This is a genomic window from Ensifer aridi, assembly GCF_002078505.1.
Taxonomy (GTDB): Bacteria; Pseudomonadota; Alphaproteobacteria; order Rhizobiales; family Rhizobiaceae; genus Sinorhizobium; species Sinorhizobium aridi.
In genome coordinates, this window is record NZ_LUAV01000016.1 from 240,278 (window position 1) to 290,363 (window position 50,086).

The window sequence follows — 50,086 nt, forward strand, 5'->3', positions numbered from 1 at the left end:
CGACGTCGATTATCTGGTGGCGACCGACGCGATCGGCATGGGGCTCAATCTTGATGTCGACCATGTCGCCTTTGCCCAGGACCGGAAATTCGACGGCTACCAGTATCGCAACCTCAACCCGGCGGAACTCGCCCAGATCGCGGGGCGCGCCGGCAGGCACATCCGCGACGGTACGTTCGGCGTAACGGGCCGCGTCGATCCCTTCGAGGACGAGCTCGTACACCGCATCGAATCGCATGAGTTCGATCCGGTCCGGGTGCTGCAGTGGCGTTCCAAGGCTCTCGACTACTCCTCGTTGAGGGCCTTGAAGCACAGCCTCGAGGCGGCGCCCGCGGTTTCGGGGCTCACGCGCGCGCTTCCTGCCGTCGACCAGCAGGCGCTCGAGCATCTGGCCCGCTATCCCGAAATCATCGACGTCGCCACCACGTCCGAGCGTGTCGAAAAGCTGTGGGAAGCTTGCGCGCTCCCGGATTATCGTCGCATCACGCCGGCGCAGCACGCCGACCTCATCTCGAGCATCTATGCCGATCTCGTTCGCCATGGCACGGTCAATGAGGATTTCATGGCCGAACAGGTCCGGCGTGCCGACCTCACGGATGGCGAGATTGACACACTTTCGGCGCGAATTGCGCAGATCAGGACCTGGACCTATGTGTCCAACCGGCCCGGGTGGCTTGCCGATCCGACACACTGGCAAGAAAAGACGCGGGAAATCGAAGATCGATTGTCCGACGCGTTACATGAAAGGTTGACGAAACGCTTTGTTGATCGCAGGACATCTGTGCTCATGAAGCGCCTGAGAGAGAATGCGATGCTGGAAGCAGAAATCAGTGTGAATGGTGATGTCTTCGTCGAGGGGCACCATGTGGGCCAGCTAACCGGTTTCCGGTTCACGCTAGCCGCCGGGAGCGAGGGATCGGACGCGAGGGCCGTTCAAGGTGCCGCCCAGAAGGCGCTTGCGCTGGAATTCGAGGCGCGCGCCGCCCGTCTGCATGCGGCCGGCAACAATGATCTGGCGCTGTCGTCGGATGGCCTCGTGCGCTGGCTCGGCGATCCCGTGGCGCGGCTTGCCGCAAGCGACCACGTGATGCGCCCGCGCGTTATCCTGCTTGCCGACGAGCAGCTTCAGTCCCATGCGCGCGAACATGTGCTTGCGCGGATCGAGCGCTTCGTGAACCACCACATCAGCACCGTTCTGAAGCCGCTCGACGATATTTCCCGCGCGGAGGATCTGGAGGGGCTTGCCAAGGGCCTCGCCTTCCAGCTCGTGGAGAACCTCGGCGTGCTCTTCCGCCGCGACGTCGCCGAAGAGGTGAAGTCGCTGGACCAGGAAAGCCGCGCCTCCATCCGCAAATACGGCGTCCGCTTTGGCGCCTACCATATCTTCCTGCCCGCGCTCCTGAAGCCGGCGCCGGCAGAATTGATCACGCTGCTCTGGGCGCTGAAGAACGACGGGCTCGACAAGCCCGGCTATGGCGAGCTGATCCCGATGCTCGCCGCCGGCCGCACCTCGGTCGTGACCGATCCTTCCTTCGAGCGGACCTTCTACAAGCTCGCGGGCTTCCGCTTCCTCGGCAAGCGCGCGGTGCGCATCGACATCCTCGAGCGCCTTGCGGACCTCATCCGTCCGCTGCTGCAGTGGAAGCCCGGCGCGTCGCCGCGTCCCGACGGGGCCTATGACGGCCGCCGCTTCATGGCGACAACGTCGATGCTATCGATTCTCGGCGCAACACCGGACGACATGGAAGAGATCCTGAAAGGGCTCGGCTACCGGGCCGACAGCGTGACGGCCGATGAAGCGGCGGCCTTCCTCGCCAGCCAGCAGGGCGCGCCGGCGGAGACACCCGCCGAGGCGGCGACCGAGCATGGCGAAGCGGACGAGGTCGTCGAGGCCGAATCCTCCGAAGAACCGGCCGCCGAGGCACCCGCTGCCGATGATCAGCCGGCCGAGGCGCCGGCAGAACAATCAGCTGATAATGCCGCCGCTCCGGCACAGCCGGAAGCGCCGACCGAAGCGAGACCCGTGCTTCTCTGGCGTCCTGGCACTCGCCAGGACAACCAGCGTCACGGCGGCCGCCATCAGGGCGAACAGCGTCGCGGTGGCCAGCGTCACGGCCAGGCGGATGCCAGGGAGGGTGGCCGCAGGTCCGGCGCGCCAGCCCATGGGAAGCCGCGCGAGAGCAAGCCGCAGGACGGCAAGACGCAGGAGGGCAGGTCCGGCGGTCCGCGCAAGGATCGCGGCGACCGGCACGACCGGGGCAAGCCGGCCGGCGCGAAGTTCGAGGGTCGCCCGCCGCGCAAGGAGAAGCCGATCGATCCGGATTCGCCCTTCGCCAAGCTCGCCGCTCTCAAGGAGCAGCTCAAGAAATAGGTCCGCCATGGAGAAACAGCCATCGTCCGCGCCTGCCTCGCGCCAGCGGCTCGACAAGTGGCTGTTCTTTGCCCGGTTGATCAAGTCGCGCTCGCTGGCCCAGAAGGCGATCGAGGCCGGTCACGTCGCGATCAACGGCGAGCGGGCGACGCAGTCCTCCGCTCAGGTGAAGGCGGGCGACATGCTGGAGCTGTCGCTCGAGCGGCGGGACCTCGTCGTAAGGGTGCTTTTGCCCGGATCGCGGCGCGGGCCCTACGAGGAGGCGCGTCTGCTTTACGAAGACCTGACGCCCGACACACCCGCCGTCAGGCGCACACCCTTCGAACAGGCAACGCGCGAGCGCGGTGCCGGCCGGCCGACGAAACGGGAGCGGCGCGAAACGGATCGCTTGAAGTCCGATTTCGACGAGGGAGACGACTAGCACGCCTCTCGCGGCAAGCGCAGGGCTTGGCCGAAGGCGCTCCTTCGTCCAGCCTCGGTGAGAGGCCCGGGCTGGTTTTGGGATGTTCGATCCCGGACCGTTGCAACGCTGGAAAACTCTGCCCGCTCCGTGGCAAATCGCGCATGGATTATCCTTGCAAAGGCCGCCCAAAGCCTTTACGTGACAAGCCAAGTTGAGTGGCATCCGGGTCTGCTTCGGCAGCTATGCGCGTCGGGCATTCCTAGCATGCGCGGACGGTGAAGCATCACCGTTGATTGCCGTTTGCCACCAAATGTGAGCATTGGCTGGAGTACCTCATGACGTATGTCGTGACCGACAACTGCATTCGCTGCAAGTATACGGACTGCGTGGAAGTCTGCCCGGTGGATTGCTTCTATGAGGGGGAGAACTTCCTCGTCATCCACCCGGACGAGTGCATCGATTGCGGCGTCTGCGAGCCGGAATGTCCTGCCGAGGCGATCAAGCCGGACACCGAGCCGGGCCTCGATAAGTGGTTGAAGATCAACGCGGATTTTTCCACGCAATGGCCCAATATCACGAAGAAGAAGGATCCGCTGCCGGAGGCAGAGGAGATGGACGGCATCGAAGGGAAGTACGAGAAGTATTTCTCTGACAAGCCCGGAGAGGGCGACTAGAGCCGCCGGCCGCTCGTTCGTGGCGGCTGACGCAGGACAGAAAAGGCGAGGCCGGAAATCTGGGGAAATCCCGCCGGCACCTCGCAAGCGCGAGCGTGGTGACTTGATCGTTGCCATGCAGCAAATTATTGATTTCGGCACTTTTTTGTGATAGGTTTCTGGCACTGATCCACAGAGGGTGCTTTTGCGCGCCCGAAAACCAGCACGAAAGCAAACGATTTCCACCGCGCGGCACTTTCCAGATATGCAACGTTCCGTTGCCCTGACCGCGGCATATAAGCTTGTTTGCGTTTCGTTGGACGGACCAGGATGGACCCACCCGGCGGTATCCCCGTCTATCCCGGGCCTGACCGACCCGGCCCCGGCCCGTGAAGAGGCCGGGTGCGCACTAGGGAGTGTTTGAAACGAATGACGATCCAGCAGAAAAAATCTTCAACGCGCCAAGGCTTCAAGACCGGTGAATCGATCGTTTATCCGGCTCATGGCGTTGGCCAGATTGTCGCGATTGAGGAGCAGGAAGTTGCCGGCATGAAGCTCGAGCTTTTTGTCATCGACTTCGAAAAGGACAAGATGCGCCTCAAGGTGCCGGTAGCCAAGGCTGTGAGCATCGGCATGCGCAAGCTGTCCGAAACCGATTTCGTCGACCGTGCGTTGAAGGTTGTGCAGGGCAAGGCGCGCGTAAAGCGGACCATGTGGTCGCGCCGCGCCCAGGAATACGATGCCAAGATCAACTCCGGCGATCTCATTTCCATCGCGGAAGTAGTGCGTGATCTCTATCGTGCCGAGAACCAGCCGGAACAGTCCTATTCCGAGCGCCAGCTCTACGAAGCCGCTCTTGACCGCATGGCGCGCGAAATCGCTGCCGTGAACAAGATGTCCGAAACCGAAGCCGTTCGCCTTGTCGAGGCCAATCTCAACAAGGGGCCGAAGCGCGGCAAGGCCGTCGAAGAAGAAGATGCCCAGGACGAAGCCGCTTAAGCGCCTCACCTGCAAGGCAGTCATGAAAGCCCGGCCATGCGCCGGGCTTTTTTTATGCTTGCGGCTTTGCTTGCGCTCGCCCGTGGTCGGCCCTTCCGCCGCACAACTTTGAACGGCATGCTTCAAAGACGGGGCCGCAGGCAATCTTTGCCGTGCATAAGGCCTCGCTCTGCAATTCAAAATCGTTGTTGTTCCGGGAACTTTTCGAGCCGGCGCACGTTTCTTACTCTCGGCAGGGGGGCATCCGCCTGTGCTGCCGGGCGATCTTGGCTCTGTGATCCTCACCGTTTCAGGTTCGTATTCTTCGATTTAGGGCGCTTCCTCATTTCGTCAAGCAGCGCCACGGTCCCGTTGCCGAATGCCGCACAAGGCGCTCGGCTCCTTCGAGTTCAATCGTCATGGCGCCTCGCGCCAGCTACGGAGCGATCGATGAAGACCCTCACAGCAGACAGGCGTATGATCAAGATTGCAATGGACGCACCCTATCTCGAACGGGAGGAGGAGCACGCGCTCGCGCAGGCCTGGCGGAACGAAAACGACCAGGAGGCCCGAAACAAGATAGCAATGTCGCATATGCGCCTGGTGATCGCGATGGCGGCGAAATTCCGCAGTTTCGGGCTGCCCATGGGCGATCTCGTGCAGGAGGGTCACATCGGCCTGCTCGAGGCCGCGGCCCGCTTCGAGCCAAGCCGCGACGTGCGCTTCTCGACCTACGCGACCTGGTGGATTCGCGCTTCGATGCAGGATTATGTGCTTCGCAACTGGTCGATCGTGCGCGGCGGCACAAGTTCGGCACAGAAGGCGCTGTTCTTCAATTTGCGCCGGCTGCGGGCGCGGCTCGCTCAGGGCGACCGCCAACTTACATCGCAGGCTATGCATGAGGAAATCGCCGCGGCGCTCGGCGTCAGCCTTGCCGACGTGCAGACCATGGACGCTCGCCTTTCCGGCAATGATGCGTCGCTGCAGGCGCCGGTCGGCAGCGGCGATTCGGATGGCGGCGCACGCCTGGATTTCCTGGCGAGCGACGCGCCTCTGCCCGACGAGCAGGTCAGCGATCTGATCGATGGCGAACGCGCCCGCCGGTGGCTGCACATCGCGCTCGGCGAGCTTACCGAGCGCGAGATGAAGATCATCAGCGCGCGGCGCCTGTCGGAAGACGGCGCGACGCTGGAAGAACTCGGCGTCGCCCTCGGTATTTCGAAGGAGCGCGTGCGGCAGATCGAGACACGGGCGCTCGAAAAATTACGTGCGGCGCTGACATCCAAAGCGCCGGCACTGACCGCAGCCATGCATTAAGGCGAGAAACTCCGGCCGGAAATTGCCGGCCGGACTTTCGCCTCCAGCCCTCCCCCCGTGTGGCCCCGCCTGTGGGAGGGGCATATCCGTTCTTCGTACAGGTTGGACCTGCCGGCAGGCGCGTGAGGGAACGTCGGCGGAGTTTCCGCGCATCCCATGTCCGGTTGGCATCGACCGACGGCTCGGCTACTGTCTCCGTCCGAAACACAAACGGACGGCACCCGATGCTCGATCTGACACCCTATCTGCCGCAACTTCTCGTCGCCTGGACCGCCTATATCATTGCCGTCGCATCGCCGGGGCCGGCCGTTCTGGCGATCATCGCGACCTCTATTGCCCAGGGGCGCAAGGCAGGCCTCGCGCTTGCCTTCGGTGTACTGAGCGGCAGCTATACCTGGGCTATGCTGACGGCTTCGGGGCTCTCTGCGCTCATCAGGACCTATGGCCAGGCAATCGTCTTCCTGAAGGTCGCCGGTGCCTGCTATCTCTTCTGGCTTGCCTATAATGCGCTCAAGGCGGCGATGCGGGGCGATGCTCCCAAGGCTGCCCTTGGTGTTCCGCTGCAGATGCCGCTGAAGAAACTCTATCTCAAGGGGCTCGGCATTCACCTGACCAACCCCAAGGCGATCTTCGCCTGGATCATGCTGGTCTCGCTCGGCATGCCGGATGGCGCACCGGTCGCCGTCACCGCCGCATTTATCGGCGGCTGCATGCTGATCGGCCTCGTCATCTTCTGCGGCTTCGCGATCGTCTTCTCGCTCTCGCCGGTGCACCGCGCCTATCTCAGATCGCGGCGGGTCATCGAGAGCCTGATGGCCGGCTTCTTCGCCTTTGCCGGCCTGAAACTGCTGACAACGCGGCTTTGATCATCAGGGGAAACATGCAGCAGATAATTGCCCTTGAACCGCTCGACGGGACGCCCGGACTATTCCGGCATCGGGAGCACATCCGGATGCATGAGAGGCGCATCCTTCAGCCAGATCCTTGCGCCTTCCGCGCCGATGATCGCGATCAAGTCGGTGCCGGCGGGTAAGCGGCCCCAGCTCTCTGGCTCCAGTGTTTCACCACCGATGGTCAGCCCGCCCGAGAGGACCAGGAACTCCAATCCACGTGTGTTTGCGACGCTGATTGTTTCGTCGGCCTGCCAGTCCTCGAGCCGGACTTCTTCACGGCCATCGTCGAACAGGATGGTCGCGGCGCTGGCGCCGGGACGAGGTGTTGCACGCTCGCCCTCGCCGGGCCGGCAAACGATCTGAGTCTGATCCCCATCACGGAACTGCCAGAGCCGGACGAAGATCGTGCAGCCCTCTTTCGCGGCGGGGATATGCGACGTGCCGGGCGGATTGCGGAAATAGCTGCCGGCCGGATAGTCGCCATGCTCATCCTGGAAGACGCCTTCCAATACGAGGATCTCTTCGCCGCCACTGTGCGTATGGCGCGGGAAGGCACTGCCGGGGGCATAGCGCACGATCGAGGTGGCGCGGGCAACCTCGCCGCCGACGCGGAAAAGCATGCGGCGATCCACGCCGGCGGCGGGACTTGGCACCCAGTCCAGCTTCGCGGCATGGACAATGACGGGCTTCGACAGATCGTCGTTAATGCGCATCACGCGTCTCCTTCATGGTCAGGACCATCCGAGACTTGACGTTGCCCGACTTCATCTTCTGGCATGCCTCGAATGCCTTCTCCAGCGGCATCGTCTCGATCTGCGGGCGCACACCGGTGAGGACGCTGAAGTCGAGCGCCTCTCGCTCTCGTAGAGCGTGCCGGTGATCGATCCAAGCACGCTGCGCTCGCCGACGACGAGATGGCCGGCCGATACGGGCAACGGGTCCTTGCCCGCGCCGAGCAGCACGACACGGCCGCCGGCGCAGGTCCTGCCATCAGCGACAATACCGCTTCAGCATTGCCGATGGTAGGGATGATGGCCTTTGCCCCGCTGGAAGGCGCCATGTTGCTGGCAAATGTTCTTTCCAGGCCCTCAGCCTTCGATGAAGCGGTCGCGGCGCTCTCTTAATAGAAGCGCACGCCGAGCGCTGTGCCTACAGCGACCTTGCGCGTCTGATTGGGCGCGCAGCGAGGCGAAACCGCGTGGCAATCGACGCCGAGGTTATTCGGCAGCCGCCTGGCCGTGGCCGAAGCGCTTCTCGATATAGTCGGCGACGAGAAGCTGGAATTCCTCGGCGATCTTCGGTCCGCGAAGCGTCATCGCCTTCTGGCCGTCGATGAAGACGGGAGCGGCCGGCATCTCGCCGGTGCCGGGAAGAGAAATGCCGATATCGGCATGCTTGCTTTCGCCCGGACCGTTGACGATGCAGCCCATCACGGCGACCTTCAGCGCCTCGACCCCCGGATATTTCTCGCGCCAGACCGGCATGCTTGCGCGGATATCCTCCTGGATCTTCTGGGCAAGCTCCTGAAACACGGTCGAGGTGGTGCGGCCGCAGCCGGGACAGGCGGCGACGACCGGGATGAACTGGCGGAAGCCCATGACCTGCAAAAGCTCCTGCGCCACCTGCACCTCGCGGGTCCGGTCGCCGCCGGGCTCTGGGGTGAGCGAAATGCGGATCGTGTCGCCGATGCCCTGCTGCATCAGGATGCCGAGCGAGGCGGAGGAGGCGACGATGCCCTTGGTGCCCATGCCGGCTTCGGTAAGGCCGAGATGGAGCGCATGATCGGAGCGGGCGGCGAGCATCGCGTAGACGGCGATCAGGTCCTGCACGCCGGAAACCTTCGCGGAAAGGATGATGCGGTTGCGCGGCAGGCCGAGCTCCTCGGCAAGTTCCGCCGAGAGCAGTGCCGATTGCACGATCGTCTCGCGGGTCACCTGCTGCGCCGTCAAGGGCGAGCCGTTGGCCTTGTTCTCGTCCATCAGCCGGGTCAGCAGTTCCTGGTCGAGCGAGCCCCAGTTGACGCCGATACGCACCGGCTTGTCGTAGCGCATCGCCATCTCGATGATCTCGGCGAACTGCTTGTCCTTCTTGTCCTTAAAGCCGACATTGCCCGGGTTGATGCGGTATTTCGCGAGCGCCTCGGCGCAGGCCGGATGGTCCGCCAGGAGCTTGTGGCCGATATAGTGGAAGTCGCCGACGAGCGGCACGTCCATGCCGAGGCGCAACAGCCGCTCGCGGATCTTCGGCACGGCAGCGGCGCTTTCGTCGCGGTCGACGGTGATGCGCACCAGTTCGGAGCCTGCCTTATGGAGCGCCGCCACCTGCGCGACCGTCGCGTCGATGTCGGCCGTGTCCGTATTCGTCATCGACTGGACGACGACCGGCGCACCGCCGCCAACGATCACACCGCCGACATCGACGGCGACCGAGGCGCGGCGCGGCTGTGGCTCGAAATCGAAGGCAGAAGACATGAAAGCCTCTTCTTGGGTCCCGTTGTAGCGGAGCGGAAACGGACAGAGAAACGCTCCGCGCTTTCGCCTTCTGAGGTGGAGGACGAAAGCGTGCTTGTCAACGGCAACATCACGCAGTGACGGCGAATTGATGGCGGGCGTTGTTAGTGTCCCTTGCTGTGATCCGCATGAACCGCGTGATGCGACAGCAGGAGAACGACGACGAAGAGGACGGGGATCAAGGTGAAGATGATGGCAAAGCCGCTGTGCTCCGCGATGAAGCCGATCAGCGACGGCGCGAACAGCATGCCGGAATAGCCCATGGTGGTCGCGACCGCGAGCCCGATGCCCGGCTGCAGGCCGGGCATGTTGCCGGCCGCCGAGAAGGCGATCGGCACCATGTTGGAAATGCCGATGCCGGCAATGGCAAAGCCGAGGATCGCAACGACAGCGTTCGGTGCAAGCCCGGCGAGAACCATGCCGATGAGCGCCATCACGGTGCAGATGCGCAAGGTCCGTTTCGCGCCGAGGAGATCGCGCACATGGTCGCCGGCAAAGCGCATCGCCGCCATCGTCGCCGAGAAGGCGGCGAAGCCGAAGCCGGAGAGCTCGATCGAGGCACCGAGTTCATCTTTCAAGTAGAGCGCGCCCCAGTCGAGCACGGCGCCTTCCGGCACCATCGAGAACAGCGCCATCAGACCGATGAGCCATGGCAAGGGCGTCATCGGCAGCCTGAGCTTCTCCTTTGCGGCGGCAGGATGCGGCTGATCGGCAAGGATCATCGGCCACGCAACGGCGAGGACGGCGAGGCAGAGGCCCGTCACGACCACGGCATGCGGCAGCACGCCAAAGCGCGCCATGAGGAAACCACCGATTCCGGCGCCGATCAGGCCTCCAAGGCTCCAATAGGCGTGGCAGGAGGACATGATGGCGCGCCGCATCGACTTCTCGACCTCGACGGCGTTGGCGTTCATCGCGACGTCCATGGCCCCGACGAAGCCGCCGAGCAGGAACATGCCGATCGCCGCCGTCCAGACGTTCGGTAGGAGGGTCAGCACGAGGAGCAGCGGCGAGAGGGCGATCGCCGTCATCTTGACGACCTTTTGCGAGCCGAGCCGGGCGATGAAGCCGCCGGCGATCGGCATCAGCACCAGAGAGCCGACGCCGAACACCAGGATCAAAAGACCGAGGACACTTTCGCCGATCCCGAGCTTCTCCTTGAATTCCGGAATCTTGGGCGCCCAGCTTCCGGTGACGAAGCCATTCATCAGGAACAGGAGGGACACGGCGAGCCTGTTCTTCGACATGTACGCCTGCCGAACCACGGCTTTCGGGGCGGTCTCTGTGCGCTGATCCATGGGTGAGCCCTCTGCCGGATCGTCCGGCTCAAATGGTGATTTCGATGAGATTGCCGTCGGGATCGCGGATCACGGCTTCGTAGAAGCCGTCCCCCGTCCATCTGGCTTCGGAGACAAGCAGGCCCTGCCGTTCCGCGCGCGCCGCCAGGTCGTCCACGGCCTGGGCGCTGCCGAGCGACAGCGCGACATGCGCGTAACCCGCGCGCTCGACCTCCGGCCCCTCGGGCGGCGCCAGCCACGGTCCCTCCATGACCTCGATCGAAGGTCCCGCCCCAAGCGTCAGAAAGCGTGAGCGGAAACCGGGGCGGCGACGGCTTTCATAGACGGCGCCGGCCTCGGCACCGAGGAAGCCGACCCAGAAAGCCGCTATTCGCTCGATGTCTTTCGTCCAGAGAGCGACATGCGCGATGCTCATCGGGCAGCCTCCTTGGCGAACACGATGCTGGCGCCGTGCGCCGTGAAGGCTGCGACCTGCGCTCGCGGCGCATCCGCCTCGAGAACCAGCGTCAAGCCGCTGTCGATGCCGATCACCGCATGCGGCGCCGCCGTGCCGAGCTTGTCGCTCGTGACGGCGGCAAGGACGGCGCGGCTTCTCGAAGCGATCAGGCGCTTGAATTCCGCGTCTTCGAAATGGAAGGCCGTCAGCCCCGCCTCTGCATCGACACCGCAGGTTCCAAGCACGCAAAGGTCTGGCCTGAGCAGCTCGGCGTCACGCTGCGCCCTCGCCCCGACGGCCGCGCCGACGGCCCGGTTGAGCGCGCCGCCGATGAGAATGACATCGATCTCCGGCTTCTCCATCAGGGCAGCCGCGATCAGTGGCGTGTTGGTGGCGATTGTGGCCGAAAAGTCCGGCGCTATCGCGCGGGCGATCGCCAGATTGGCCGAACCGGCGTCGAGGAAGACCGTCATGCCGGGGCGGAGAAAACGTAAGGAAGCCTGCGCCAGCGCCGCCTTCCGCTCCGGCGCAAGCGTGGCGCGCTCGTTCAAAGGGCCGGCATCGGGAGCGAGCGGCAGGGCGCCGCCATAAACGCGCTCGCAAAGCCCGGCCGCGGCCATCTCGCGCAGATCGCGACGGATCGTGTCCTCCGACACCCCGAGCTCGCGCGCGAGATCGGCGGCCAGGACCCGGCCTTCGCTCTTCAGCCGTTCCCGGATCAGACTTTTTCTTTCGCGCAGCAGCAGGTCCGTCGCCATCTCTTCAATCGTGCATAAACGTGCATGAATCGATGTAAACGTGAGTACCACCTGAGATCGCAGATTTCAATACGGCTTTTTGCAAAACCGCAACGAGAGCCGGAACATTTGGGTCGGGAGCGTTTTGGATGGTAATCGGCCGTTCGAAGAAAAATCTTCATCGAAAAGGCCCTGCAATTGGTCTTTTATATGCTCAGAAAGGCACCGCTTTGTGCGAGTCTCGCCGCAATCCGGATGACGGGCCGGAGAACAACAAAGATGGACATGAAAACAATGAAACTTCTTCCGACGCTTTTCGCTGCCGCCCTTCTGCAACTCGCCGCTTTCGTGCCGGCGCAAGCGGGATCGAACCTCGACGAGATCAAATCCGCCGGCGTGCTGAAGATCGGCACGGAGGGGACTTACGCTCCCTTCACCTATCATGATGCCAGCGGCGCTCTCGTCGGCTTCGACGTCGAGATCGGCCAGGAAGTCGCCAAGCGGCTCGGCGTCAAGGCCGAGTTCCTCGAAGGCAAGTGGGACGGTCTGATCGCCGGCCTCGACGCCAATCGCTACGACACTGTCATAAACCAGGTCGGCATCACCGAGGAACGCAAGAAGAAATACGATTTCTCGGAGCCCTACATCGCTTCGAAGGCGGTGCTGATCGTCCGTGGCGATAATGAGGAGATCAAGGACTTCGCCGACCTGAAGGGCAAGAAGGCCGCCCAATCGCTGACCAGCAACTTCGGCAAGCTCGCTCAGGCCTCGGGCGCCGAACTCGTCGGTGCCGACGGCTTCGACCAGTCGATCCAGCTCGTGCTGACCGGCCGCGCCGACGCGACGATCAACGACAGCCTCTCCTTCCTCGACTTCAAGAAGCAGAAGCCGGACGCCAACGTGAAGATCGCCGCCGAGCAGGCCGATGCCGACTATTCCGGCATCATCATCCGCAAGAACGAGCCGGAGTTGCTCGACGCCATCAACAAGGCGCTGGCCGAGATCAAGACGGACGGCACCTACGAGAAGATCTCGCAGAAATATTTCGGCGCCGACGTCTCGAAATAACGCTCGCGAAAGACCCCTCCCCAACCCTCCCCACAAGGGGAGGGCGATCAACCTGCAACGCCGCACCCACACGGGACCTCAGCTTCCGACGTAAGATCCAACCGGGAGGGTAGACGCTACAGGCACGCGACGAAAGGATGCACAGCCCATCCCTTCCCTTGTGGGAAGAGTGGCCCGAAGGCCGGGAGGGCTCCCACGGAACAGTTGCATGGGATGCGGGCTTCACACCCTTCCCCATCCTGCTCTATGAATCGCGATCCGTTCCGGCGTTCGGGACGGATCGCGTTTGAAAGGTTCTCCCTTGCCCCACTGGCTTCAATTGATGGCAGATGCGTTGCCGACCCTGCTTTGGGCGGGCCTGATCTTCACGATCCCGCTGACGCTCCTCTCCTTCATTCTCGGCTTGGCTCTCGGGCTCGTCACCGCCATTGCCCGGCTTTTCGCGCCGGCGCCGCTCGTCGCCGTGGCGCGCTTCTATGTCTGGGTGATCCGCGGCACGCCGCTGCTTGTCCAGCTCTTCGTCATCTTCTACGGACTGCCGAGCCTTGGCATATTGCTTGACGCCTTCCCCGCCGCGCTGATCGGCTTCACGCTCAACATCGGCGCCTATACATCCGAAATCATTCGCGCAACGATCTCCTCCGTCCCGCGCGGGCAGTGGGAAGCGGCCTATTCGATCGGCATGAGCTGGAGTCAGGTCATGCGCCGGACGATCCTGCCGCAGGCGACGCGGGTCGCAATCCCGCCCCTCTCGAACACTTTTATTTCGCTCGTCAAGGACACCTCTCTCGCCGCTGCGATCACCGTGCCGGAACTTTTCCAGACGGCGCAGCGCATCGTCGCGACGACCTATGAACCGCTGATCCTTTATATCGAGGCGGCGCTGATCTATCTTGCGATGAGTTCCGTACTGTCGGCCCTGCAGGTGAGGCTGGAGCAACGCTTCGCCCGCTATGGTGGCTTCCTGGAGGCGCGCGCATGATCGAGCTCTCGCACATCGTCAAGCGCTTCGGCACCAACACGGTCCTCAACGACATCAGCGTCACGCTGGCGGAAGGCACCGTGACCGCACTCGTCGGGCCTTCCGGCGGCGGCAAGAGCACGCTTCTGCGCTGTGTCAACCTCCTGGAGATCCCGACCAGCGGAACAATTCGGCTCGGCGATGAGCGGCTGGAATTCGCCGCCGGCCAAAAGGTCGGCTGGCGGGCGATCCAGAAGCTCCGCCGCCAAACAGGCATGGTGTTCCAGAATTTTCAGCTTTTCCCTCACCAGACCGCGATCGGCAACGTGATGGAAGGCCTTGTGACCGTTCTCAAATGGCCAGCCGACCGCGCCCGCGCCCGCGCGCTCGAACTACTGGAGAAGGTCGGCATGGCACACAAGGCTGACGCGTGGCCATCAACGCTTTCCGGTGGCCAGCAGCAGCGCGTGGCGATCGCCCGAGCGCTCGCTCCTTCGCCGCGCGTGCTCCTCTGCGACGAGCCGACCTCTGCGCTCGACCCGGAGCTCGCCGAGGAGGTGGTGGAGGTGCTCAGCCGTCTCGCCCGCGAAGGCACGACGATGATCATGGCGACCCACGATCTGCGTCTCGCCTCCCGCGTCGCCGACCACGTCGTCTTCCTCGACGCCGGCGTCGTCGTCGAAAGCGGCCCGCCGCGCAAGATTTTTTCTGTGCCTGAGCGTGAACGCACGAAGCGGTTCATCGCCTCGCTTAGTGCGCCGATGAGCTATGATATTTGAACAATCGGGCGAACGAACCGGGTTCGCGTGGCACCCCTCTCCACGATCATCCTCGGGTCTGACCCGGGGTCAAGCCCGAGGATGACGGCGGGGGAAGGGCTGCGGGCAAGAACGGGGGCAGGCAAAGTCGACTTCAGGCGCTCTTCCAGAGCTTAACTGCGAAAAGCATTATTGCCATTAACCAAACCAACCCGACCATGAAGGCGGCGCCGTTGGCTCCGAGACACTCGCTCTCAGCTATTTTGCAAGATTGATTGACCCCGATGTGCAAGCTGACAGCACCAGCGAGTAAACTCGAGCATGCGATCAGAACGCTGACCAGCGGTCTCACGCCGAAATTCAGGCCAATTGCCGCGGCGAACAAGACAACAAGAGGTCCAGTCAATGTGAGCAGGAGTGCCATCATCGCCTCCACTTCGCACGAGACCCGGCAAGCGCCTGTGTTCGGGAGGCCGGCCGGGACCAATCCGGCCGTTCCTATCAGGCAGGCCCCGCGGGCCCGTCACCCGCCAAACACGATCAAAAGATCCTTCGCATCGATCTGGTCGCCGGCTCTCACCAGCACCTCGGCGATCACCCCGTCCTTCTCCGCGTGCAGCGCCGTTTCCATCTTCATCGCCTCGATCGACAAGAGCACGTCGCCGGCCTTGACCGGCTGGCCGGTGACGACCGCGACGGTGGAGATGACGCCCGGCATCGGTGCGCCGAGATGTGCCGCATTGCCGGCCTCGGCCTTGCGGCGGATGGCGGTCGAAGCACCGCGGTTGCGGTCCGGGACCTTGATCGAGCGCGGCTGGCCGTTCAGTTCGAAGAACATCTTGACCATGCCCTTGTCGTCGATCTCGCCCTGTGCCTGGTTGAGGATGACCAGAGTCTTGCCCTTCTCTATTTCAGCGAAGAGCTCCTCGCCCGGCGCCATGCCGTAGAAATAGGCGGGCGTCGGCAGCACGCTGACCGGTCCGTAAGTCTCGCAAGCCACCGCATAATCGGTGAAGACCTTCGGATACATGAGGTAGGAGGCAAATTCGAAATCGTCGACCTTGCGGCTAAGCTTCTCCTCGATTGTCTTGCGCTCCTGATCGAGATCGGCATCTTCCAGAAGCGAGCCGGGACGAACGGTATAGGCCGTCTCGCCCTTCAGCGCCTTCTTCTGCAGCGCCTCCGGCCAACCGCCCGGCGGCTGGCCGAGATCGCCCTTGAGCATCGATACGACCGATTCCGGGAAAGCGATGTCCTTCGTCGGGTTCTCGACATCGGCGACCGTCAGGTCCTGTGAGACCATCATCAGCGCCATGTCGCCGACGACCTTGGACGACGGCGTCACCTTGACGATGTCGCCGAACATCCGGTTGGCATCGGCATAGGCCTGCGCCACCTCGTGCCAGCGGGTCTCGAGCCCGAGCGAACGCGCCTGTTCCTTCAGGTTGGTGAACTGGCCGCCGGGCATCTCGTGCAGATAGACTTCGGACGCCGGCCCCTTTAGGTCGCTTTCGAAGGCCGCATATTGGTGGCGCACCGCCTCCCAGTAGAAGGAAATGCGGCGGATCCATTCCGGATCGAGGCCGGGGTCACGCTCCGAGCCGCGCAAGGCCTCGACGATCGAGCCGAGGCAGGGCTGCGAGGTGTTGCCGGAAAGCGCGTCCATCGCCGCGTCGACGACATCGACACCGGATTCGACAGCGGCGAGCACCGTCGCTGCGGCAATGCCGGATGTGTCGTGCGTGTGGAAATGGATCGGCAGATCGGTCGATTCTTTGAGGGCCTTGAAGAGCACCCGTGCCGCCGCCGGCTTCAGGAGCCCTGCCATGTCCTTCACGGCGATGATATGGGCGCCGGCCTTTTCCAGCTCCGCAGCGAGCGCCGTATAGTATTTCAGGTCGTATTTCGGCCGCGCGGAGCTGAGGATATCGCCGGTGTAGCAGATCGCCGCCTCGCAGATCTTGTTCTCTTGCGCCACCGCGTCCATCGAGACGCGCATGTTCTCGACCCAGTTCAGGCAGTCGAAGACGCGGAAGACGTCGATGCCGCCCTTGGCCGCCTGGCGGACGAAGTATTTAACGACATTGTCCGGATAGTTCTTGTAGCCGACGCCGTTGGCCCCGCGGAGCAGCATCTGCAGCAACAGGTTCGGCGCGCCTTCGCGCACCATCGCCAGCCGCTCCCACGGATCCTCGGTCAGGAAGCGCATCGAGACGTCGAAGGTCGCCCCGCCCCAGCATTCGAGCGAGAAGAGGTTCGGCAGCGCCCGCGCATAGGTGCCCGCAATCCGGGCGATGTCGTAGGTGCGCATGCGGGTGGCGAGCAGCGATTGGTGGCCGTCGCGCATCGTCGTGTCGGTCAGCAGCACCTCAGGCTGCGCCTTCACCCATTCGGCGAACTTCTTCGGCCCGAGCTGATCGAGAAGCTGCTTGGTGCCGGGCTTCACCTCGCCGCCGATGAACGGCACGACAGGAGGCGCGATGTCGTCGGACGGCTTCGGCCGGCCCTTCGCCTCCGGATGGCCGTTGACGGTGACGTCAGCAAGGTAGGTCAAAAGCTTGGTGGCGCGGTCCTGGCGCTTCACCTGCTGGAAAAGCTCCGGCGTCGTGTCGATGAAGCGGGTCGTGTAGCTGTTGTCCTGGAATTTCGGGTGGCGGATGATCGCTTCGAGGAAGGTGAGGTTGGTCGCCACCCCGCGGATGCGGAATTCCCTGAGCGCCCGGATCATGCGCTGGATCGCTTCCTGCGGATTCGGCGCCCAGGCGGTGACTTTTTCCAAGAGGGGATCGTAGTAGCGGGTGATCACCGCGCCGGAATAGGCGGTGCCGCCGTCGAGCCGGATGCCGAAGCCGGTAGCGCCGCGATAGGCGGTGATGCGGCCGTAATCGGGGATGAAGTTCTGCTCCGGGTCTTCCGTCGTGATGCGGCACTGTAGCGCGTGACCGTTGAGGCGGATGTCTTCCTGGCGCGGCACTCCCGATTCCGGCGTGCCGATGGCAAAGCCGTCGAGGATGTGGATCTGCGCCTTGACGATGTCGATGCCGGTCACCTGTTCGGTCACCGTATGCTCGACCTGGATGCGCGGATTGACCTCGATGAAGTAGAACTTGCCGGTGTCGGCATCCATCAGATACTCGACGGTTCCGGCGCCGATATAGTTGGTCGCCTTGGCGATCTTCAGCGAGTAATCGGCGAGTTCCTGGCGCTGCGCATCGGTCAGATAAGGGGCCGGCGCGCGTTCGACGACCTTCTGGTTGCGCCGCTGGATCGAGCAGTCGCGCTCGAAGAGGTGGACGACATTGCCGTGGGTGTCGCCGAGGACCTGGCTTTCGACGTGGCGGGCGCGCTCGACGAGCTTTTCGAGATAGACCTCATCCTTGCCGAAAGCGGCCTTCGCCTCGCGCTTCGCCTCCGTCACTTCGCGGATCAGGTCCTTGGGGTCGCGGATCGCCCGCATGCCGCGGCCGCCGCCGCCCCAGGAAGCCTTCAGCATCACCGGATAGCCGATCTCCTCGGCGAGGCGTGCGATTTCCGCCGGATCGTCCGGCAGCGGATCGGTTGCCGGCACGACCGGCACGCCGATCGAGATCGCCAGGTTGCGGGCCGCCACCTTGTTGCCGAGCTGGCGCATCGTTTCCGGCTTCGGGCCGATGAAGGTGATGCCGTTATGAGCACAGGCCTCGGCGAATTCCGGGCTTTCCGACAGAAGACCGTAGCCCGGATGGATCGCGTCGGCGCCCGACAGCTTGGCGACGCGGATCACCTCGTCGATCGACAGATAGCTTTCGATCGGTCCGAGATCCCGGGCAAGATGCGGACCGCGCCCGACCTGGTAACTCTCGTCCGCTTTGAAGCGGTGGAGCGCCAGCTTGTCCTCCTCAGCCCATATCGCGACCGTTTTAAGCCCCAGCTCATTGGCCGCGCGGAAGACGCGGATGGCGATTTCGGAACGGTTGGCAACAAGGATCTTTGAGATGGACAAGTCGGACTCCTCAATAGACTTGAAACGCGGGAATGCTGCACCCGCGAAAAGAACTATTAGCGAGTCAAGGAATGAAGTGCAATTTCAGATGCGACACCGAACCTAACCCATTCGGTCAGGCTACTGTCCTTTAGGAAATCAGCCCCAAACGGAAGGCGATGGCGACGACATAGTGCCGGTTCTTAGCCTTCAGCTTTTCCTGGATGCCGTTCATGTACCAGTCGACCGTGTGGCTCGAAATGTCGAGCACCTTGCCGATGTCGTTCGAGGTCATGCCGTCGGCGAGATAGTTCAGCGCCTCCATCTCACGCCGCGTCATCTGCACTTCGACGCGCGAGACGAGCTCGGCCATGATCTCGGGATCGGTGAGTTCGAGCAGCTTCCAGAACAGCCGCTTGGCGATCGCATCGAAAAGGCTGAGTTCCACCGGGCTGAGATCGACCACCCGGCCGCCGACCGTCAGGTTGCCCATCAACCCGCGCCGGCCGTGCACCGGAAAGATATAGCCGTCGAACAGGCCGTGGTTGCGCGCCTCGATCATCATGCTTTCCATGCGCTTGCGGTGCGGGTCCGAACGGAAAGCGGCCAGCGTGTCGCGCCAGCGGAAGCCACGCTGGGCATGGCCGAGATAGCGGATCGTCGGATCGATGACGACGTATTTCTTGCGGATATAGATTTGCGGCCAGCCCTCCGGCCAGCGCCCGGCGAGAAGCAGACGCAGCGGGTTCTCGTGCGGTTTCGGCTGACGCACGACGCCATAGAAGTCGAAGCCGCAACGGTCGAGCAGGCGCTCGAACTCGGGCAGAATCTCCTCGCGCGTCTTCATCTCCTCGAGAAGCGCCAGAAACTGTACGAGCAACGTAATATTCATGAAACACCTTCAGATCGGAACGCGCGGCACAACGCTTCATAGCCACATGAACGCGCCGTTCAGAAGCCATTCATGTTGCAACCGCGATAATTCTTCATATCACGCCCGGTCTTGCAGGGAACCTGCAAAAACTCGGAGTCGAGACGCCAAGATAGCGAACGATGGATCATCCCGCCAACCCTCCCATGGCACCGATGATCCGGCCGCCTGACCCGTCCCGCCTCCGATTTTTTTTTCAGGAGAACGCAGAGACCGTCACACGCGGCTTTGTCGGCCCGCAGGGGTGGAAGAAATGCCATCGCTGCCGTCTGCAGAGGCGCAACGCAGCCGCATCGCGTTGTTGCGGCACCAATCCGATGCCCAGAAGGGGTGAGACAGTGTCTTTATTCCAAGTGTATGCAAGAGCGCTTCAGTATCTTGCTGTTCACAAACTCCGCGTCGGTGCGATCGTCGTCGCCAATATCGTGTTGGCCGTCATCACGATCGCCGAGCCGATTCTGTTCGGTCGCATCATCGATGCAATCTCATCACAAAAGGACGTCGCGCCGATGTTGCTCATGTGGGCGGGCTTCGGCGTCTTCAACACGGTCGCATTCGTTCTCGTCTCCCGCGAGGCCGACCGCTTGGCGCATGGCCGCCGGGCGACGCTCCTGACCGAGGCCTTCGGCCGGATCGTCTCGATGCCGCTTTCCTGGCATAGTCAGCGCGGCACGTCGAACGCGCTGCACACGCTGCTGCGTGCCTGCGAGACCCTCTTCGGCCTTTGGCTCGAATTCATGCGGCAGCACCTCGCGACCGCGGTGGCCCTCGCCCTCCTGGTGCCGACCGCCTTCGCGATGGACGTCCGCTTGTCGCTCGTGCTCGTCGTGCTTGGCGCGGCCTATGTGCTGATCAGCAAGGTCGTGATGAACCGCACGAAGGACGGCCAGGCCTCCGTCGAGAACCACTACCACACGGTCTTCTCCCACGTCTCGGACGCGATCAGCAACGTTTCCGTGGTGCACAGCTACAACCGCATCGAGGCGGAAACCCGGGAACTCAAGAAGTTCACCGAGCGGCTGCTCTCGGCGCAATTTCCGGTGCTCGACTGGTGGGCGCTGGCGAGCGCGCTCAACCGCATGGCCTCGACCATCTCGATGATGGCGATCCTCGTCATCGGCACCATCCTGGTACAGCGCGGCGAGCTCGGCGTCGGCGAGGTGATCGCATTCATCGGCTTCGCGAACCTGCTGATCGGTCGTCTCGACCAGATGAAGGCCTTCGCGACGCAGATATTCGAAGCGCGCGCCAAGCTCGAGGATTTCTACCAGCTCGAAGATTCGGTACGCGAACGCGAGGAGCCGGCGGGCGCCAAGGAACTGACCGGCGTCGTCGGCGAGGTCGAATTCCGCGACATCTCCTTCGACTTCGCCAACTCCGCTCAAGGGGTGCGCAACGTCTCCTTCAAGGCCAAGGCCGGCCAGACGGTTGCCATCGTCGGCCCGACCGGCGCCGGCAAGACGACGCTCGTCAACCTCCTGCAGCGGGTACACGAGCCGAAGCACGGCCAGATCCTGATCGACGGCGTCGACATTTCGACGATCACCCGCAAGTCGCTTCGCCGGTCGATCGCCACCGTCTTCCAGGATGCCGGCCTGATGAACCGCTCGATCGGCGACAACATCCGGCTTGGCCGCGAGGATGCCTCGCTGGAGGAGGTGATGGCGGCGGCGGAAGCCGCAGCCGCGAGCGACTTCATCGAAGACCGCCTCAACGGCTACGACACGGTTGTCGGAGAGCGCGGCAACCGGCTCTCGGGCGGCGAACGCCAGCGCGTCGCCATCGCCCGCGCCATCCTCAAGAACGCGCCGATCCTCGTCCTCGACGAGGCGACCAGCGCTCTCGATGTCGAGACCGAGGCGCGCGTCAAGGAAGCGATCGATGCGCTGCGCAAGGACCGCACGACGTTCATCATCGCCCACCGGCTTTCGACGGTGCGCGAGGCCGACCTGGTGATCTTCATGGATCACGGCCGGATCGTCGAAATGGGCGGCTTCAACGAGCTCAGCCACAGCAACGGTCGCTTCGCCGCGCTGCTCAGAGCAAGCGGGATCCTCACGGACGAGGATGTCCGCAAGAGCCACACGGCGGCTTGATATCGTCACCTCCCGCTATCGAAATGCCCCGGAACTCCGGGGCATTTTTCTTTTCACCACAACAAATTTGCATGTTGCGCGCGTGCAGCGGCCCGACGGGAAGAACGGCTGAACTTGCGAAACGTGGCGACAGCCTTCAGCGACTTTGCAATCCTAAAGGGGATAGCCATGACTGAAGTCCGATTTGAGCTTAAGGACATTCCTGACGGCGTGCGCGAACTACCTCGTGATGAGCAGGACCTCGTGCGCGACATGTTGGAGAAACAAGTTTGCTCGACGGACATGGGCGATAACCTCATGCCCGATCGCAAGCTCCTGGCGCCAAGGGCGGGAGTGCCGACTCGGCTGTTGGAAGGAGCTCTTGGGATAGAGGGAGCGCGTTTCGGCTCTTGGACTGAGAAAAGCTTTGATGCGTTTTTCGAAGAGCATCTTGCGGGCGGCTGCTATCTTTGGGTCCAACCCTACAAAAGCGGTCCGGAGCCTGTGTCGTTCGCGCCGTATAGTCGGCTGAGACGTGACTGGCTGTATGTCTATGCGACTGAAGCTGGAATGCGCCCTTGCGGCATGACGCGTAGGGACGGCCGCCTGTCATTGTTGTCGAATCTGGACTGCGATTTTACTTTTGTATTCGGTGAAACAGATCTTGTTGCGAGCTTCGATAGCGCTTTCGGTGGAAGGGAGAGGATTTGCATTGAATTTGCCGACTTCTTGAAATCCACCTCGGTTGATCTCGGGGAGGGTGACATCTACGCCTTCATGAGAACCTACCTGCCAAGAATTGGCGGATGCGATGAACGCCATTGAGGTCCATCCGACGAGTTCGACGATGATGGCAGGAGTTCCGGCAAGCTAGACGATCGGCGGTTTCAATAGCGTTGGATCTCGCGTCTATGCTGCCCTACAATCAACGCCCCGAACGATCCATCTTCTCCGCGCCCCTCGCTTGTTCGCCTCTACGCCGGCCTGAGCGGCTTCGCGACCGCCACCTCCTTCAGCCACTCTAGGTAATAGGCATAGACGAAGTGCAGCCCGATGCCACCGAGGACGAAGAGCGAGCCGATGATCGGGTTTCTGCCGGTAACGAAGAGTAGCACCTGGCCCGCCATCGCGAGGATCGTTCCGAAGATGAAGACGGCCAGCGAATGGCGGCCGATCATCACCAGCGGGTGGCTGCTTTCGAGCCTCGTCAGCCGGCTGATGACCGGAACGATGGCGAGGAGATAGGCGAGCGCCAGGACGTGCAGAAGCCGCGTCAGCGACAGGAATGTCTTATCGAAGCCTGTGAGCACCGCCGGCAGCCCGAAGGAAAGGTCGATGCTCCACCAGGAGAACAGCACCCAGAAGGCGGAAATCAGCAGATAGGCGGCGGAAAGACCGATGAGCCACGGACTTCGCGGCAGACGGCCACCCTGCCGGACATGGTTCATGCACAAAATGCCGATCACGAAAAGGAACTGCCAGGACCAGGGATTGAGGAACCAGTAGCCTTCGTCGAGGAAATTATATGGAACCAGCTTGAAGCAGCCCGCTGCGAGCCAGAGCGTTGCCGAAAGCGCGAACAGAAGGCGCGGGCTGGCTGCATTCAGCCAGAGGATTCCCGGCAGCAGGAGGAACAGCACCGCATACATCGACAGAATGTTGTTGTAGCCAAGCTGGTGACCGAGGAGCACCATGGCGACGATGCCCTGCTCCGCCTGGTCGACAATCGGGCGAATGTTGATTTCGCCGATCAGATCCTGGCGGCCGAAATAGAGAGCACCGCCGGCGAAGATCGCGAGCGTCACGACGCTGGTCATGATATGCGCGACATAGAGCGTCAGCGCCCGCCGCCATATTTTCAGCGTGAGCGCGAGACGCGCGCCGTTCACGAACTTGCCCGCATAGGCCACTCCGACCGAAAGGCCCGAGATCAATACGAAAGCCTCGGCCGAATCGGAAAAGCCGATGTTCTTGTGCGTCAGATATTCGAGATATTGGCCGGGCACATGGTTGACGAAGATGGTCAACAGGCAGAGTGCTCGGAAAACGTCAAGGCGTGTATCGCGGTACGTTGGAACCGCGTAGGCGACCTTGACCTGATCGTTGCCGGTCCCAAAAGTCTTTTGCAGCATGCGGTTGTTATCCGGGATTTGGCGCCCCGCCCCACCCCTTGTTGAAACCGGACGCGTCCGGAACTCCCGGCAGCATCGATGAAAGCGCGGTCCCTGATGGGAACACGCCGCCGCAATTGAGGGCAAAGAAGAACCGGCCTCGCACGTTCGGTACAAAGCCGGTTCCTTCCATCAAATCCGGCGGTTACAGCAAAACCCCTTCATGCGCGTTTTTTGTGACACTATTATTTATGCTGACGACCGGCTCACCACTTTTTGAATCTCGGCTGACGGAAATCCGGTGCGTCGTGCCGTTCACCCGCACCTCGGCCGAATAGCCCGCCCAATCAGCCGGCAGGACGGGCCGGATCGCCAGCCTGTCGCCCCGCTTGCGAATGCCGAGGATGCCCTCGACGCCGGCGCGATAGAGCCATCCGGCCGAGCCCGTATACCAGGTCCAGCCGCCGCGGCCGGCAAGCGCGCCTTCGCCGTAGATATCGGCGGCGACGACATAGGGCTCGACCCGGTAGTGTTCGGCATCCTCGCGGCTCAGCGCATGCGACACGGGATTGAGCATGCGGAAAGCCCGCCAGGCCTCCTCCGCCCGTCCCTGGGCGGCGAATGCCAGGACCACCCAGGTGGCCGCATGGGTATATTGGCCGCCGTTCTCGCGCACGCCCGGCGGATAGGCCTTGATATAGCCCGGGTCCTGCTTCGTCGTTTCGAGCGGCGGCGTGAACAGGCGAACGATGTGCTTCTCGGGGTCGACGAGCTCCGCCATCACCGCATCCATGGCGCGCATGGAGCGGTCCCGATCGCCTTCGCCCGACAGCGTGCTCCACGATTGGGCAATTGAATCGATGCGGCACTCGCGATTTTCCGCGGATCCGAGCGGCGTGCCGTCGTCGTAATAGGCGCGGCGGTAGTAGTCGCCGTCCCAGCCCGCCTGTTCGAGAGCGTTCTTCAGGGCCTCGACGTGCTTCTCCCAAAGCGTCACGCGTGGACCGTCCTTGCGCTCGCGCGCATAAGGCAGGAACGTGCGCAGGGCGCCGGCGAGGAACCAGCCGAGCCAGACGCTCGTGCCCTCTCCGGCTTCGCCCACCCGGTTCATGCCGTCGTTCCAGTCGCCGCCGAGGATCAACGGCAGACCGTTCGCGCCGGTGCGCTTGATTGCAAGATCGAGCGCGCGGGCGCAATGCTCGTAGACGTCGCCGGTTTCGTCCGCGATTTCCGGCTTGTAGAAGCTGTCGTGCTGGCCCTCTTCGAGAGCCGGGCCGGTGATGAAGAACACCTTCTCGTCGAGAATGTCCTTGGTACCGGTGACCGCGCAATAATGCGCGACCGCGTAAGCCAACCATACGACGTCGTCGGAAATCATCGTGCGCACGCCGGCGCCGGTCCCCGGCAGCCACCAATGCTGCACGTCGCCCTCGACGAACTGCCTTGCAGCAGCATTCAGGATCTGCGCGCGCGCCAATTCCGGCCGATGGATCAGGAACGCCAGCGTATCCTGCAACTGGTCGCGGAAACCATAGGCGCCGCTTGCCTGATAGAAGGCCGAGCGCGCCATGATGCGGCAGCCGAGCGCCTGGTAGGGAAGCCAGTGATTGACCATGTGGTTGAAGGCGCGGTCGGGGGTGTCGACCTTCACGACGCCGGTGAAGTCACCCCAGAACGCCCTCGCCGTGTCGAGCGCCGCGTCGAAGGCGCTTGCCCTTAGTTCGGCGAGGATCGCCTGCACCTGATCGGCGCTGTCGACGTCGCCGAGGAAGAAGGTGACCTGTCCCTCCGCACCCGGCTCGATGGTGAGATCGGTTGCAAGCGCCGCGCAGGGGTCCCCGTCCACTTCCGTCGACCCGGCGAGTTCGGCGCCGGCAAGCACCGCCTGCGGCGCGAGGACTCCGCCCGCCCGGCCGAGGAACTCCCTCCGGCTCGCCGTGTAACCGGCAACGCTGCCGTCGATTGCAAAGAACGCCGACCGGCCCGCATAGTCGATGCTGTACGGGTTCATGGCGACGAGCGCCTGCGACGCCTCGTCCCAGGCGCTGAGCACGAACGGGGCGGTACGGCCGCGGTTGCTGCCGAGGACCCATTCGGCGTAGCCGTAGATGCGAAGCTTGCGCGCAGCCGAACCACGGTTGCGGATCCTGAGCCGCACCAGCTTGGCCGCCAGCGCCGTGTGCACCGTATGCGCGGCTTCGATCTCCAGCTCGTCCTGCGTGCTTTGGAACAGCGAATAGCCGAGGCCGTGACGGCTCTCGAACAGCACGGACTTGCGACGCGACAGGGCTGCGTAAGGCGTCAGCACCGCGCCGCTCGCCATGTCGCGGATGAAGATCGCCTCGCCGGGGCGGTTGACGACCGCATCGTTGGTCCAGGGCGTCAACTGATAGTCGCGCGAGTTGCGGCTCCAGGAGAAGGCGGCACCTTCGGCAGAGACATGGAAGCCGAAATGCTCGTTGGAGATGACGTTGACCCAGGGATGCGGCGTGGCCTCGCCTCCGCGCAGCCGAACGACATATTCGCGGCCGTCCTCGGCAAAGCCGCCGAAGCTGTTCCAGAATTCGAGGCCGTCGCCTTCGACCTGGGCCGCCGCGCGCTCGCCGTCCTCCGCTGTGACCGGGAGCAGCATCGGCGCGCCTTCCTCCGTCTTCTCCGATGGCGTCGCATAGAGCGCCGTGGCGCGGGCGATCTGATCGGAGATCGTGCCGTTGCGCGCATGGAAGACGGCCCGCGACGCCGAGATCAGCGTCGACCAGGTTTCGGGCTCCATCAGGTCGCGGCGCACGGCGAAGATGTGCTGACGCGGGCCGTCGGATTGGCCGCGAAGCCTCAGATTCTCGCACATGGAATCGAGCGTGTGCTGCAGGTCCTGCGCATAGGAAGAGGCCCGCTCGTTGACGACCACCAAATCGGCGGTGATGCCGCGTGCCCTCAGGTATTCCTGTGCGCGGAGCGCCTCGCGGGCGATGCCGAGATCGCCGTCGTCGTTGATGCGCAGGCAGAAGATCGGGAAATCGCCCGAAATCGCCAGCGGCCACAGCGCCGATTGCGAGACAAGACCCGCCTTGACGGTCGCCGTGTCGGCGCGCAGGTGCATGTCCGGATAGACCAGGTAGCGGCCGAGCATCTGGAAGCTCGCGGCCTCCTGAGAGGTGATACCGACATGGCGCATCTGCACCTGGCTGCGGGTCCAGGCATGGATCAGCTCGTGATTGAAGGTTTCCGGATGCCGGTAGCGGTCGATCGCCCGATCGATGCCCTCGCGGTCGGGGGCTGCGATCGTCCAGAAGATGACGCTCACTTTCTTGCCCGCCGGAACCCGCACGACGCGACGGAGCGACATGATCGGGTCGAGCGTGAAGCCGTCCGTCCCGGAAAGCGTGGTGCCCGGATCGAAGGCCGCCGCCTCGCAGAGCGTGCGCCCTTGGCCGAGGAAGCGCCGGCGGTCCGTTTCCGCCTGCGTGTGGCGCTCGCTGCCGGCATTGTCGGTGACGAGATGCGCGACCTCCATGTCGGGATCGCCGGGGCTGCGCTTGTTGCGTGAAATCCGGATGACGTCGCCCTGCCGGCTGATCTCGGTGCGGACGAACATCTTCGAGAAGGCCGGGTGCGAACTGTCGGCGTCCTCGAAGGAGAGCACCGGTTCGGCATAGGAGGTCACTTCGACGAAGCGGTCCTCGGTCCCGGTATTGAGCAGGATCACACGCCGGCCTTCCGCATCGTGCTCGCTGGCGACGATGCATTCCACCTCACTCGTGAGATCGCCGACGGTCTTGACGAACTCGGCCTTGTCATCGCCGAAGCGCGTAAGGGTCTTCTCGTCCGGTGCGCGCCGCGGCTCGGCCGTGGTCGACCACCATTCCCCTGTCGTGATGTCGCGCAGGAAGATGAAGGTCCCCGTCCTGTCCTCGACGGGGTCCGCGTTCCAGCGCGTGACCGACTGGCCGTTCCAGCGGGCATAGCCTGCGCCGGTGGCCGTCAGCATGATGGAGTAGTGACCGTTGGACAAAAAGACCGTCTCGCGCTCCTGATTGAGCGGATCCTCGATGACCCGGACTTCCGGGCGCAGGAGATCGGCCTGGCCTTTGCCGAGGGACTCCGGCTCGCGCTTGGCCGCCATTACCGGAATGTCGCGCGGCGCCTTCTCCTGCAGCAGGAGCTCGGCCGCCTCGATCACCGGATCGGCGTGGAACCACTCGCGAAGCTGTCCATTGAAGACGACGTTCGCGACCGCGGCGATCGACATGCCGTGATGGTGGGCGTAGTAGTTGCGCACCACGGCGCATTTCTGCCCCTCCGGCACGCGCGTCGGCGTGAAGTCGACGGCATCGTGGAAACCATAGGCGCCGAGCGCGCCGACTTCCCGAAGGCGCGCCAGATTGGCAAGCGCAGACTTCGGGTCGTACATGCAGGCGAGGATCGACGCATAGGGCGCAATGACGGCATTCTGCCCGAGGCCGCGTTTAAGGCCGAGGGTCGGCACGCCGAAGTTCGTGTATTGATAGGTCAGCTCATGGTCGCGCGCGTTGAACGCCGCTTCGGAGATGCCCCAGGGCGTTCCGAGGCGACGGCCATGATTGATCTGCTCCTGCACCACCAGATTGTTTGTCTGGTTGAGGATGCCGCCCTGCCGCTCCTGCATCACGAGCGGCGGCATCAGATATTCGAACATCGATCCGGACCAGGAGACGAGCGCGCCGCGCGCACCGATCGGCACGATCGGCCGGCCGAGCTTGTACCAGTGCTCGGTCGGCAGGTCCCCCTTGGCAATCGCAAACAGGCTCGTCAGTCGCGCCTCGGATGCGAGAAGGTCGTAGCAGGCCTCGTCGAGCTCGTTGGCATTGACCCGGTACCCGATCGAAAGCAGCCGCCGCTCCGGCCGGAACAGGAAGCCGAAATCCATCGAGAAGGCGATGTCGCGGGCCCGTTCCTTGAGCACCAGCAGGCGCTGGCGAAGCGCCTCGATCGCGCCGAGATCGAAGACGCCGTCGGCGATGTGCGCCTCGCAGGTCGACACCAGCGAAGCCGCCCATTTCGCCACCTCACCGCTTTGCGCGCTGCGCACCTCATGGTCGAGATTGACGGTGAGCTTGTGCATGTCGCGCGCGAGCACCGCCAGATTGATGACACGGATGGAGGCGAACTCGTGCTCGCGCTTGACCGTGGCGAGCGCATTCTGGAAGCCGGCGATGCGCTCTTCGATCAGACGACGCAACGGCCTGACCGTCTTGCGGTCGTCGGGAAGCTCGTCCAACGCTTCCTTCAGGATGGCGGCGACGTCGCCGATGCCGTCGAGATTGCCTTGGACATGGGCGGAGGGCGCTTCGGCCCATTCACGGCACATGGACGAAACGGCGATCAGATGGCCCGCGAGATTGCCGCTGTCGACGGATGAAACGTAGCGCGGCTCCATCACCTCGAGCGATCGCGTGCGGTACCAGTTGAAGAGATGGCCGCGATACTTCGGCATGCGGTCGATCGTGCCGATCGTCTGCTCGAGGCGCGTGATCGTCTCCTCGAAACCGATCCAGCCGAAGGAGCGCGCCGACATCGCCGACAGGAGATAGACGCCGATATTCGTCGGCGAGGTGCGTTCCGCCAGCACCGGTTGCGGCGTCTCCTGGAAATTGTCCGGCGGCAGGAAGTTCTGCTCGGCGGTGACGAAGGTTTCGAAGTAGCGCCAGGTCCTCCGGGCGATCTTGCGCATATCGTTGAGCGCCTCGTCGGACACGACGAGCTGGTCCTCGGTTTCCGCCGACTGGCTGACGAACCATGCGACCGCCGGCGAGAGCGCCCAGATGAGCGCAAACGGGATGCCGATGAAAGGCAGCCCCGTGTCGGAAACGGCGGCCAGCGCGAGCGCAACGACCGACAGCGCCGGCGCCGTCCACATGGCGCGGAAATAGTCGCTGATCGAGCCGTGGCCGGCGCTCTGCACTTGCGCCGCCGTGCGCCATTCGAGCATGAGCTTGCGGCTGACGAAGGTCCGGTAGAGCGCGCGGACGACCGCATCCGCCATCATCGCCGCATTGTGGGCGATGAAGACGATCCTAAGCGCGACTTGCGCATTGGCGGCGCGAATATCGGAGAGTACCGTGTGGAGATGGGCCCTGGCGACGATGTCGTTGCGCCGCGGCATGATCCCGTTGATCAGCGAGAGGGTGGGCGCGACGAAAAGGCTGAAGATCAGCACGATCTGCCAGATCAGTGCCTCGGCCGGCTCCATGTAGTACCAGCCCATGACTGAGGCGGCGAGCCAGGCGGCGGGAATGAGCGATCGGCGCAGGTTGTCGTACATCTTCCAGCGCCCGAGCATCGACAATGCGTTTTTCGGATTGAAGATGTAGGGCAGGAGCTGCCAGTCGCCGCGGGCCCAGCGATGCTGGCGCGACATTTCCACCTCGTAGCGGATCGGGAAATCCTCCACGAGCTCGACGTCGGTTACGAGTGCGCAGCGTGCATAGGAGCCTTCGAGCAGGTCGTGGCTCAAGACCGCATTCTCGTCTATCCGGCCCTTCAGCGCAGCCTCGAAGGCATCCACGTGATAAAGGCCCTTGCCGGTGAAGCTGCCTTCCCCGGTAATATCCTGATAGACGTCCGACACTGTGAACACATAGGGGTCGATGCCGCGATTGATCGTGAAGATGCGCTGGAAGGCCGAGGCCTCGCTGCCCGTTGTCAGCGACGGCGTGACGCGCGGCTGCAGGAGGCTGTAGCCCGTCACGACGTCCTGCGTCTCCGGGTTCACCACCGGCCGGTTGATCGGGTGGTAGAGCTTGCCAACGAGCTTGGTTACCGCGTCGCGCATCAGGCGCGTATCGGAATCGAGCGTCATTACGTACTGCACGCCCTCCGGCACCGTATTGGCGCCCGGAAGGAACGAGGTATCTCGGTCGCCGCGCAGCAGCAGGTTGAGTTCGTGCAGCTTGCCGCGCTTGCGCTCCCACCCCATCCAGGCGCCCTCTGCCTCGTTGAAGAGGCGGCGGCGGTGCAGGAGGAAGAAGCGCGTCTTGCCGTCATAGGCATAGCGGGCGGCAAGCGACGCGACCTCGCGCTTGGCATAGTCGAGCACGTCCGTATCGGCAGGGCTCTCCTCGAATTTGCTGTCTGCCCAGTCGCTTAAGAGCGCGAAATAGATCTCGCCGCGCGGATTGGCGAGATAGTGAACCTCGAGATTGCGCACGAGTTCATCGACATGGTCGCGCTTGGAGATGAGGCAGGGCACCACCACGAGCGTGCGGGCATCTTCCGGAATGCCGTCGAGAAATTCGTAGCCGACGAGCCGCGAGGGTTTGACGAAGAGCGTGATGAGCGTGTTGAACAGACCCATCGCACCTTCGGAGGCGGGCAGCGCGAAGAGCAGGAGCATGATGAGCTTGGCGCCGCTCGGAATGTCCATCGGACTGACGAAGGCGTAGACAGCGACCATCGCCAGGATGGTCAGCAGAATGTTCGGCCCGGCGATCGCGAACCAGTCCAGCTTGCGGACGAAACGGATGAGATGCTGGAACAGCGACGGCGAATAGCCGATTCTCTCCTCCAGCGCTTTGCGCTGTTCGCCGACGAGAAAGGCGCCGACATTCGGCTCCTGCAGCGGCGCCTCGACGGCTGCGGCCGCCTTCGCCTCCTCGACCATTTCGATGGCAATCTCAGTGACTTCGTGTTCGCTGTAGCCGGAGCGGCGGGCGAGCTTCTCGATGGTGTCGCGGTAAGTGTTGCGCGAGCCGAAATCGAGCGCTGCATAGTCCGATCCCTCGCGCAACGCCGCATCGATCTTGCTTACGCTTTCGAACCAGACGGCCCAATCCGTATCGTCGATCTCGCGCAGGCTGCGGATGATGTTGCTCATCGTCGCGTTGCCGGACGACAGGCGGTTCTGCTCCGCGACCAGCGCCTCCTCGACGTCGGTGCCGCGCCTTTCGAGCCTCTCCTCAATCCAGGCTATGACGGCGCCCGAGGTTTGCGATCCGTCGCGCATACGGTAGAGAAGCTGGGCGATGAAGGTGTTGTCGGCGGCAAGCGCCTCGGATTCGGCCAGCAGCGCCCGGCACCTTTCCGGATCGCTCAGCCGGATGATCTGGTCGGCAACGTCGTTCGCCTTCCGCCGCATGCCGCGCGAACGTTCGACCCGGATCGCGATCCGCCGCAGGTTTTCGATGAGGACGAAGCGCAGGATCGAGGGGAGCGCCCACAATTCGCCGATCTTGAAGGTCTCGTGCTCCTGGAAGCCCTCGACCATCGCGGTGATGCTTTCGCGCGAAACGGCGCTGTGCGTGTGAGCGACATAGAGCCAGGCCAGCGCCATGGTGCGCGGAATGACCGTTCCGGATACCGAGAGCGTCGGCAATTGCCGGTAGAACTTGCGCGGGAAATCGCGCCGGACCTCCTGGATCGCCTCCTCGACCACATGGTGGTTGTCAAGCAGCCATTCGGCGGCCGGCGTGATCGAGGCGCCCGCCTCGACGTCGGCGGCCGTCGCCCGGTAGACGCGAAGGATTTCCTTCTCGTTCTCCCGATGACGGGCGCGGAACTCGAAGGAGAAGAAACCCGGCAGTGAGGAAACGCCGCTCTTGGCGAGGCTTGCACCGCATGCGCGAAGATCGTCGATCGAGAAATAGGTCGAGCGGATCGAATCGTTATAGTCGATCTGCTTGGCTTCCGGTTCGCGCGGTGTATTGGACGGCGTTGTGTGCTGGAGCATGGGTACGGATTCTGGTTCCACCCGGGCTTGATCGGCCCGGTTCTCGTTGTTCTGCCGGAGTGGCTGCGACCCTGAGGATCCAAGCGTCGCCGGTGCGTTCCTAGACACGGTCATGTGCCCCCTCCGCCGTCATCGTCCCAGGAAGCGAGAACCGGCGGAAACAGGCGCCGGCCGGGACTTGGAGCCTGGAGATCGCAAAGCCGGCGGCGCGCTGGTTTTCACGGCCGCGTGGTGCATGAAGATGGCATTTTTTAGCCGTAGTGTCAGCAGCTTGCAAGAATCGCGAGCATTGCTTCCGGCGAATTGCCGAGGGTAGAAGCCGGAGGAGCCGGGCCACCCCGCGCCCTCCCTCGTCTCGATGAATATCCCTTTCAAATCCGCCCCTTCCCTGGTGCATGGCAGTATTCCTGGTCCGAAGGCTGAGGCTCATGGAAACCTTCCGCCGGACCTCCCCCGGCCGCGCCGGATCAGCCGACCTGTTCGGCGATCCACTCCCGGAAGGCGCGGCTGATCGGGTTCTCGAGCTTGCCTTCCGGAATGGCGAGGTAGTAGCTGTTTTCTGTCTGCATCGGTCTATCAAGAACGATCCGCAGGGTGCCTGCGGCAAGTTCCTGCTCGATCAGATACCGGGGCAAAAGGGCAAAACCGAGACCTGCGGTCGCCGCTTCGATTACCATCGAGAATTGATCGAAACGGTTGCCGCGATAAGCGCCATCCTGTTCGACACCGTTTGCCTCGAACCATCGCGCCCAGAGCTTGGGCCTCGTCGCCAGATGCAAGAGCGGTGCGCCGCCGATGTCGGCCGGCGCCTCCACCGGATGCGCCGCGAGAAGCGCCGGGCTTGCCACCGGCACGATGACTTCACTGCAGAGATAGCTGCAGATGGCGCGCGCCCAGACGGGCTGGCCATAATGGATCGCCAGGTCGAAATTCTGCTCGTCGAAGTCGAAGGGCGCGGAGCGGGAGGCGATGTTGACGACAGTGCCCGGATGGCGCCTCAAGAAATCCGGCAGGCGCGGCACCAGCCAGCGGCTGCCGAAGGTCGGAAGCGATGCGATGGAGAGGCTCGAATCGGCCCGCGCCGACGCCATGGCGCGCACCATCAACTCCTCGGTCTGATTCAAGAGCCGGCGCACCTCCGGCAGGAATTTCTGCCCCGCATCCGAAAGGATCACCCTTTGACGAACGCGCTCGAAGAGCAGCACTCCGAGCTGATTTTCCAGGTCCTTGATCTGGCGGCTGACGGCGCTCTGGGTGAGATTGAGCTCGGCCGCGGCCTGGGTGAAGCTGCCATGGCGCGCCGCACATTCAAAGGCCTGCAGCGTCGTCACGTCGGGCACCAGTCGGCGGCTCAACTTCATTCCAGCCTCGCATCAACATAGTCGGAAGCAGCGCGATCCAAGGCCGTCCTCATCCGATATGATCAGAATTAAGAATGACCTTGTCCTTCTTCCTTAGCGCGAGGCGAACCACAGTGAAAGAGAATAGTTTCGTATCCGCCGACGATATCCGCTCGGCCTTTTCCGCCGCGATGTCCTTGATGTATCGCGAGGAGGTCTCGGCCTATGGAACGCTGATGGAACTGGTCGCCAAGGTGAACGAAGAGACGCTCGCCGCCGACGTCGCGCTGAAGGAACGACTGGAGGCAACCGATTCGCTCGAACGTATTTCCGAGGAGCGGCACGGGGCGATCCGTCTCGGCACCGCGGCCGAGCTTTCGATGATGCGGCGCGTCTTTGCGGTCATGGGAATGTATCCGGTCGGCTACTACGATCTCTCGACCGCGGGCGTACCGGTGCATTCCACCGCCTTTCGTCCGGTCGGCGAGGCCGCACTGAAGCGCAATCCCTTCCGCGTTTTCACTTCGCTCCTGAGATTGGATCTGATCGCCGACGAGACGCTGCGCGCCGAGGCGGACGCGATTCTCAAAGAACGCCAGATCTTCACGCCGGGTGCCATCGAACTCACCGAAAAGGCAGAACGCGACGGCGGGCTCGACAGGGCCGACGCCGAGCGTTTCGTGGCGCAAGTGCTTGAGACCTTCCGCTGGCACGACAAGGCGAATGTCGGTGCCGACATGTACAAGCGGCTGCACGACGCCCACCGGTTGATCGCCGATGTCGTCTCCTTCAAGGGCCCGCACATCAACCATCTGACGCCGCGCACGCTCGATATCGACAAGGTACAGGCGCTGATGCCGGAATACGGAATTGCCCCCAAGGCCGTCGTCGAGGGACCGCCGACGCGCAAGTGCCCGATCCTCTTGCGCCAGACCTCCTTCAAGGCGCTGGAGGAACCGGTCTCTTTCCGCGACGCCGACGGTGGCTGGAAGGCGGGTTCCCATACGGCCCGCTTCGGCGAGATCGAACAGCGCGGCATCGCGTTGACGCCGAAGGGCCGCGGCCTTTACGACCGTCTACTCGACGAATCACGCAAGATCGTGCGCCCCGCCGCCGACGGTTCCAACGCCAGCGAATACCAAGCGGCCCTGGCCAAGGCCTTCGAGGCGTTCCCCGACAGCTGGGCGGAAATCCGTGAGGCGGGGCTCGGCTATTTCAGCTATTCTCTGACGGAGAAGGGCCGGCAGACGAAGCTTCCCGGACGGCGCGACCTCAAGTCCCTGATCGCCGACGGCCTGGTTGAGTTCGATCCGATCGTCTACGAGGACTTCCTTCCGGTGAGCGCCGCCGGTATCTTCCAGTCGAACCTCGGCGACGGCGCGCAGCAGGAATTCGTCGCAAGTCCGAACCAAAAGCGCTTCGAGACGGATCTCGGCGTCGCCGTGCTCAACGAATTCGATCACTATGCCGGCATCGAACAGGCATCGATCGAAAGCTGCCTCAAGGCGCTGACCGCCGCCGTGGCAGCGGAATGATACGCCGACGATGATTGACGAGCATCATATCGACGCATTGACGAAGCTCCTTGGCGACAAGGGCGTCGTCACTCGTCCGGAAGACATGGAAGCCTACGGGATAGGCGCGCGCTACGACCGCGGCCGTGCGGCCGCCGTGCTGCGCCCGGCGACGACGGCGGAGGTCTCCGCGGCAGTCTCCTATTGCGTGCGCAACGGCATCCCCCTCATCCCGCAGTCCGGCAATACCGGTCTCGTTTCCGGTTCGACGCCGGACAGCTCCGGCGACGAAGTGGTACTGAGTCTCGACCGGCTGACCCACCAGTTCGCGCTCGACCTCGACAATCGCTCGGTGCGGGTCGATGCGGGCTTCCGCCTGTCGGACCTCAACCGGCGGCTGGAGGAGCACGATCTATTCTTCCCGATCGACCTCGGGGCCGATCCGCGGATCGGCGGCATGGTCGCCACCAATACGGGCGGTTCGCGCTTTCTCAAATATGGCGACGTCCGCCGCAACACGCTCGGCTTGAAGGTCGTGCTCGCCGACGAGGCGGGCACCGTGCTCGATCTCGACTCGGACCTGCGCAAGAACAACACCGGCGTCGATTGGAAGCAGATCTTCATCGGGACCTCCGGCGCCTTCGGCATCGTTACCGAGTGCGTGCTCAATCTTGAGCGCGTTCCGAAGCAGAGCGCGACCGCCTTCCTCGTTCCTGCTAGCGGCGCCGTGCTGCCGCTGCTCAAAGCCATGGAAGAGCGGCTCGGCGCCTATCTCTCCGCCTTCGAGGGCATGTCGAAAAATGCGGTTGCTGCGGCCTTCGCCCATGTGCCGTCGCTCAAGAATCCATTCCAGGGCGGCAATATCCCTGACTATGTGATCCTAGCCGAAGTCTCCCGCACCTGGGACCCGCGCGAGGGCGAAGAGCCGCTCGACGCGGTACTCGAAAACGTGCTCGCGGAGATTTGGGAACTGGAAGGAGCGCCGCTCGCCGATGCCCTCGTCGGCCCGCCGCATGAGATCTGGGCGCTGCGCCACGCGCTTTCGGAAGGCGTGAAGCATCTCGGCAAACTGATCGCCTTCGATCTTTCCTTCCGCAGGGGTGACATCATGCCCTTCTGCGACCATATGAAAGCGGAAATGCCGGAGAAGTTTCCGGGCGTCACCGTCTGCGATTTCGGCCACATCGGCGATGGCGGCGTCCACTTCAACCTGGTCGTCGCAAAGGATAGCCCGCTGTTGGCCGATCCGACCTTCGAACAGCGGCTGCGCGAATGGGTCTTCGCTGTCGCGGTCGAGCAGTATCACGGCAGCTTCAGCGCGGAACACGCGATCGGCCGCCGCAACCAGGCCTATTACGATTTCTACACACCGGAAAAACTGAAAGAGATGGCCGCCGGCCTGAAGATGCTCACCTCGCCGGGCAAGCTCGGCAGCGTGCGTTTTGGTTAGGTCGCCGCAGCCAACGCCAACGACAATTATACGGGAGTCAGAACATGAACATTGCAGCCAAGAAAGTGGACGTCGCCAAGGAGACGGCCGCCCTCCTCGACAAGCTGGGCGTCGCCAAGGAACTCTACACCGGCGGCGACATGCCGTCCTTCAGCCCGGTCACAGGCGAACAGATCGCGAGCCTCAAAACCGTGTCGGCCGCCGCGGCGGCTAAGAAGATCGAGAAGGCAGACGAGGCCTTCCGCGCCTGGCGGCTCGTGCCCGCACCGAAGCGCGGCGAGCTCGTCCGCCTGCTCGGCGAGGAACTGCGCGCTTTCAAGGCCGATCTCGGTCGCCTCGTCTCGATCGAAGCCGGCAAGATCCCGTCCGAAGGCCTCGGCGAAGTGCAGGAGATGATCGACATCTGCGATTTCGCCGTCGGCCTCTCGCGCCAGCTCTACGGCCTGACGATCGCCACCGAGCGTCCCGGCCACCGGATGATGGAAACCTGGCATCCGCTCGGCGTCGTCGGCATCATTTCGGCCTTCAACTTCCCCGTCGCCGTCTGGTCCTGGAATGCGGCACTGGCGCTCGTCTGCGGCGATGCCGTCGTCTGGAAGCCCTCGGAGAAGACGCCGCTCACAGCGCTCGCATGCCAGGCGATCCTCGAGCGCGCCATCGCCCGTTTCGGCGATGCGCCGGAAGGTCTGTCGCAGGTGCTGATCGGTGACCGCTCCATCGGCGAGGTTCTCGTCGACCATCCGAAGGTTCCACTGGTCTCGGCGACCGGCTCCACCCGCATGGGCCGCGAGGTCGGTCCGCGCCTTGCCAAGCGCTTCGCCCGCGCGATCCTGGAGCTCGGCGGCAACAATGCCGGCATCGTCTGCCCGTCCGCCGATCTCGACATGGCGCTTCGCGCCATCGCCTTCGGCGCCATGGGCACCGCCGGCCAGCGCTGCACGACGCTGCGCCGTCTGTTCGTGCATGAAAGCGTCTACGACCAGCTCGTTCCGCGCCTGAAGAAGGCCTACCAGTCGGTCTCCGTCGGCAACCCGTTGGAAACGACCGCGCTTGTCGGTCCGCTCGTCGACAAGGCCGCCTTCGACAACATGCAGAAGGCGATCGCCGAGGCGAAAGCCCACGGCGGCGCGATCACCGGCGGCGAGCGTGTCGAACTCGGCTATGACAACGGCTACTACGTCAAGCCGGCGCTTGTCGAAATGCCGAAGCAGGAGGGCCCGGTTCTCGAAGAGACCTTCGCGCCAATCCTCTATGTCATCAAATATAGCGACTTCGACGCGGTGCTGGCCGAACACAACGCGGTGGCGGCGGGGCTTTCCTCCTCGATCTTCACCCGCGACATGCAGGAATCGGAACGCTTCCTCGCGGCCGACGGCTCGGACTGCGGCATCGCCAACGTCAACATCGGCACCTCCGGTGCTGAAATCGGCGGCGCCTTCGGCGGCGAGAAGGAGACGGGCGGCGGCCGCGAGTCCGGCTCCGACGCCTGGAAAGCCTATATGCGCCGCGCCACCAACACGGTGAACTATTCGAAGGCTTTGCCGCTGGCGCAGGGCGTCTCTTTCGATATCGAATAATCGAATAGGATCGACCATGACCATCAATGCAACGGTCAAGGAGGCGGGCTTTAAGCCCGCCTCCCGGATCTCCACGATCGGCGTTTCCGAAATCCTGAAGATCGGCGCCCGCGCCAACGCGATGAAGCGCGAGGGCAAGCCGGTCATCATCCTCGGTGCCGGCGAGCCGGATTTCGATACGCCGGACCACGTCAAGGAAGCGGCCGGGACGGCGATCCAGCGCGGCGAGACGAAATATACGGCGCTCGACGGCACGTCGGAATTGAAGAAAGCAATCCGCGAAAAGTTCCAGCGCGAGAACGGCCTCGCCTACGAATTGGACGAGATCACGGTCGCGACCGGCGCCAAGCAGATCCTCTTCAACGCCATGATGGCGTCGATCAATCCCGGCGACGAGGTGATCATCCCGACGCCCTATTGGACCTCCTATTCGGACATCGTCCAAATTTGCGAAGGCAAGCCGGTATTGATCGCATGCGATGCATCCTCCGGCTTCCGCTTAACCAGCGACAAGCTCGAAGCGGCGATCACGCCGCGGACGCGCTGGGTCCTATTGAACTCGCCCTCCAACCCGTCCGGTGCCGCCTACAGTGCGGCCGACTACCGCCCGCTGCTCGACGTGCTCCTCAAGCGTCCACAGGTCTGGCTGCTCGTCGATGACATGTATGAGCACATCGTCTATGACGGCTTCCGCTTCGTCACCCCGGCGCAGCTCGAGCCTGGCTTGAAAGCCCGCACGCTCACCGTCAACGGCGTTTCGAAAGCCTATTCGATGACCGGCTGGCGGATCGGCTATGCCGGCGGCCCGCGCGAGCTGATCAAGGCGATGGCCGTCGTCCAGAGTCAGGCGACCTCCTGCCCATCATCGGTCAGTCAGGCCGCCTCGGTCGCGGCGCTCAACGGCCCGCAAGAGTTCCTGAAGGAGCGCACCGCGAGCTTCCAGCGCCGCCGCGACCTGGTGGTCAACGGTCTGAACGCGATCGACGGCCTCGACTGTCGCGTCCCTGAAGGCGCCTTCTACACCTTCTCCGGCTGCGAAGGTGTGCTCGGCAAGGTGACCCCCGCCGGTAAGCGGATCGAGACGGATACGGACTTCTGCGCCTATCTGCTCGAAGACGCCCACGTCGCCGTCGTCCCCGGCTCGGCTTTCGGCCTCTCGCCTTACTTCCGCATCTCCTATGCGACGTCGGAGGCGGAACTGACGGAAGCGCTCACACGCATAGCCGCCGCCTGCGCGCGGCTTTCGTGACGGCGTAGTCTGCCCCTCACCCTAGCCTCTCCTCGCACGCGGGGAGAGGGGACTTCGGCGGCGCGGCATATCCCTTCTCCCCGCATGCGGGGAGAAGGTGGCGGCAGCCGGATGAGGGGATTTCCCAGCGTACCGCCGCCGCCTCAAAACGTCGGCGGCGTGCAGGCGCTGATCACTTCGCACGGCACCGGCCCGACGCAGCGGAAGCGGTGCGGTCGCCGGCTTTCGAAATAATAGGCGTCGGCCGGACCGAGAATACGCCGCTCGTCGTCCACGGTCACCTCGAGCCGCCCGGAAAGCACGATCCCGCCCTCCTCGCCCTCATGCACCAGCGGCACCTTGCCGGTATCGGCGCCCGGCTGATAGCACTCCTTCAGGATCTGCAGGCTGCGGCCGAAGAGATTGTCGCCGATCTGGCGATAGGAGATCGGGCCCTTGCCGATCTCGACCAGCTCCTCCGCCGCATAGAAGGCCTTGCGCGGCTTTTCCGGCTCGAAGGAGAAGAACTCGGCCAGCCCGATCGGGATGCCGTCGAGAATGCGCTTGAGAGCCCCGACCGAAGGGTTCGAGGCGTTGGATTCGATCAGCGAGATGGTGGAGTTGGTGACGCCCGCCCGCTTGGCGAGTTCGCGCTGGGAGAGATTGTGCGCCAGTCGCACATGGCGCAGGCGGTAGCCGATATCGACGCTCATCGCAGGTTCCGGTGTTGACGTTGTTCGGAATATCGAAACTCTACCAAAGGCACTCTAGGAAATACAATAGCTTAGAAAACCAAAGAAAAGGACTTGTTCGGCATCCCAAATCATGGCGTCAATCGCGTCACCGACAGGAGGATGTCATGAACGCCCACGACAAACCCAACGCCCCGGTGCTCGACAGCTACTGGATGCCCTTCACCGCCAACCGGCAGTTCAAGGCGACACCGCGCCTACTCGCTTCCGCCGAGGGCATGCACTACACCAGCATCGACGGCCGGCCGATCCTCGACGGCACCGCCGGGCTCTGGTGCGTCAATGCCGGCCACGGCCGCCGGCAGATCGCCGCTGCGGTCGAGCGCCAGCTTTCGGCGATGGACTTTGCCCCCTCCTTCCAGATGGGCCACCCGATCGCCTTCGACTTCGCCGAGCGGCTCGCCGAAATCGCGCCCGGCCCGGCCGGCGCCAAGCTCGACCGGATATTCTTCACCGGCTCCGGCTCGGAATCCGTTGACACGGCTTTGAAGATTGCGCTCGCCTACCAGCGCTCGATCGGCCAGGGCACGCGCACCCGTTTGATCGGCCGTGAGCGCGGCTATCACGGCGTCGGCTTCGGCGGCATCTCCGTCGGCGGCATCGTCAACAACCGCCGTGTCTTCCCGCAGCTCCCGGGCTCCGACCATCTGCGCCACACCCATGACCCGGCAAAGAACGCCTTCGTCAAGGGCCAGCCGGAACATGGCGCGGAACTCGCCGACGACCTCGAAAGGCTCGTGGCACTGCACGGCGCCGAGACCATCGCGGCCTGCATCGTCGAGCCGGTCGCCGGCTCGACCGGCGTGCTGATCCCGCCGAAGGGCTATCTCGAGCGGCTGCGCGCCATCTGCGACAAGCACGGCATTCTCTTGATCTTCGACGAGGTGATCACCGGTTTCGGTCGTCTCGGCGCCACGTTCGCGGCGGATTATTTCGGCGTGACGCCGGACATCGTCACCACCGCCAAGGGCCTCACCAACGGTGCGATCCCGATGGGCGCGGTCTTTGCGAGCCGCAAGGTGCACGACGCGCTGATGCACGGGCCGGAAGGCCAGATCGAGCTCTTCCACGGCTACACTTATTCCGGCCATCCGGCCGCCTGCGCCGCCGGCATCGCCACCCTCGACATCTACCGTGATGAGGACCTGATGACACGTGCTGCCGAGCTGCAGCAGGACTGGCACGAAGCAATGCATTCGCTCAAAGGCCTGCCGCATGTCATAGACATCCGTACCATCGGCCTCATCGCCGGCATCGAGCTCAGCCCTCGCGACGGCGCGCCCGGCGCCCGCGCCTATGACGTCTTCGTCGATTGCTTCGAGAGGGGCCTCTTGATCCGCGTCACCGGCGACATCATCGCCTTCTCGCCGCCGCTGATCGTCGAGAAGAGGCACTTCGGCGAAATCGTCTGGACCCTCGGAGATGCTCTGAAGCGGGTGCGGTAACACGACGTTTTGTCATCGGCAGCCGGACGTTAGCGCGTCCGGCTGCCGATGCGCATCACCGTATCAACATCGCGCGGAAATCATTGACATTCGTGCCGGTCGGTCCTGGCACGAAAAGATCGCCGCTCGCCGCGAAGGCCGACCAGGCGTCGTGGCGGGCAAGATGGGCGCGCGGGTCAACACCCGCCGCGCGCATGCGGGCGACGCTCGCCCCGTCGGCAAAGGCGCCGGCATTGTCCTCCGAACCGTCGATGCCGTCGGTGTCGGCGGCAAGCGCATCGATGCCGGTGACGCCGTCGATGTCGAGTGCCAGCGACAGGAGGAATTCGCTGTTGCGTCCGCCCTTGCCGTAGTTGTTGCCGGAGATCGTCACCGTCGTCTCGCCGCCGGAAAGCAGCACCACCGGCTTCGTAAACGGGCGGTTACGCGAGGCGACCTCGCGCGCGAGCGCCGCATGCATGCGGCCGATGTCGCGCGCCTCGCCCTCGATCGCATCCGAGAGGATCATCGCCTCGATGCCGCTTTCCCGTGCCCGTGCTGCCGCCGCTTCCAAGGAAACGCTCGCCGAGGCGATCACATGCACTTCGTTGCGGGTGAAAGCGGGATGATCCGGGCTCGGCGCGCGTGCGGCATTGGAGGAAAGATGCGCCATCACTCGCTCGGACAAGGGCATAGCGTAACGCGAAACGATCTCGCGCGCCTCCTCGATGCTTGAGCGATCGGGCACCGTCGGACCGGAAGCGACGAAGGCGGGATTATCGCCCGGAACGTCCGAGACGACGAGGCTCACGACGCGCGCCGGCACGGCGGCAAACGCAAGCCGCCCGCCCTTGATCCGCGAAACATGCTTGCGCACCACGTTCATCGCCGAGATCGGCGCGCCGGAGGCAAGCAGCGCCTTGTTGACGGCGATCTCGTCCTCAAGCGTCAACCCATCAGGCGGCGCCGGCAGAAGCGCCGAGCCGCCGCCGGAGATCAGCGCCACCACGAGATCGTTCTCCGTCAGGCCTTCGACCTGCTTGAGAAGCGCCGTGGACGCAACGAGTCCCGCCTCATCCGGCACCGGATGGGCCGATTGCAGCACCTGGATGCGTTCGCATTTCTCGATCGGTCCGTGCCGGGCGACGACCATGCCTTCGAGCGGTCCGTCCCAGAGCCGCTCGAAGGCGGCGGCCATCTGGCTGGCGGCCTTGCCGGCCCCGACAACGATCGTACGGCCCTTCGGCCGCGAGGGAAGATGCGCCCGAATGGCGGCGTAAGGATCTGCCGCAGCGACGGCAGCCTCAAAAAGCGAGGTCAGAAAGGACCGCTGATCGTTCAATGCCATCGAATCAGTCCAGGATTTCGAGGTCGTAGACGAAGACACCTTGGACGCCGCCATCCGCCGCCGCAACGATTTTTGCGCCGGTCTTTTGATGTTCCGCGTCGTCGAGATAGGCGTCGCGCGCCGCCGCATGGGCGAAATCAACGATGAAGCCTTCCGCATAACCCTTGTCCATCCCGATCTCCGGGCTGCCATTTGCGCCGATATGAGTCGCGAGAAATCCCGGGAGACGGTCCTTCAGCGCCGCAATCTCGGCGAAGATCGCGGTCCTTTCGGCGTCGCCCACCTCCGGGCGGAAGCGGATGAAAACGCAGTGCCGGATCATCGCATCCTCGCTCAGCAGATATCGGCGCGGGCGCGCGGCCGCGTGTCGTTGCGCTCGTGCTGGAACACCGCCGGAGGGAGCGGCGGCAGCCCGCGGATGATGTCCGCCCCCTTCTCGCCGACCATGATCGTCGGCCCGTTGGTGTTGCAGGAAGGGACGCGCGGCATGACCGAGCTGTCGCAGACGCGTAAGCCATCGAGCCCGCGGACCTTCAGCTCAAGATCGACGACCGCCATCGCGTCCGTTCCCATCTTGCAGGTGCCGACCGGGTGATGATCGGTCTTGGCATTGGCACAGCCATAGTCGAACAACTGCTCCTCGGTCTTCACGTTGTTGCCCGGCAAGCGTTCCGCCAGCACGTAGGGCTCGAGCGCCGGCTGCTGCATGATCTCGCGCGCGATTTTGAGACCTTCGAGAGACATCTTCCGGTCGTGCGGGTCCTCCCAATAGTTCGGATCAATCAGCGGTGCCGCCGACGGATCGGCGGAGGAAAGCCGCACGGTGCCGCGCGAGCGCGGATGCAGATAGGCGGAGTTGAGCGTGACGCCGGCATTCTTGAGCCGGGCCACACCGGCCTCGATACCGGAGCCGAGGCCGAGATGGAATTGGATATCCGGTGAACGCGCATTCGCATCGGCATACCAGAAACCCCCGGTCTCGAAGAGGGAGGAGGCGACCGGCCCGGTACGGAAGAGCACATATTGCAGACCGGCCCAGAGCGTGCGATGCAGTTTGGCGACGCCATCATAGGTATGATCGCCGGTGCACTCCGAGATCACGAAAAGATCGAGATGGTCCTGGAGATTGCCGCCGACACCAGGCAGATCGTGCCTGACCTCGACGCCGACCGAGCGCAGGTGGTCGGCCGGGCCGATGCCGGATTGCAGGAGAAGCTTTGGCGAGCCAATCGCGCCCGAAGAGACCAGCACCTCGCGCGCGGCCCGGATAATCTCTTTGCCTTTGGCCGTCACCACCTCGACGCCGACTGCTCGGCGGCCTTCGAGTACGATGCGCGCGACGCGGGCACCGGTGCGCACCGCCAGGTTTTTTCGATCCTTGATCGGCGAGAGATAGGCAAGCGAGGCTGAAGAGCGGCGGCGGTTGCGTTGCGTCAGCTGGTAGAAGCCGACGCCCGCCTGCTGCCTTCCGTTGAAATCGTGATTATAGGGAATGCCGAGCTCCTGACCGGCCCGGATATAGGCGTCGCATATCGGCAGCGCCGAAACCGGCATCGAGACGCCGAGCGGCCCGCCATAGGAATGATAGTCGTCGGCGAAACGCTGATTGTCCTCGGCGCGCTTGAAATAGGGAAGGACGCTGCGATAGTCCCAGCCGGTGCAGCCGTCCTCATTTGCCCAGAGATCGTAATCGACGGCATTGCCGCGGGTATAGAGCTGCGCATTGATCGAGGAGCCGCCGCCGATCACCTTCGCCTGGGTATAGCGCAGCACCCTGCCCTTCATGTGCTTCTGCGGCACCGTATGCCAGCCCCAACTCGCGACACCCTTGGTCATCCTGGCGAAGCCGGCCGGCATGTGGAACAACGGGTTCCAATCGCTGCCGCCCGCCTCGAGCAGCAGCACCTTGACCGTCGGGTCCTCGCTCAGTCGATTGGCGAGCACACAGCCGGCCGGGCCGGCGCCGGTGATGATGTAGTCGAATGCCATTCTCCGTTTCCTCCATGCCTGCGTTTGGAACGTTCCAAAATCTCAGGCCTGATAATCCCGATGCATCTCTGCCCAGGTGCTCAATCTCCTAAAGACGGCTGATTGAAAGCCCGCCGTCGGCTTGGATCACCGAACCCGTGGCGAAGCCGAATTTGCCGCCGGCGAGGCCGGCGACGATGTTGCCGATATCCTCCGGCTCGCCCCAGCGCCGCATCGGCACCAAGCCGCCTGCGATCAGCGCGTCGTATTTGCCGGAGACAGCCGCGGTCATGTCGGAGCGGATGATGCCGGGGCGGACCTCGAAGACGGCGATGCCGGTTTCGGCGAGTCTCAACGCCAGACCCTGGCTGAAGGCCGCGAGACCCGCCTTGCTCATGCAATAGTCGAGCCGCTCCGTCGAGGTCATCGCGGCCGAGACCGAGGTGATGTTGATGATCGAGCGCGGCGAAATGGCCGGCGCTGCGAGCATGACCTTCAGCACCGCCTGGGTGAAGAAAACGGTGCCGCGCAGATTGACGCCGACGATCGTGTCGAAATTCTCAGGTTTGAGATCGAGGAAATCGCCGCGTACGACGGAGGCGATACCGGCGTTGTTGACGAGGCAGTCGATCCTGCCGAACGCTGCAACAACCGCATCGACGGTCGTCTGGTGGCCCGAAAGATCGGCAAGATCGGCCCTGACAAAAATGGCCCGCGCACCAAATCCGGCGAGTTCGGCAATCACCGGAGCGACACCGTCCGCATCGCCAATTCCAGTGATGGCGATATCGAAGCCGCCTGCCGCAAGCGCGCGGGCGATCCCGAGCCCGATGCCGCGGCGGCCGCCCGTGACGATCGCGACAGGACGTGCCCTATCCGTCATGACCGAAGATCCTCTTTCACGATGTGGTCGGCGACGCGCAGCGCCTGGGCGGCGACCGTCAGCGCCGGATTGACGGCGGCCGACGTTGGCAGGAAGCCTGCGTCAACGACGAAGAGATTCGGGTGGTCAAAGGCGCGGCAATAGACATCGAGCGGCGCCTTTGCCGGGTCCGTGCCGATCCGGACCGTACCGCACTGATGCGACGGCGTTCGCTTGTCGAAGGCGCGCGCGAGCACGACCGGGAAGCCCGCCTTTTTCAGAACCGCCTTCAGCTTGGCGACGAGATCGAGATGGGCCTGCCAATTGGTGCGCACCCATTTGAGCACCACCCGATCGCCGTCGACCATGACCCGGCTCTCCGGCGAGGGCAGGTCCTCGCTCATGGCGTAGAAGTCGATGCCGCGGGCCGACACCTGGTTCAACAGCCATTCCGGCATCGATTTCATATTTGCCTTCAGGATCGCGCCGGAGACGCGGCCGAGAAGCTGGATATTGCCGAGCGGCGGTCCGCCCGCCCCATCGGACAGATAAAAGTCGTTGAGGCCGAAGGTCTTCTGATAAACGGAATCGTTGCGGTACCAGGGGCTGAGCGCGATCACCGCGCTCGAATTGTGGTTCATGAAGTTGCGGCCGACCTGATCGGACCGGTTGGCTAGCCCCGCCGGGTTCCGTTCATCTGCCGAGCGCAGAAGCAGCACGGCCGACTGCACCGCTCCCGCCGAGAGGATGACGAGCTTCGGTGAGACACTGTGCTCGATGCCATCCCTGACGAAGTGCACAGTCTCGATCGCCTTGCCGTCCGGCTCCGTGGTCAGCCGGGTCACGCGCGAGCCTGTCTGCAGCCGGACATTCGGATATTCGAGCGCCGCCGCCAGCGCCGCCGTTTCGGCATCCATCTTGCCGTCGAAACAGTTCGGGTGCGCGTCCCAGGGGGTCTTGCCCTTGGCGAGCCAGCGCTCGATATCGACGCCGAGCGGCAGCGAATAGGGGTGCAGGCCGATCTCGGCCAAACGCTTGCGGACCTTGGCGATCGCCGGCTCGTCCGGCACCGGGCCGTGCGGATAGTCGCTCGAGTGAGTGGGCTCCGTCGGGTCCTCACCGAGTTGGCCGCGCACCTGATAAAGCTGTTCGGCCTTCGAATACCAGGGCTCGAGCTCCTCATAGGGAAAGGGCCATGCGGGAGAAATGCCGTCGCGGTGCTCCATCTCCTCGAAATCCTCGCGGCGATAGCGGGTCAGCACCGCACCGTAGAACTTCGAATTGCCGCCAACGTTGTAATAATTGCCGGGGTTGAAGCCGAGACCGCCCGCCTCGTACCAGGTCTCCTTCGGCCGGAAATGGCCGCGCTGGAAGATCGCCTGCTGGTCGCGATTGACCGGCAGGTCCTCGATATGGCGGCCCGCTTCGAGGATCAGTATCTCGGCACCGGAGGCGGCAAGGCCTGCGGCGACGGTCGCGCCGCCGATCCCCGATCCGATGATGACAATGTCCGGCCGGCTCTCCATGCTCGGGCTCATGCGATCCGCTTCTCGCTCTCGCGATCGAAGAACACGGCTTTGTCGAGATTGAAGGCGAGGCGGGACGTCTGGCCGGGGGCGATGCGGGCGTCGGCCCTGAGCCGCGCGACGACCTCCTTGCCGCCGAGCCTCGTGACCGCGAAGGTGTCGGATCCCGCCGGCTCTACCACCTCGATCAGGCATTCGCCCTCGGCGACGAATTTTGCATTGCGGTCCGCCCCGTCCGGATCGGTCAGCGCCTCCGGGCGGATGCCGAAGATGACTTCCCTGCCCGCATAGGCGGAGAGCGCGCCGTTATGCGGCACGGCGAGCCTCAGCGGTTCGGCATGCGGCCGCGCCAGCGTCACCGCGACTTGCGGGCCCGAGGTTTCGATGCGGGCGTTCAGGAGGTTCATGGCCGGCGATCCCATGAAATCCGCAACGAATATATTGGCGGGGTTGTTGTAGATCTCCGCCGGCGTTCCGAACTGCTGCAGCACGCCGTCCTTCAGCACCGCGATCTTGGTTGCAAGCGTCATCGCCTCGATCTGGTCGTGGGTCACGTAGACGATGGTCGTCTTCATGCGGTGGTGCAGCCGCTTGATCTCGGTACGCATGTCGACGCGCAGCTTTGCGTCGAGATTCGACAGAGGCTCGTCGAACAGGAAGACTTGCGGATTGCGCACGAGCGCCCGTCCCATGGCGACGCGCTGGCGCTGGCCGCCGGAGAGCTGGCTCGGTTTGCGGTCGAGCAGATGACCTATCTGCAGCATGTCCGCAACTTGGCGGATCGCTTTCTCGCGCTCCTCCTTCGGCACACCGCGGATTTCCATGCCAAAGGCGATATTGCCGGCCACCGTCATGTTCGGATAGAGCGCGTAGGACTGGAACACCATGGCGATGTCCCGCTTCGACGGATGCAGTCCCGTGACCGAGCGGCCGTTGATGGCGATATCGCCGGAGGTGATCGGCTCGAGGCCGGCAATCGTGTTGAGCAACGTCGACTTGCCGCAGCCGGAGGGGCCGACGAGCACGAGGAAACCGCCCTCTTCGATTTCGAGGTTGATGTCCTTGAGGATTTCGAGGGCGCCGTAGGATTTGCGCAGGTTGGTGATCTTCAGGAACGACATGGGCTTACCCTTTCACGGCGCCGGACATCAGCCCGCGGACGAAGTAGCGGCCGGACACGATATAGACGATGAGCGTTGGCAGGGCGGCGAGGATCGCGCCCGCGAAGTGGACATTGTATTCCTTGACCCCCGTCGACGAGCTCACCAGGTTGTTGAGTGCCACCGTCATCGGTGTCGAATAGGGCCCGGAGAACGAGGCGCCGAACAGGAAGTCGTTCCAGATATTGGTGAATTGCCAGATGACCGAGACGACGATGATCGGCCCGGAAGACGGCAGCAGGATCCGCCGGAAGATCTGGAAGAAGCTCGCGCCGTCGATCTGCGCCGCGCGCACCAGCTCGGTCGGGAAAGCCTCGTAGTAGTTGCGGAAATAGAGCGTCGTGAAACCGATGCCGTAGACGACATGGACGAGGATCAGCCCCCAGATCGACCCCGCCAGGCCGAAAATGCCGAGGATGCGCGCCATCGGGATCAGCACGATCTGGAAGGGAATGAAGCAGGAGAGGAGCAACATGCCGAAAAAGACGTTTGCGCCAGGGAAGCGCCATTTCGTCAGCACGTAGCCGTTGAGAGCACCGATCATCGTCGAGATCGCCACGGCCGGCACGACCATCAGGATCGAATTGATGAAGAAGGGACGAAGGCCGGTCGGCTGCACGCCGATCTGTGCCGTCGACCAGGCGGAAAGCCAGGGCTCGATGGTCCAGGTCTGAGGCAGGTTCAGCATGCCGCCCTGGCGGATCTCGTCGAGCGGCTTTAAGGAATTCACCACCATCACGTAGAGCGGCAGCAGCGAATAGAGCGCGAAGAGGATCAGCGCCAGATAGATCAGCGCCCGCGTCAGGCGATCGTGCGAGATGACGTTCTCGGGACTGGGAGCGCCCATCAGCGTTTTCCTCCCCGGACTTCGGAATAGAGATAGGGAATGATGATCGAGAAGATCATGACGAGCATGATGATCGCCGACGAGGCGCCGATCGCCATCTGGTTGCGGGTGAAGGTGTAGGAATACATGAAGGTCGCCGGCAGCTCGGTCGCCTGTCCCGGCCCGCCGCCGGTGAGTGCGATGACCAGGTCGTAAGCTTTGATCGCGAGATGGGCGAGCACCACGAAGGCGGAAAGGAAGACCGGCCGCATCAAGGGGATGATGATCCGCCGGTAGATGGTGGGCGTCGTCGCCCCGTCGATCTGGGCGGCCTTGATGATCTCGTTGTCGACACCGCGCAGGCCCGCCAGAAACATCGCCATGACGAAGCCGGTCGATTGCCAGACGGCGGCGATGACGACGCAGTAGATCGCGTAGTTGCGGTCCTTGATCCAGTTGAAGGAGAAGCTTTCCCAGCCCCAGAGGTGCATCGTGTTCTCGAGCCCGATGCCGGGATCGAGGAACCACTTCCAGGCCGTTCCCGTGACGATGAAGGAAAGTGCCATCGGGTAAAGATAGATCGGCCGGAGAAAGCCTTCGATACGGATTTTCTGGTCGAGCAGGATCGCGAGCGCGAGCCCCAGCACCGAGCAGATGACGATATAGAGCGTAGCGAAGATCGCGAGATTGCTGATCGCCCGCCACCAGTGCGGCAAGGCCCACAGCCTGCTGTAGTTCAGGAGGCCGACGAAGTTGTAGGACGGCAGCATCTTGCTGTCCGTCAGCGACAGGAAGCCCGTATAGGCGATGAAGCCGTAGACGAACACCAGAACGATGAGAAAGCTGGGGGCGAGCACGAGCTTCGGCAAAAGCTCCTGCAGCCGGGTGCGGCTATCCATGTTTGTTACCACCGTATCGTTTCGTTCGTGCCGCGCGTCTGCCCCTC

The 50,086-nt window shown here is 63.6% G+C and carries 37 protein-coding genes (1 of these 37 only partly in view); 17 read left to right on the forward strand and 20 right to left on the reverse strand.

What is annotated here, in order from left to right; all coding sequences use genetic code 11:
- From AYK65_RS16420 to AYK65_RS16445, 6 genes are all read left to right on the forward strand, one after another.
- Nucleotides 1-2,371 carry the 3' portion of a helicase-related protein gene (locus AYK65_RS16420; protein WP_081159090.1) on the forward strand. 638 nt of this gene lie to the left of the window's left edge, so the window shows 2,371 of its 3,009 coding nt (coding positions 639-3,009); its start codon lies beyond the left edge, outside the window; it ends in the stop codon at nt 2,369-2,371.
- 7 nt (nt 2,372-2,378) lie between these two features.
- The gene (locus tag AYK65_RS16425; RefSeq protein ID WP_026615364.1) at nt 2,379-2,792 is read left to right on the forward strand and encodes an RNA-binding S4 domain-containing protein; all 414 of its coding nucleotides are present in this window, start codon (nt 2,379-2,381) and stop codon (nt 2,790-2,792) included.
- Nucleotides 2,793-3,109: 317 nt separating this feature from the next.
- Entirely contained in the window at nt 3,110-3,448 is a 339-nt protein-coding gene (gene fdxA / locus AYK65_RS16430; RefSeq protein ID WP_026615363.1) for a ferredoxin FdxA, read from the forward strand.
- Nucleotides 3,449-3,856: 408 nt separating this feature from the next.
- On the forward strand, nt 3,857-4,426 hold the full coding sequence (locus tag AYK65_RS16435) for a CarD family transcriptional regulator (RefSeq protein WP_046120574.1): 570 nt from the start codon (nt 3,857-3,859) through the stop codon (nt 4,424-4,426).
- A 429-nt stretch (nt 4,427-4,855) separates the two neighbouring features.
- Nucleotides 4,856-5,722 carry an RNA polymerase factor sigma-32 gene (locus AYK65_RS16440; RefSeq protein ID WP_026615361.1) on the forward strand — a complete coding sequence of 289 codons (867 nt, stop codon included), beginning with the start codon at nt 4,856-4,858 and terminating at the stop codon, nt 5,720-5,722.
- Nucleotides 5,723-5,946: 224 nt separating this feature from the next.
- Nucleotides 5,947-6,588: a LysE family translocator gene (locus AYK65_RS16445; RefSeq protein ID WP_046120575.1), complete on the forward strand. Its 642-nt coding sequence runs from the start codon at nt 5,947-5,949 to the stop codon at nt 6,586-6,588.
- A gap of 59 nt (nt 6,589-6,647) precedes the next feature.
- Here the strand turns inward: AYK65_RS16445 and AYK65_RS16450 are convergent, their stop codons facing one another.
- Nucleotides 6,648-7,328, reverse strand: a complete 681-nt coding sequence (locus tag AYK65_RS16450) for a cupin domain-containing protein (RefSeq protein ID WP_026615360.1) — start codon at nt 7,326-7,328, stop codon at nt 6,648-6,650.
- A gap of 201 nt (nt 7,329-7,529) precedes the next feature.
- On the opposite strand from AYK65_RS16450, the gene AYK65_RS32415 reads away from it, so the two are divergent.
- Nucleotides 7,530-7,739: a hypothetical protein gene (locus AYK65_RS32415; RefSeq protein ID WP_026615359.1), complete on the forward strand. Its 210-nt coding sequence runs from the start codon at nt 7,530-7,532 to the stop codon at nt 7,737-7,739.
- Nucleotides 7,740-7,832: 93 nt separating this feature from the next.
- Here AYK65_RS32415 and ispG read toward each other — a convergent pair whose 3' ends face one another.
- The 4 genes from ispG to AYK65_RS16475 form a co-directional block, all read right to left on the reverse strand.
- Nucleotides 7,833-9,086 (reverse strand): flavodoxin-dependent (E)-4-hydroxy-3-methylbut-2-enyl-diphosphate synthase, encoded by a 1,254-nt coding sequence (gene ispG / locus AYK65_RS16460; protein ID WP_026615358.1) that lies wholly within the window; start codon nt 9,084-9,086, stop codon nt 7,833-7,835.
- Nucleotides 9,087-9,229: 143 nt separating this feature from the next.
- Nucleotides 9,230-10,423 carry an MFS transporter gene (locus AYK65_RS16465; protein ID WP_026615357.1) on the reverse strand — a complete coding sequence of 398 codons (1,194 nt, stop codon included), beginning with the start codon at nt 10,421-10,423 and terminating at the stop codon, nt 9,230-9,232.
- A gap of 28 nt (nt 10,424-10,451) precedes the next feature.
- The gene (locus tag AYK65_RS16470; protein WP_026615356.1) at nt 10,452-10,838 is read right to left on the reverse strand and encodes a VOC family protein; all 387 of its coding nucleotides are present in this window, start codon (nt 10,836-10,838) and stop codon (nt 10,452-10,454) included.
- A complete protein-coding gene (locus AYK65_RS16475; RefSeq protein ID WP_026615355.1) occupies nt 10,835-11,617 on the reverse strand; it encodes a DeoR/GlpR family DNA-binding transcription regulator in 783 nt (260 codons plus the stop codon). The genes AYK65_RS16470 and AYK65_RS16475 overlap by 4 nt, the downstream gene beginning before the upstream one ends.
- A 273-nt stretch (nt 11,618-11,890) precedes the next feature.
- Between AYK65_RS16475 and AYK65_RS16480 the strand changes: the two genes are divergently transcribed.
- The 3 genes from AYK65_RS16480 (at nt 11,891) to AYK65_RS16490 (ending at nt 14,404) form a co-directional block, all read left to right on the forward strand.
- Complete coding sequence (locus AYK65_RS16480; RefSeq protein WP_081159091.1) at nt 11,891-12,664, forward strand: amino acid ABC transporter substrate-binding protein; 774 nt, start codon at nt 11,891-11,893, stop codon at nt 12,662-12,664.
- Nucleotides 12,665-12,965: 301 nt separating this feature from the next.
- Nucleotides 12,966-13,646: an amino acid ABC transporter permease gene (locus AYK65_RS16485; protein ID WP_026615353.1), complete on the forward strand. Its 681-nt coding sequence runs from the start codon at nt 12,966-12,968 to the stop codon at nt 13,644-13,646.
- Nucleotides 13,643-14,404 (forward strand): amino acid ABC transporter ATP-binding protein, encoded by a 762-nt coding sequence (locus tag AYK65_RS16490; RefSeq protein ID WP_046120579.1) that lies wholly within the window; start codon nt 13,643-13,645, stop codon nt 14,402-14,404. The genes AYK65_RS16485 and AYK65_RS16490 overlap by 4 nt, the downstream gene beginning before the upstream one ends.
- Nucleotides 14,405-14,537: 133 nt before the next feature.
- Here the strand turns inward: AYK65_RS16490 and AYK65_RS16495 are convergent, their stop codons facing one another.
- The 3 genes from AYK65_RS16495 to AYK65_RS16505 all read right to left on the reverse strand — a co-directional run bounded on the left by AYK65_RS16495 (nt 14,538) and on the right by AYK65_RS16505 (nt 19,236).
- Nucleotides 14,538-14,807 carry a hypothetical protein gene (locus tag AYK65_RS16495; RefSeq protein ID WP_046120580.1) on the reverse strand — a complete coding sequence of 90 codons (270 nt, stop codon included), beginning with the start codon at nt 14,805-14,807 and terminating at the stop codon, nt 14,538-14,540.
- A gap of 99 nt (nt 14,808-14,906) precedes the next feature.
- Nucleotides 14,907-18,365, reverse strand: a complete 3,459-nt coding sequence (pyc, locus tag AYK65_RS16500; RefSeq protein WP_081159009.1) for a pyruvate carboxylase — start codon at nt 18,363-18,365, stop codon at nt 14,907-14,909.
- A 130-nt stretch (nt 18,366-18,495) separates the two neighbouring features.
- Entirely contained in the window at nt 18,496-19,236 is a 741-nt protein-coding gene (locus AYK65_RS16505; RefSeq protein ID WP_081159010.1) for a LuxR family transcriptional regulator, read from the reverse strand.
- A gap of 377 nt (nt 19,237-19,613) precedes the next feature.
- On the opposite strand from AYK65_RS16505, the gene AYK65_RS16510 reads away from it, so the two are divergent.
- Both AYK65_RS16510 and AYK65_RS16515 read left to right on the forward strand, forming a co-directional pair.
- Nucleotides 19,614-21,371, forward strand: a complete 1,758-nt coding sequence (locus AYK65_RS16510; RefSeq protein ID WP_026615348.1) for a glucan ABC transporter ATP-binding protein/ permease — start codon at nt 19,614-19,616, stop codon at nt 21,369-21,371.
- Nucleotides 21,372-21,539: 168 nt separating this feature from the next.
- Nucleotides 21,540-22,175, forward strand: a complete 636-nt coding sequence (locus tag AYK65_RS16515) for a hypothetical protein (protein WP_139793199.1) — start codon at nt 21,540-21,542, stop codon at nt 22,173-22,175.
- A gap of 149 nt (nt 22,176-22,324) precedes the next feature.
- Here AYK65_RS16515 and AYK65_RS16520 read toward each other — a convergent pair whose 3' ends face one another.
- The 3 genes from AYK65_RS16520 to AYK65_RS16535 all read right to left on the reverse strand — a co-directional run bounded on the left by AYK65_RS16520 (nt 22,325) and on the right by AYK65_RS16535 (nt 33,526).
- Entirely contained in the window at nt 22,325-23,482 is a 1,158-nt protein-coding gene (locus AYK65_RS16520; protein ID WP_046120583.1) for an OpgC family protein, read from the reverse strand.
- A 184-nt stretch (nt 23,483-23,666) separates the two neighbouring features.
- Complete coding sequence (gene ndvB, locus AYK65_RS16525) at nt 23,667-32,165, reverse strand: cyclic beta-(1,2)-glucan synthase (RefSeq protein WP_420810255.1); 8,499 nt, start codon at nt 32,163-32,165, stop codon at nt 23,667-23,669.
- 467 nt (nt 32,166-32,632) lie between these two features.
- The gene (locus tag AYK65_RS16535; RefSeq protein ID WP_026615343.1) at nt 32,633-33,526 is read right to left on the reverse strand and encodes a LysR family transcriptional regulator; all 894 of its coding nucleotides are present in this window, start codon (nt 33,524-33,526) and stop codon (nt 32,633-32,635) included.
- A gap of 113 nt (nt 33,527-33,639) precedes the next feature.
- On the opposite strand from AYK65_RS16535, the gene hglS reads away from it, so the two are divergent.
- Genes hglS through AYK65_RS16555 form a run of 4 tightly spaced genes read left to right on the forward strand, consistent with a single transcriptional unit; the run spans nt 33,640 to nt 39,295 of the window.
- A complete protein-coding gene (gene hglS, locus AYK65_RS16540; RefSeq protein ID WP_081159015.1) occupies nt 33,640-35,040 on the forward strand; it encodes a 2-oxoadipate dioxygenase/decarboxylase HglS in 1,401 nt (466 codons plus the stop codon).
- Between the two features lie 10 nt (nt 35,041-35,050).
- Nucleotides 35,051-36,469, forward strand: coding sequence for an FAD-binding oxidoreductase (locus tag AYK65_RS16545; protein WP_026615341.1), 1,419 nt, complete (start codon nt 35,051-35,053; stop codon nt 36,467-36,469).
- A 44-nt stretch (nt 36,470-36,513) separates the two neighbouring features.
- Nucleotides 36,514-38,046 (forward strand): L-piperidine-6-carboxylate dehydrogenase, encoded by a 1,533-nt coding sequence (gene amaB, locus AYK65_RS16550; protein WP_026615340.1) that lies wholly within the window; start codon nt 36,514-36,516, stop codon nt 38,044-38,046.
- Between the two features lie 16 nt (nt 38,047-38,062).
- Entirely contained in the window at nt 38,063-39,295 is a 1,233-nt protein-coding gene (locus AYK65_RS16555; RefSeq protein ID WP_081159017.1) for a pyridoxal phosphate-dependent aminotransferase, read from the forward strand.
- A gap of 143 nt (nt 39,296-39,438) precedes the next feature.
- On the opposite strand, the gene AYK65_RS16560 is transcribed toward AYK65_RS16555, so the two are convergent.
- Nucleotides 39,439-39,987, reverse strand: a complete 549-nt coding sequence (locus AYK65_RS16560) for a cupin domain-containing protein (RefSeq protein ID WP_046120586.1) — start codon at nt 39,985-39,987, stop codon at nt 39,439-39,441.
- Between the two features lie 146 nt (nt 39,988-40,133).
- On the opposite strand from AYK65_RS16560, the gene aptA reads away from it, so the two are divergent.
- Nucleotides 40,134-41,471 (forward strand): omega-aminotransferase AptA, encoded by a 1,338-nt coding sequence (aptA, locus tag AYK65_RS16565; protein ID WP_026615337.1) that lies wholly within the window; start codon nt 40,134-40,136, stop codon nt 41,469-41,471.
- Between the two features lie 55 nt (nt 41,472-41,526).
- Here the strand turns inward: aptA and AYK65_RS16570 are convergent, their stop codons facing one another.
- The 8 genes from AYK65_RS16570 to AYK65_RS16605 all read right to left on the reverse strand — a co-directional run bounded on the left by AYK65_RS16570 (nt 41,527) and on the right by AYK65_RS16605 (nt 50,039).
- Nucleotides 41,527-42,798 (reverse strand): glycerate kinase type-2 family protein, encoded by a 1,272-nt coding sequence (locus tag AYK65_RS16570; protein ID WP_046120587.1) that lies wholly within the window; start codon nt 42,796-42,798, stop codon nt 41,527-41,529.
- Nucleotides 42,799-42,802: 4 nt separating this feature from the next.
- Nucleotides 42,803-43,120: a Dabb family protein gene (locus AYK65_RS16575; RefSeq protein WP_081159018.1), complete on the reverse strand. Its 318-nt coding sequence runs from the start codon at nt 43,118-43,120 to the stop codon at nt 42,803-42,805.
- A gap of 11 nt (nt 43,121-43,131) precedes the next feature.
- On the reverse strand, nt 43,132-44,787 hold the full coding sequence (locus tag AYK65_RS16580; protein WP_046120589.1) for a GMC family oxidoreductase: 1,656 nt from the start codon (nt 44,785-44,787) through the stop codon (nt 43,132-43,134).
- Between the two features lie 88 nt (nt 44,788-44,875).
- The gene (locus tag AYK65_RS16585) at nt 44,876-45,649 is read right to left on the reverse strand and encodes a 3-ketoacyl-ACP reductase (RefSeq protein WP_046120590.1); all 774 of its coding nucleotides are present in this window, start codon (nt 45,647-45,649) and stop codon (nt 44,876-44,878) included.
- On the reverse strand, nt 45,646-47,166 hold the full coding sequence (locus AYK65_RS16590; RefSeq protein ID WP_026615332.1) for a GMC oxidoreductase: 1,521 nt from the start codon (nt 47,164-47,166) through the stop codon (nt 45,646-45,648). The genes AYK65_RS16585 and AYK65_RS16590 overlap by 4 nt, the downstream gene beginning before the upstream one ends.
- On the reverse strand, nt 47,163-48,275 hold the full coding sequence (locus tag AYK65_RS16595) for an ABC transporter ATP-binding protein (protein WP_026615331.1): 1,113 nt from the start codon (nt 48,273-48,275) through the stop codon (nt 47,163-47,165). The genes AYK65_RS16590 and AYK65_RS16595 overlap by 4 nt, the downstream gene beginning before the upstream one ends.
- 4 nt (nt 48,276-48,279) lie before the next feature.
- A complete protein-coding gene (locus tag AYK65_RS16600; RefSeq protein WP_026615330.1) occupies nt 48,280-49,161 on the reverse strand; it encodes a carbohydrate ABC transporter permease in 882 nt (293 codons plus the stop codon).
- Entirely contained in the window at nt 49,161-50,039 is an 879-nt protein-coding gene (locus AYK65_RS16605; protein WP_026615329.1) for a carbohydrate ABC transporter permease, read from the reverse strand. Before AYK65_RS16605 ends, AYK65_RS16600 begins: the two co-directional genes overlap by 1 nt.
- Nucleotides 50,040-50,086 lie beyond the last annotated feature (47 nt).

Coding starts and splice junctions, on each gene's coding strand:
- AYK65_RS16425 (WP_026615364.1), top strand. CDS start 2,379: ATGGAGAAACAGCCATCGTCCGCGCCTGCCTCGCGCCAGCGGCTCGAC.
- fdxA (WP_026615363.1), top strand. CDS start 3,110: ATGACGTATGTCGTGACCGACAACTGCATTCGCTGCAAGTATACGGAC.
- AYK65_RS16435 (WP_046120574.1), top strand. CDS start 3,857: ATGACGATCCAGCAGAAAAAATCTTCAACGCGCCAAGGCTTCAAGACC.
- AYK65_RS16440 (WP_026615361.1), top strand. CDS start 4,856: ATGAAGACCCTCACAGCAGACAGGCGTATGATCAAGATTGCAATGGAC.
- AYK65_RS16445 (WP_046120575.1), top strand. CDS start 5,947: ATGCTCGATCTGACACCCTATCTGCCGCAACTTCTCGTCGCCTGGACC.
- AYK65_RS16450 (WP_026615360.1), bottom strand. CDS start 7,328: ATGCGCATTAACGACGATCTGTCGAAGCCCGTCATTGTCCATGCCGCG.
- AYK65_RS32415 (WP_026615359.1), top strand. CDS start 7,530: ATGGCCGGCCGATACGGGCAACGGGTCCTTGCCCGCGCCGAGCAGCAC.
- ispG (WP_026615358.1), bottom strand. CDS start 9,086: ATGTCTTCTGCCTTCGATTTCGAGCCACAGCCGCGCCGCGCCTCGGTC.
- AYK65_RS16465 (WP_026615357.1), bottom strand. CDS start 10,423: ATGGATCAGCGCACAGAGACCGCCCCGAAAGCCGTGGTTCGGCAGGCG.
- AYK65_RS16470 (WP_026615356.1), bottom strand. CDS start 10,838: ATGAGCATCGCGCATGTCGCTCTCTGGACGAAAGACATCGAGCGAATA.
- AYK65_RS16475 (WP_026615355.1), bottom strand. CDS start 11,617: ATGGCGACGGACCTGCTGCTGCGCGAAAGAAAAAGTCTGATCCGGGAA.
- AYK65_RS16480 (WP_081159091.1), top strand. CDS start 11,891: ATGAAACTTCTTCCGACGCTTTTCGCTGCCGCCCTTCTGCAACTCGCC.
- AYK65_RS16490 (WP_046120579.1), top strand. CDS start 13,643: ATGATCGAGCTCTCGCACATCGTCAAGCGCTTCGGCACCAACACGGTC.
- AYK65_RS16495 (WP_046120580.1), bottom strand. CDS start 14,807: ATGGCACTCCTGCTCACATTGACTGGACCTCTTGTTGTCTTGTTCGCC.
- AYK65_RS16505 (WP_081159010.1), bottom strand. CDS start 19,236: ATGAATATTACGTTGCTCGTACAGTTTCTGGCGCTTCTCGAGGAGATG.
- AYK65_RS16515 (WP_139793199.1), top strand. CDS start 21,540: ATGACTGAAGTCCGATTTGAGCTTAAGGACATTCCTGACGGCGTGCGC.
- AYK65_RS16520 (WP_046120583.1), bottom strand. CDS start 23,482: ATGCTGCAAAAGACTTTTGGGACCGGCAACGATCAGGTCAAGGTCGCC.
- ndvB (WP_420810255.1), bottom strand. CDS start 32,165: ATGCTCCAGCACACAACGCCGTCCAATACACCGCGCGAACCGGAAGCC.
- AYK65_RS16535 (WP_026615343.1), bottom strand. CDS start 33,526: ATGAAGTTGAGCCGCCGACTGGTGCCCGACGTGACGACGCTGCAGGCC.
- AYK65_RS16545 (WP_026615341.1), top strand. CDS start 35,051: ATGATTGACGAGCATCATATCGACGCATTGACGAAGCTCCTTGGCGAC.
- amaB (WP_026615340.1), top strand. CDS start 36,514: ATGAACATTGCAGCCAAGAAAGTGGACGTCGCCAAGGAGACGGCCGCC.
- AYK65_RS16555 (WP_081159017.1), top strand. CDS start 38,063: ATGACCATCAATGCAACGGTCAAGGAGGCGGGCTTTAAGCCCGCCTCC.
- AYK65_RS16560 (WP_046120586.1), bottom strand. CDS start 39,987: ATGAGCGTCGATATCGGCTACCGCCTGCGCCATGTGCGACTGGCGCAC.
- aptA (WP_026615337.1), top strand. CDS start 40,134: ATGAACGCCCACGACAAACCCAACGCCCCGGTGCTCGACAGCTACTGG.
- AYK65_RS16570 (WP_046120587.1), bottom strand. CDS start 42,798: ATGGCATTGAACGATCAGCGGTCCTTTCTGACCTCGCTTTTTGAGGCT.
- AYK65_RS16575 (WP_081159018.1), bottom strand. CDS start 43,120: ATGATCCGGCACTGCGTTTTCATCCGCTTCCGCCCGGAGGTGGGCGAC.
- AYK65_RS16580 (WP_046120589.1), bottom strand. CDS start 44,787: ATGGCATTCGACTACATCATCACCGGCGCCGGCCCGGCCGGCTGTGTG.
- AYK65_RS16585 (WP_046120590.1), bottom strand. CDS start 45,649: ATGACGGATAGGGCACGTCCTGTCGCGATCGTCACGGGCGGCCGCCGC.
- AYK65_RS16590 (WP_026615332.1), bottom strand. CDS start 47,166: ATGAGCCCGAGCATGGAGAGCCGGCCGGACATTGTCATCATCGGATCG.
- AYK65_RS16595 (WP_026615331.1), bottom strand. CDS start 48,275: ATGTCGTTCCTGAAGATCACCAACCTGCGCAAATCCTACGGCGCCCTC.
- AYK65_RS16600 (WP_026615330.1), bottom strand. CDS start 49,161: ATGGGCGCTCCCAGTCCCGAGAACGTCATCTCGCACGATCGCCTGACG.
- AYK65_RS16605 (WP_026615329.1), bottom strand. CDS start 50,039: ATGGATAGCCGCACCCGGCTGCAGGAGCTTTTGCCGAAGCTCGTGCTC.